This is a genomic window from Paracoccus marcusii, assembly GCF_006151785.1.
Lineage (GTDB): Bacteria > Pseudomonadota > Alphaproteobacteria > Rhodobacterales > Rhodobacteraceae > Paracoccus > Paracoccus marcusii.
Window position 1 is genome coordinate 1 of sequence record NZ_VDDD01000010.1, and the last position, 47,727, is coordinate 47,727.

Here is a 47,727-nt window from a genome sequence, read left to right on the forward strand (position 1 = left end):
TGCTGGCGCCGATGGTGCTGGGGGCGGCCGTGCTGATGGCGCGACCGGGCGCCGCGACCGGGACGGCGGCCGTGCTTGCCTCGACGGTCGCGGTGGCGTGGTACCTGCTGGGGGGCGCGGTCGCCGTGGGCCATCTGGCGCGCGGACTATCGGCCCGCAAGGCCCTGCGCGCCATCAGGGGAGAGGTGGCGACCGCCGCCGACCCGATCTGGATGTGCGATGCCCGCGGCCAGGTGCTGTTCCAGAACGAGGCCGCCCGGACCGAGTTCGAGGACCTGACCGGTCGCCCTGTCCTGTCGCTGATCGCGCGCCTGCGGGCCGATGCCGAAGGGCAGCTGGCCGACCTGACCGCCCGTGCGCTGCGGGTGGGCAATGCCGATCTGGAACTGGCCGAGGGAGAGATCCTGTCGCTGTCCTGCCTGCCCGACGCGCCGCTGCAGATCTGGTCGCTGCACCGCGCCGGGGTCCAGCCTGACGGGTTCGAGCTGGCCCTGGCGATGGAGGAGGACCAGCCCCCCGCCGATGATTTCGACGCCATTCCCGTCGCGCTGCTGCGTCTGGCGACTGATGGCCGCATCTGCCGCGCCAATGCCGCCGCGCGTCACCTGCTGGACGGCATGCTGGCGGACGAGGGCCAGAACCTGGCCGAACTGCTGGAAGGGCCGGGGCGCCCGTTGGCAGACTGGCTTTCCGACATGTGCGCCGGGCGCGCCACCAACGGAACGGAAATGCTGCGCCTGCGCCACCCCGACAGCCGCCAAGGAGAGATGCGCGACCGCTATTTCCAGCTGTCGCTGGCGCGCGACCCGGCCGAGGCTGGCCGCATGATCGCCGTGCTGACCGATGCCAGCGCCCTCAAGACGCTGGAGGCGCAGTTCGTGCAAAGCCAGAAGATGCAGGCCATCGGCCAACTGGCAGGCGGCGTCGCGCATGATTTCAACAACCTGCTGACCGCGATCAGCGGACATTGCGACCTGCTGATGCTCAAGCGCGACAAGGGCGATCCGGATTATGCCGACCTGGACCAGATCAGCCAGAACGCCAACCGCGCGGCGGCGCTGGTCGGACAGCTGCTGGCGTTCTCGCGCAAGCAGACGCTGCGGCTGGAGACGCTGGACCTGCGAGACACGCTGGCCGACCTGACCCACCTGCTGAACCGGCTGGTGGGGGAACGGGTGGGCCTGACCATCACCTACGATCCGGCGCTGCGCGCCATCCGCGCCGACAAGCGGCAACTGGAGCAGGTCATCATGAACCTTGTCGTCAACGCCCGCGATGCCATGCCGCAAGGAGGCGACATCACCGTGCGCACCGAAAACCTTCACCTGTCCGAGGCGATGACCCGCGACCAGGTCACGCTGTCCAAGGGCGACTATGTCCGCATCATCGTGCGCGACCACGGCTGCGGCATCGCGCCGGATAATCTTGGCAAGATCTTCGAGCCGTTCTTCACCACCAAGCGCACGGGCGAGGGGACGGGGCTGGGCCTGTCGACGGCCTATGGCATCGTCAAGCAGACCGGCGGTTTCATCTTCTGTGACAGCGTGCTGAGCGAAGGGACGACCTTCTCGCTCTATTTCCCGGCCCATGCCCGCGCCCAGATCGCGGCGGTTCCAGCCGCGCGTCCCGCACCCCGGCCCACCCCGCAGCTGCAGACCGGCCCCAAGGCGACCGTGCTGCTGGTCGAGGACGAGGCGCCGGTCCGCGCGTTTGCCGCGCGTGCCCTGAAGCTGAAGGGGTATGACGTCCTCGAGGCCGGATCGGGAGAGGCCGCGCTGAGCCTTCTGGAAGGGCGCGACGGTCCGGTCGACATTTTCGTCACCGATGTCGTGATGCCCGGCATGGACGGCCCCACCTGGGTCCGCGAGGGGCGGCGGATCCTGCCTTCCGCCAAGGTCATCTTCATGTCCGGATATACCGAGGACATTTTTGTGGACGGACAGGTGCCCATTGCAGACGCATCGTTCTTGGCCAAGCCGTTCACGCTGACCGAGCTGACGCAGATGGTCGAGATGCAGCTGACGCGCCCCTCGGGCAGCGACCGGCTGCATTGACGCGCAGATCAGCCGCGGCTGTGCAAGGACGCGTAGACGTCCAGTTCGCGGGCCATGGCGTGGCGCAGCTGCGCCTCGGCCGGTTCGGGCAGATGGACGTCGACACTGGGCGGCACGTTGATGCGCGGCAGCTCGATCGCGCAATCAAGACGCGTCTCCAGGAAATCCACGAAGCTGGCGATGTCCTCGTAGCGGAAGATGCAGTCGACGCGATGATCGCCGTCCGTCAGAAACGCGCTCTGGCTGCCGATTTCGCGGTGCTGGCCTGCGGCATAACGCGCCGCGAAATCGGAAAAGCTGATGCCGTCCATGGCATGGCGCGGATCGTCGTGATCGTCGCGCAGCTTGAAGCGGTACCAGCTGCGCAGCCAGTCCACCGGCTCTCGCATCAGGGCGACCGTGGTGAAATCCGCACCGGTCTGCGCGGAAAGCCAGGGGCCGACGAAACGGCGATAGGTGGCGATATCGGTATGCTTGAGCGCGTCCGGTCGCAGCAGCGACGCCGAGGCCAGCGACTCGAGCGCAACCTCGATCGCCGTCGAGCCGGCCTTGGGCGTGGCGAGAAACACCAGCCTCTGGTCCCAGAATATCAGCATGCCTGTCGTCCGATCATGGTGTTGCAGATGCACGGAGGGGTTGGATAGCGGGCCCGCCAAAGGCTGTAAACGCTTTGTTAACCCTGTCCGCGCGATGCTGGCGCAGACGAATCGACAATCGTCCACAACATCCTTGAAAACCGGTTAAGGATGGCGCATCTAATGGTGAACAAGGCAAGAACATCCGGTCGGTCGAATTGATTGCCCCGCCCGGAGGGCTGTGAAATAACGTAGGGATCACATGGCACAGGCGAGCATCTTCGACATGACGGACAAACGCGCGGCGGACAAGCAGAAGGCGCTGGACAGCGCCCTGGCCCAGATCGAACGGCAGTTCGGCAAGGGCTCGATCATGAAGCTGGGCAAGGACAGTCCGGTGGCCGAGATCGAGGCGACCTCGACGGGGTCGCTGGGTCTGGACATCGCGCTTGGCATCGGCGGCCTGCCCAAGGGCCGGATCATCGAGATCTTCGGGCCGGAAAGCTCGGGCAAGACGACGCTGACGCTGCATGTCGTGGCCGAGGAGCAGAAGAAGGGCGGCGTCTGCGCCTTCGTCGACGCGGAACACGCGCTGGACCCGCAATACGCCAAGAAGCTGGGCGTGAACCTGGACGAACTGCTGATCAGCCAGCCCGACACGGGCGAGCAGGCGCTTGAGATCGTGGACACGCTGGTGCGGTCGGGCGCGGTCAGCCTGGTTGTGGTCGACTCTGTCGCGGCGCTGACGCCCAAGTCCGAGATCGAGGGCGACATGGGCGACATGCAGATGGGCAGCCAGGCCCGCCTGATGAGCCAGGCCATGCGCAAGCTGACCGCCAGCATCGGGCGTTCGAACTGCATGGTGATCTTCATCAACCAGATCCGCATGAAGATCGGCGTCATGTTCGGCAACCCCGAGACCACAACCGGCGGCAACGCGCTGAAGTTCTATGCCTCGGTTCGCTTGGACATCCGTCGCACTGGCGCGGTCAAGGACCGCGACGAGGTCGTGGGCAACGCCACCCGCGTCAAGGTGGTCAAGAACAAGGTCGCGCCCCCCTTCCGGCAGGTCGAGTTCGACATCATGTACGGAGAGGGCATCAGCAAGGTCGGCGAACTGATCGACCTTGGCGTCAAGGCCGGCGTGGTCGAGAAGTCGGGCGCGTGGTATTCCTATGGTGACGAGCGCATCGGCCAAGGCCGCGAGAACGCCAAGCAGTTCCTGCGCGACCGCCCCGAGGTGGCCTTTGCCATCGAGGACAAGATCCGCGCCAGCCATGGCCTGGAATTTGGCGTCGGCGAAGGGTCGGACAGCGGCGACGACGACTCGCTGACAGAATAAGGTCGCTGCCATCACAACGGACGGGCGCGGGGGAGACCCTGCGCCTTTTCGCATGCCGGTTGCTGGACAGGGCAGCGGCCGGGCGATAGACCATCGGCAGCCCGGCTTGGCCGGAGACACTTTTGCGATGAAGGCCCGCCATGCCCAGTCTGAATGACATCCGCTCGACTTTCCTTGGCTATTTCGAAAGGAACGGCCACCGGGTCGTGGACAGCAGCCCGCTGGTCCCGCGCAACGACCCCACGCTGATGTTCGCCAATTCCGGCATGGTGCAGTTCAAGAACCTGTTCACCGGGGTAGAGACGCGCGACTACAACCGCGCGACCACCGCGCAGAAATGCGTTCGTGCCGGTGGCAAGCACAACGACCTGGACAATGTTGGCTATACGGCGCGGCACCACACGTTCTTCGAGATGCTGGGCAATTTCAGCTTTGGCGACTATTTCAAGGACCAGGCGATCGCGCATGCCTGGGAGTTGCTGACCCGCGATTTCGCGATCCCCAAGGATCGCCTGCTGGTCACGGTCTATCACACCGACGATGAGGCCGTGCAGATATGGAAGAAGGTCGCGGGCCTGTCCGACGACCGCATCATCCGTATCCCGACATCGGACAATTTCTGGCAGATGGGCCCGACCGGTCCCTGCGGCCCCTGCACCGAGATCTTCTTCGATCATGGCGACAAGATCCCCGGCGGCCCTCCGGGCAGCCCGGACGAGGATGGCGACCGCTTCATCGAGATCTGGAACCTGGTCTTCATGCAGAACGAGCAGTTCGAGGACGGCTCCATGCGGGCGTTGGACATGCAGTCCATCGACACCGGCATGGGGCTGGAGCGGATCGGCGCGCTGCTGCAGGGAAAGCACGACAACTATGACACCGACCTGATGCGCTCGCTGATCGAGGCCTCGGCCCATGCGACCAGCGCGGATCCCGACGGGCCGGGCAAGGTGCATCACCGGGTGATCGCGGATCACCTGCGGTCGACCAGCTTCCTGATCGCGGACGGGGTGATGCCCTCGAACGAGGGCCGTGGTTACGTGCTGCGCCGGATCATGCGCCGCGCGATGCGCCATGCGCATATGCTGGGCGCGCAGGACCCGGTCATGCACAAGCTGGTGCCCGCATTGGTGCGCCAGATGGGCGCGGCCTATCCGGAGCTGACACGCGCGCAGGCGATGATCGAGGAGACCCTGCGGTCCGAGGAAACGCGGTTCCGCCAGACACTGGACCGGGGTCTGCGCCTGCTGGACGACGAACTGGCGCGCCTGCCCGAAGGGGCCGACCTGCCGGGCGAGGCCGCGTTCAAGCTGTACGACACGTTCGGATTTCCGTTGGACCTGACACAGGACGCGCTGCGCGAAAAGGGCTGCGCGGTGCAGACCGAGGGGTTCGACGCGGCGATGGCCAAGCAGAAGCGCATGGCCCGTGCCGCATGGTCGGGTTCCGGAGAGGCCGCGGATGCGACCATCTGGTTCGAGCTGGCCGAAAAGCACGGCGTCACCGAGTTCCTGGGCTATGACACCGAGGAGGCCGAGGGCCAGATCACCGCGCTGGTGATCGACGGCGCCGACGCGGCCGAGGCGGGCGAGGGGGCCAAGGTCGCCATCGTGGTGAACCAGTCGCCCTTCTATGCCGAAAGCGGCGGGCAGGTCGGCGATCATGGCCTGATCCGCACCGAAACGGGCGCGGCGCGCGTCACCGACACCAAGAAGGTTGCCGGCGTCTTTATCCATCAGGCCGAGGTCACGATGGGCACCATCAGTCGTGGCCAGGGGGCGCAGCTGTCGGTCGATCACGACCGCCGGTCGGCGATCCGCGCGAACCACTCGGCGACGCACCTGCTGCACGAGGCGCTGCGCGGGGCCCTTGGCGATCACGTCGCGCAGCGGGGCAGCCTGAACGCGCCGGACCGGCTGCGGTTCGACTTCAGCCACAACCATGCGGTCACCGCCGAGCAGCTTGCGGCGATCGAGGCCGAGGTGAACGGCTATGTGCGCCAGAACAGCCCGGTCGAAACCCGGATCATGACGCCTGACGATGCACGCGCCTTGGGGGCGCAGGCCCTGTTCGGCGAGAAATACGGCGACGAGGTTCGCGTCGTGTCGATGGGCGCGCAGCCCGGCAGCGGCAAGGGCGCCGATGGGGCGACCTATTCGCTGGAGCTGTGCGGCGGCACGCATGTCGCGCGGACCGGCGATATCGGGGCGTTCGTGCTGTTGGGCGACGCAGCCTCCAGCGCGGGTGTCCGGCGGATCGAGGCGCTGACCGGACAGGCGGCGCTGGCGCATCTGCGCGATGCGGACAGCCGCCTGGCCGAGATCGCGGGCATCCTCAAGGCGCAGTCCGCCGAGGTTGTGACCCGTGTCCGCGCGCTGGCCGACGAACGCAAGGCGCTGGCCAACGAGGTCGCGCAGCTGAAGCGGCAGCTGGCGATGGGCGGCGGTGACGAGGCCGAGGAGATCGCGGGCGTCAAGTTCATCGCCCGCAAGGTCGAGGGCGTGGGCGGCAAGGAACTGGGTGCGCTGGTCGACGAGATGAAGGCATCCCTGGGCAGCGGCGCCGTTCTGGTGCTGGCCGAGGATGGCGGCAAGGCCACCGTGGCCGCGGGCGTCACGCCCGATCTGACCGGTCGCATCAGTGCCGTGGCGCTGGTGCAGGCTGCGACGGCTGCACTGGGCGGCAAGGGCGGTGGCGGCCGCCCCGACCGGGCACAGGGTGGCGCGCCCTCTCTGGCGGCCGCGGAAACGGCGTTCCAGGACGCCCGCAAGATCATCGAGGACAGCAAATGACAGCGCTTTGGATTGCCCATGTGACCGTGACGGACCCGGACGCCTATGGCCTTTATGCCAAGGCGGCGGGCCCTGCGATCGCCGCCCATGGCGGTGTGTTCCTGGCCCGCGCCGGCCGCTATCACGTGCTGGAGGGGGCGGACCGCGCCCGCCACGTGGTCGCGCGGTTCCCGTCACTTGATGCGGCCGTTGCCTGTTATCACAGCAACGAGTACCAGGCGGCGCTTGCGCATGCCAAAGGGGCCAGCGAACGCGATCTTGTCATCGTGGAAGAGGCCGCACCCCCTACGGAATAGGTGAAACCTTCAGACTTTCGTGCTAGTCCTGTCACAAAAGAGACGTGAAGGGGCAGGGCATGTGTCGTTGGGCCGCCTATCTGGGCGCACCGATCTTTCTGGAGGATATCGTCAGCCGGCCGGCGCATTCGCTGATCCGGCAGAGCCAGGGCGCGATGCGATGTCATACGCCGGTGAATGCCGACGGCTTCGGCATCGCGTGGTACGGCGAACGTCCCGAACCGGGGCTGTACCGCGATGTCATGCCGGCCTGGTCCGACCCGAACCTGCGCAGCCTTGTGGCGCAGGTGCGGTCCGGCCTGTTCATGGCGCATGTGCGGGCGTCGACGGGGACGGCGACCAGCCGCAACAACTGCCATCCCTTTGCCGTCGGTCGATGGAGCTTCATGCATAATGGCCAGTTCGGCGGCTATGACGCCTTCCGACGTCATGCCGACGTGCTGATCCCGGACGAATACTATCCCCACCGCAAGGGCGCGACCGACAGCGAGGCGCTGTTCCTAGTCGCCCTGGGATGCGGGCTGGACCAGAACCCCAAGGTTGCGATGGAACGGGCGCTTGGGCTGTTGGGCACATTGGCGCGTCAGCGCGGATGCGCACCGCATGTCCGCGCCGCCTGCGCCCTGTCGGACGGAGAGCGGCTGTACGCTTTGCGCTACAGCAGCGACGATCAGGCGCCGTCGCTGTATCATCGATGGTCGGAAAGCCGTCAGGGCTGGGCTGTCGTGTCCGAACCGCTGGAAAGCGACGAGGCGGACTGGACCGAGGTTCCCCCCGGCAGCTTCTGCACGTTCGAGCGCGACCGGGTCGAGGTCGTGCCGTTCTGCCCCGAACCGCTCAGCGCGGCCGCCTGACCCTTACGGGCGGTCGGTCATCGCATCGGGGGCCGGGGGCCGGGGGCGCGGCCTCGGGTGCCTCGGGCTGGGGCAGGCGGCGCAGTTCAGGATCGACGCTGTGCGGGCGGCGGAACACCAGCACGTTATGATAGACCGTGGTGCGCCCGGTCAGGCCGCTGCGCTCCTCGCTTGGCAGGACATCGGCGCGCACGTATTCCCAGCCCTCGGCCGACATGCGGTTCAACTCTGCCGTCAGCGACAGGGCATACCGATCAGTCGGCGTCTTTGCCTCGCGGGCCTTCTCCGTCTTGGTCGGCGCGGGGATGACGGAATATTCAAAGCGCATGTCGGCGTCCTGTCGCGAGGGGGTAAGGGTCACAGAGCCAGTTTCCGGGCGACCATGTCGTTGACGGCGGCGGGGTTCGCCTTGCCGCCGGTGGCCTTCAGCACCTGGCCCACGAACCAGCCCGCCAGCTTGGGGTTGGCGCGTGCCTTTTCGACCTGGGCGGGGTTGTCGGCGATGATCTGGTCCACAGCGGCCTCAATCGCGCCAAGGTCGGTGACCTGCTTCATGCCGCGTTCCTCGACGATCCGGGCGGGGTCGCCGCCTTCGGTCCACAGGATCTCGAACAGGTCCTTGGCGATCTTTCCGGAAATCGCGTCCGATGCGATCAGGTCGATCACGCCGCCCAACTGCGCGGCGGACACCGGAGAGGTCGCGATGGTCAGACCTTCCTTGTTCAAGCGGCCGAACAGTTCGTTGATGACCCAGTTCGCGGCCATCTTCCCGTCGCGGCCCGATGCCACGGCCTCGAAGTAATCGGCGTTCTCGACTTCTGCGGTCAGCACGCCCGCATCGTATTCCGACAGGCCCATGCCCTGCACGAAGCGGGCCTTCTTCTCATCGGGCAGTTCGGGCATGGATGCCGCGATGTCGTCCACCCAGGCCTGCTCGATCTCCAGCGGCAGCAGGTCGGGGTCGGGGAAGTAGCGGTAATCATGCGCCTCCTCCTTCGACCGCATCGACCGCGTCTCTCCCTTGTCGGGATCATAAAGGCGCGTCTCTTGGACGATCTTTCCGCCATCCTCCAGGATCGCGATCTGGCGCCGGGCCTCATAGTCGATGGCCGCCTGGATGAAGCGCATCGAGTTCATGTTCTTGATCTCGCAGCGCGTGCCCAGATGGCCGAAATCGCCGGTCTCCTGGAACCGTTCGTAATCGCCGGGCTTGCAGACGCTGACGTTGACGTCGGCGCGCAGGTTGCCGTTCTGCATGTTGCCGTCGCAGGTGCCCAGATAGCGCAGGATCTGGCGCAGCTTGACGACATAGGCGGCGGCCTCCTCGGGGCCGCGGATGTCGGGGCGGCTGACGATCTCCATCAGGGCGACGCCGGTGCGGTTCAAATCAACAAAGGACATGGTCGGGTCCATGTCGTGGATCGACTTGCCCGCGTCCTGTTCCAGGTGGATGCGCTCGACGCGGACGCGGCGGGCGACGCCGGGGGCCATGTCGACGATGATCTCTCCCTCGCCCACGATGGGGTGGTACAGCTGACTGATCTGATAGCCCTGCGGCAGGTCGGGATAGAAATAATTCTTGCGGTCGAACGCGCTGCGCAGGTTGATCTGGGCCTTCAGGCCCAGGCCGGTGCGGACCGCCTGCGCCACGCAGAATTCGTTGATGACCGGCAGCATGCCCGGCATGGCCGCATCGACGAAGGCCACGTTGCTGTTGGGCTCGGACCCGAAACGGGTCGACGCGCCGGAAAACAGCTTGGCGTTCGATGCGACCTGGGCGTGAACCTCCAGCCCGATCACCAGCTCCCAATCGCCTTGCGCGCCTTGGATCACTTTCGGCTGCGGGGCGGTGAAGGTCAGGTCAAGCATGGCGGGCCTCTTTGGCGGCAAACGGTCTGGCGGCGGTTTTAGGGCAAGGCCGTCGCATTGTCACGGCCCCGCCCGCCACTGCCGCGCGAATCATCACGGGGGCCGTGCAATGCGTAAAATTCGAATGAACGGTGGCGTTCGGCCATGGCCGTCGGCGGATTTCCGACCATGTGCCTTTCGTGTCGCGGCAGGTTCCCGCCGAGGCAAATCCTTCTTCTTGCAGGATATTCGACACACGCTATGGCAGAGGACGACGAAACCACCCTTAGAGGTAACCATGCGCGCCGCGCTTTCCCTTGCCGCCCTAGCCCTGGTGGCCGCCTGTTCCACGACCCCGTCGGGTCCGACCGACGCCCAGGTCGAGGCGCAGGAGATGGCCCTGGCCCAGGTGCCCCCGATGCGGTGGGGAGAGCGCAACGGCTCTGACGAATGGACCCGCGCCACGATGGAGGCGCTTGACCGTGAAGGCGTGACGATGCTGTCCAGCGTCCCTCATGACATCGCGGAGTTCTGCCCCAACTATCGCCAGCTTGCTCCCACCGGCCGCAAGGCGTTCTGGGCGGGGCTGCTGTCGGCCGTCGCGCGGCATGAAAGCACCTTCAATCCGCAGGCCGCCGGCGGCGGTGGCAAATGGATCGGCCTGATGCAGATCGCGCCGGCGACATGGCGCAACTATGACTGCACCGGCAACATCCGCAACGGCGCCGACAACATGGCCTGCGCGGTCAAGATCGCTGCGCAGCAGGTGGGACGCGACAACGCCGTCGCCCGTGACGACAACGGCTGGCGCGGCGTCGCGCGGGACTGGGCGCCGATGCGCAGCAGCAAGAAGCGCGCGGACATCGCCGCCTGGACCTCCAGCCAAAGCTATTGCAGCGCGCAGGGCTGAGACCGGATCAAGTTGGGGAAAGGGGGCCGGATCGGGCCCCCTTTTTCATGTCAGCGCAGGGCCGACAGGATGCGCGCCCAGGACCGCGCGCCCTTGGCAAAGCTTTCCACGTCGTACTTTTCGTTCGGTGAATGGATGCGGTCGTCGTCGCGGGCAAATCCCACCAGCATCGAATCCATGCCCAGCAGCTCCTTGAAATCGCCCGCGATGGGGATCGACCCGCCGCCGCCGATATAGGCGGCCTCCTGGCCCCATTCCTGCGTCAGCGCATCCTTGGCCTGGCCGAACGCCGGATCGCTGATGTCCATGACGCTGGCGGGCCCGGCGCCGTGGTCGTGGAATTCCACCCGGCAATCGGCGGGAACGAAGCGGCGGACATGATCCTGGAACGCCTGGCGCACCGCCTGCGGGTCCTGGGTGCCCGTCAGGCGGAAGCTGACCTTGGCCCGCGCCGTCGCCGGCAGAACGGTCTTGAACCCCGCGCCGGCATAGCCGCCGGCGATGCCGTTGATCTCGGCCGTGGGCTGGTTCCAGACCATCTCCAACGCGGTGCGGCCCCGTTCGCCGATGGGCTGGGACAGTCCCACGCGCGACAGATAGTCGGCGGCGTCGAAATTCAGCGCCTGCCAGTCGCGCGCCAGCTCCGGCGACAGATCCGCCACGCCGTCATAGAAGCCGGGCAGGGTGACGCGACCCGTGTCGTCCTTCAACGCCGCCAGCGCCTGCGCCAGGATCATGATCGGGTTCGCCGCCAGCCCACCGAAGCTGCCTGAATGCAGGTCGCGATCGGCGGCATGGATCACGACCTCCTGTCCCACCAGCCCGCGCAGTTGCGTGGTGATGGCGGGCCGCCCGTCGGCATAGCGCGCCGTGTCGCAGATCATCGCCAGATCGGCGCGCAGGCTGTCGGCATGTTCGATCAGGAACGGCCGTAGCGACGGAGAGCCGGACTCCTCCTCGCCCTCGAACAGCAGGATCAGGTCGGTGGGCAGGGCGCCATGCACGGCCTTCCAGGCCCGGAACGCCTCGACGAAGGTCATCAGCTGGCCCTTGTCGTCGGACGCGCCGCGGGCGCGGATCACGCGCCCCTGGGGCGTATCCTCGATCGCCGGTTCGAATGGCGGGCGGTCCCACAGGGACAGCGGATCCACCGGCTGCACGTCGTAATGGCCATAGAACAGCAGCGGGCGCGCATCGCCACGGGGGCTGCGGGCGGTGATCATCGGATGGCCGGGCGTGTCGTGGACCTGGGTGTCGAAGCCCAAGTCGCGCAGTTCCTGTGCCAGCCATTCGGCGGCGGTCCGCACATCGCCCGCATGCGCCGGATCGGTCGAGATGGACGGGATCTCCAGAAAGCGCATCAGCCGTGCCAGCGCATCCTCCAACCCCTGGTCCAGATGCGTCAGGATGTCCTGCAGCCTTGCGTGTTCGCCCATGATTCCTACCTCTTGCGGTGTCGATTTCAGGTTTCTGCCTGCGCCTTTCGTCGAATTGCGACGTTTTCGGCCTGTTTTTTTCGCGCCTTGACCTCTATCAAGGCAGAAAGCGCGCGGTCGGAGAATGATCGCACCCAGCCAGCTATGCAAGGGATCGCCCGCCATGAAATATGATGTCGCCTTGGACAAGGCCCTTGCACGTCTGCACGAGGAAGGGCGCTATCGCACCTTCATCGACATCGAACGTGCGCAGGGCCGGTTCCCGCAGGCGGTCTGGAATCGCCCCGACGGCGAACGCCAGGAAATCACCGTGTGGTGCGGAAACGACTATCTGGGCATGGGTCAGCACCCGACCGTCCTGGCCGCGATGCACGAGGCGCTGGACGCCACCGGTGCGGGGTCCGGCGGCACGCGCAATATCAGCGGTACCACGGTCTATCACAAGCGCCTGGAATCCGAACTGGCGGACCTGCACGACAAGCAGGCGGCGCTGGTCTTCTCCAGCGCCTACATCGCGAATGACGCGACGCTGTCGACGCTGCCCAAGCTGTTTCCCGGCCTGATCATCTATTCGGACGAGCTGAACCACGCGTCCATGATCGAGGGGATCAAGCGCAATGGCGGCGCCAAGCGCATCTTCCGGCACAACGATCTGGCGCATCTGCGCGAGCTTCTGGCCGCGGACGACCCGGACGCGCCCAAGCTGATCGCCTTCGAATCCATCTATTCGATGGACGGCGATTTCGGCCCGATCGAGGGGTTCTGCGATCTGGCCGACGAATTCGGCGCGCTGACCTATCTGGACGAAGTCCATGCCGTCGGCATGTACGGCAAACGGGGCGGCGGCGTCGCGGAACGCGACGGGCTGTCGGATCGCATCGACATCATCAACGGCACCCTGGGCAAGGCGTTCGGCGTGTTCGGCGGCTATATCGCGGCCAGCGACAAGATGTGCGACGCGATCCGGTCCTATGCGCCGGGGTTCATCTTCACCACGTCTTTGCCACCGGCGGTTGCAGCGGGGGCCGCGGCGTCCATCGCGCTGCTGAAGACGGCCGAGGGGCAGAAGCTGCGCGATGCGCAGCAGCTGCATGCCCGCATCCTGAAGATGCGCCTGAAATCGCTCGGTATGCCGATCATCGACCACGGCAGCCATATCGTGCCCGTCCATGTCGGTCATCCCGTGCATTGCAAGGCGCTGTCCGACATGCTGCTGCGCGATTACGGCATCTACGTGCAGCCGATCAACTTCCCCACGGTCCCGCGCGGGACCGAGCGGCTGCGTTTTACCCCGTCGCCGGTGCACGATCCGAAGCAGATCGATCACCTGGTCCGGGCGATGGATGCACTGTGGTCGCACTGTGCCCTGAATCGCGCGGAATTGAGCGCGTAATGCAATCCACGGGTGAACTGCTCTCGCCTGCGTGATAACCTTTGGCTAAAGAAGCTTTGGTAGCCTTCGATTCGGAGGCAGCCTATAACAAGCGGATGAGGCATAGGCGATGAGCAGGCTGCGGGCACCTGACCCGGCAGAAGATTTCGTGCAAGTCGGGGATACGGCAGTGTTCCTGGACGATGACACGCGGTTGGGCGATCTGATGCGCGGAGAGCGGGCGACGTTGGGCAAGTCCCTTCTGGACGTCCAGCGCGAATTGCGCATCCGTGCGTCCTATGTCGCCGCGATCGAGAACTGCGACGTCTCAGCCTTTGACGCGCCCAGCTTCATCTCGGGCTATGTGCGCTCCTATGCGCGTTATCTGGGCATGGACCCCGACTGGGTCTTCCGGCGGTTCTGTCAGGAATCTGGCTTTCAGCCGACGCACGGCATGGCTCCTGCCGCTGCCGGGCCCAAGCCGGGCCGCCGTCCGTCCGACCCTGCCGAAGCGCTGGCCAATCCCCGCGCCTTGTTCATCCCTCAGGAACGCGGATTCCTGTCCGAGGTCGAGCCGCGCGCCATCGGCGCGATCTTCGTGCTGATGGCACTGATCGGTGGGCTGGGCTATGGCGGATGGGCCGTCCTGCAGGAGGTCCAGCGCGTCACGCTGACCCCGGGTGACGATCTGCCCACGGTGGTCGCCGAACTGGACCCGACACAGGGCGCGGGGCTGTCGGACCCTGCCATCGACGGCGGACAGGGCAGCGACATCGCGCTGAGCCTGCCCCAGCCCGAGGCGCTGGATCGCCTTTACCGTCCGCAGATCCTCGAGGCACCGGTCCTGACCGCGCGCGACGGGCCGATCGCGGCGATCGATCCCGGTCTGCTGGACAGTTCCGCCACGGTCGAGGATGTGATCGCCTCGGCGGGACAGGTCGCGCAGGTGCCGCTTCCCCAGAACGCACTTGCCCAGCAGGCCGGCGTGGCGCAGGTGCCGACCGGAACGCCCGGCGCCATCGGCGCCTTGCAGACCGCCCAGCCCGCCGCCGTGGAAAGCGTCGTGCGCACGCTGGCCCCGGATGCGCCCCCGTTGGAACTGATGGCGGCGCGTCCGGCTTGGGTGCGCGTGACATCGGCGGACGGCACGGTGCTGCTGGAAAAGATCATGGATGCGGGCGAACGCTTTGCGCTGCCGCCGCTGGAACAGCCGCCCGTTCTGCGGACCGGAAATTCGGGCGCGGTCTATTTCGCGGTCAGCGGCCAGACCTATGGCCCGGCGGCGCCCGGCGCGCAGGTCATCAGCGGGGTGGAACTGTCCCCCGCCAGCCTGACCGAGCGTTACGCACTGGCCGATCCTGCGGCCGACCCCGAACTGGCGCAGATGATCGCGGTGGCGCAGGTCGCGACGCCCGGCCAGACCGAAACCGAGTGAGACACGCAGGGCCGGAACCCTGGCCCGCCTAGCGCCAGGTGCGTTCCAACAGGCCGATCCAGTTGTCGCAGGCGATCTTGCGGATCAGGGCGGGGCCGTAACCGGCATCGTCCATCGCCTTCATCAGCACGGGCAGCGCCGATGCGTCGGGCAGATCCCGCGGCATCAGCGCGCCGTCGAAATCGGACCCCAAGGCCACGCCATCCTCTCCCAGGATATCCAGCAGGTGATCCAGATGCCGGATCATCATGCCTAGATCCTCCAACGGCTGGCGCCGCCCGTCAGGCCGCAGGAAGCTGGAGGCGAAGTTCAGTCCGACCAAGCCCTTGCTGTCCGCGATCTGGCGCAGCTGCCGGTCGGTCAGGTTGCGGCTGCTTTCGCTGAAGGCATGCACGGCGCTGTGGCTGGCGACGAGGGGCGCCTCCGACAGCCGTGCGACATCGTCGAAACCGGCCTGGTTCAGGTGCGACAGGTCCAGCATGATGCCAAGCGCGTTGCAATCCGCGACCAGTGCATGACCTTCTGGAGTCAGCGGGCCGCCCATGTCGGGGCTGGCGGGAAAGGCAAAGGGCACGCCCTCGCCGAACTGGGTGGGTCGCGACCAGACCGGCCCAAGCGAGCGCAGCCCCGCCGCGTGCCACAAATGCAACGCGTCGCGGTCGCGGATCGCCTCGGCTCCCTCCATGTGCATGATCGCGGCGATCCTCCCGGCCGCAATGGTCGCGCGCAACCCTGCGGCGTCGCGCACGATATCCAGGGTGCCGGTCCGCTCCAGCGCCAGCAACGCCGCCGCCTGTGCGAAAGCCTGGGGCAGGGCCACGTCGGACGCGATCTGGGCGGGCAGGGGCAGCTCGAAGGGCGGGTTCTCCATCGCGTCCATCGCATGGTCGTCGCCCAGCCCTGCCGGTGTCGGTATCCAGATCGCGAAGAAACCGCCGACCATGCCGCCGGCCTGCATCCGGGGCAGGTCCAGATGGCCGGTGCCGTCGCCATGCAGCCAAAGCTGGTCGGCATCCGCACCCGCCGCCACGACGCGCTGCAGGAAATCGTTGTGGCCGTCGAATACCGGGGTCATGGCTGGTCCTTGCTGTTTCGTCCCGGCAGGATGCACATCGTGCAGCGCCCTGCAATGGCACTTTGCGCCAAGGGGCTTGGGGGTTACGCTGGTGGCAGGACCATGCCCATGAAAGGCCAGCCCATGCCCCGCATCACGCCCGATTTCGACGGCCAGACCGTCATCACCACCTTCGAGGTGACCCCTGGTACCGCGCATGACGTGTTGGACCTGCTGACCGAGGCTTGGGCGCAGGTCATCAGCAGACAGCCCGGCTGCCTGGGCGGGGCGATCCATCTGAACGACGCGCAGACCCGCATCGCCACCTATTCGCAGTGGCGCGACCGCCGCGATTACCAAGCGATGCTGCGCGACCCCGAGATGCGTCGCCGGAACCGCGAGATCCACGGAATGTGCAAGTCGTTCGAGCCCGTGATGTACGAGGTTCAGTCCGTGCATCCCTGATGCTGCACATGCAGAAACTTGGTGCAATCGGCCGCGTTGGACCCTAGGCTGGGCCAAACGCGGGGGATTGTCGCAATGTCAGGTCGGATCATCACGGTGGCTCAGCAAAAGGGCGGATCGGGCAAGACGACGCTGGCCGTCAATCTGGCGGTCAGCCTGCATGCGCGGGGTCATTCCGTCGCCCTGATCGACACCGATCCGCAGGGCAGCCTGGGCCGCTGGTTCATGGAACGCATGTCCGCCGTGGGAGAGGACGAGGCAATGGATTTCTCGACCTCGTCGGCCTGGGGGGCCAGCTACGAATCGGAGAAGCTGAAGCGTCGGTTCGATTACGTCATCATCGACACGCCGCCCAAGATCGACAGCGACCTGCGCCCGGCGCTGCGTGTGGCGGATCTGGTGGTGGTGCCGGTGGCCACCAGCCATGTCGACCTGTGGGCGACCGAAGGGGTCCTGGACTTGGCGCGGCGCGACAAGGCGGATGTGCTGGTGGTCCTGAACCGCACACGCCCCAACACGCGCCTGTCGGTCGAGGTGGCGCAGAAGGCGGCCGAGCTGGGCGCGCAGGTGGCCGACACGCAGGTCGCGAACCGCGTCGTCTATGCCGAGACCCTGGGACTGGGTTTGGGGGCGATCGAACGCCCCAAAGGTCCCGCAATGGCCGAGATGGCCGCGCTGACGGATGAGATCCTGGCCCGCATCGGCTGACCCAAGCGGGCCAGCCTGTTAGTTCAGATCAGCGGCACAGCCGTTCGGATTGCGCCGCGAAATTGCGGTAGCGGGCCCAGAAGGCGTTGTCCGCGTCACGCTTTGACGTACGGACCTCTTGGGCGCGATGCGGCTCGCGGAAGAACTGCGCCGCTTGGCGCTGGTCCGACCGGGACAGGGTCTGGTTCGCGACCTGCTGGATGCAGCCGCACAGCGGTGCGTTGCCGCGCGCGCGGTCCGACCGCACGCAGGCACTGTCGATGGGTCCGGCCATGGCCAGGGGGGTCGTCATGACGATCGCGGCGGCCGCGATCACGAAACGGTTCAGCATTGGACTGTCTCCTCGAAATGCCTCGGACGGCCGCGCGCCGGTTGGTCCGGTTCTTGCCCGCATAGGCCGATCGGGCGATCCTAGCATCAAGCGGCCCGCCGCTCAATCGCGGCGAACCCGGTGATCGGGGTCATGTGGCAGGCAGCGGGCGGGGGGTGAAGCCCGCGGCGGTCAGGGCGGATTGCGCGGTGGCGGGATCCAGCCCCTCGACGGTGACGCGCTTTTCGGGCAGATCGACGGTTGCGCGGCCGCCAGCCCCGGCGACGGCGGCCTCGATCGCGGCCTTGCAGTGGTCGCAGCTCATGTCGGGGACGGAATAGATCATCGGGCGCTCCTGTGCTGGGTCGTTCGATCCTGAAACAGCGCGGCGCCGCCCGCAAGAGGACGACATGACCCTGTTTGACGCCATCGGGCTGGATGCTGACGACACGCTGTGGGAGAACGAGACGTTCTTTCGCGTCACCGAGGCTGAGTTCTGCGCGCTGCTGTCGGACCACGGCGACGCCGAGACCATCGCGGCGCGGCTGTACGACACGGAAAGCGCGAACCTTGCGCGCTACGGTTACGGCATCAAGGGCTTCATGCTGTCGATGGTCCAGACCGCGATCGAGCTGACCGACGGACGCATCGAGGGCCGCCAGATCGCCCGTATCCTGGACCTGGGCGCCGAGATGCTGGCCCATCCCGTGACCCTGCTGCCGGGGGTGGAACAAGCCCTGGACGCGCTGGAGGGGCGGCGGCTGATCCTGATCACCAAGGGCGACCTGATGGATCAGGAGCGCAAGATCGCAGCCTCTGGACTGGCCGAGCGATTCGCGGCGGTGCAGATCCTGGCCGACAAGACGCCCGAGGCCTATGCCCGTGTCCTGATGGGGCAGGGGGTGGAGCCGTCGCGGTTCCTGATGGCGGGCAATTCGATGCGCAGCGACGTGATCCCGGTGCTGGATCTGGGCGGGACGGGGGTCTTCATCCCGCATGACCTGACCTGGAGCCATGAACATGCCGAGGCGCCCGATCATCCGCGCCTGCATCAGCTGTCCGACATGGGCGGACTGCCCGCGCTGATCGCCAACCTGGAAGGTGCGGCGTGACCGACAACGGGCGTGCCGCGCTGTTTATGTCGGCATCGATGGCGATGTTCGCGGTCGAGGATGCGTTTCTCAAGGTACTGACCCGGTCGATGCCGGTGTGGCAGCTGCTGGCGATGGTGGGCGTGGTCGCGGGTGCGATATTCTGGACGCGTCTGGCGCGGCGGGGCGGGCGTCTTTGGACAGGTGACCTGATCCATCCCATGGCGCTGTTGCGCAATGCCGGAGAGATCGTGGGGGCCGTCTGCCTGGTGACGGCGCTGGCGGTGGGTGATCTGGCGGTGACCTCTGCGATCCTGCAGGTGCTGCCGCTGACGCTGGTGCTGGGCGCTGCGCTGTTTCTGGGTGAAAAGGTCGGGTGGCGCCGCTGGCTGTCGGTGGCGGTCGGATTCGCGGGGGTGCTGCTGATCCTGCGGCCCGGGACGGCGGCGTTCCATCCCGCAATGCTGTGGGCGGTGGCGGGCGTCGCGGGGCTGACGCTGCGCGATCTGGCTACGCGGCGCATTCCGCCGGGGGTGGCGTCGGATCAACTGTCGGCCTCGGCCTATGGCGCGATGATTCCGGCGGGGGTGGTGCTGGGCTTGCTGGCCGGGCCCGCGCCGGTGATGCCTGGCCCGATCGAGGTCGTCTTGCTGGCGGGGACGGTGGTGTTCGGCGTCGTGGGCTATGCGACGCTGGTGGCGGCCTCGCGTCTGGGCGAGGCGTCGGTCGTCGCGCCGTTCCGATACACGCGGCTGGCCTTTGCGCTGGTCGTGGCGGCGGTGATCTTTGGCGAGCGGCCCGATGCGGCCACCTTGGCAGGGGCGGCGTTGATCGCGCTGGCGGGGGGCTATGCGATGTGGCGCGAGGCGGGGCTGCGGCGCAGGCGCCCCGTCGACAGCCTGGTGCGACCCGGTCCCGTTTGAGGTAGTGCCCGCGCGTGAATTGGGCGCACGAGGCCGCCTGCGGGCCCATCGAGGGGCCTTGGCGGCCGCGCGACCCAGATGGTCGCACCGGTGCGACATCGCGATCGGGAACTCGGACGCGTCGGGGAACATTGACATGCCGAACGCCATGGCGCCATCCCGGCATCGTGGCGATTTTTCCATCCCTCAAGGAGGTTTACCATGCCCAAGGCCCTGTTCATCCTGACCTCGCACGACACGCTTGGCGACACCGGCAAACCGACGGGTTTCTATTGGGAGGAGCTGGCCGCCCCCTATTGGATCTTATCGGACGCGGGCTGGCAGATCGAGCTGGCCAGCATCAAGGGCGGCAAGCCCCCGGCGGACCCTTCCTCGGCCGAGGGCGACGCGATGACCGACGAGGCCCGCCGCCTGCTGGCCGACGAGGCGGTCATGAACAAGCTGGAAAACACCACCAAGGTCGAGGACGTCGAGGTGTCCGGTTGCGACATCGTGTTCCTGCCGGGCGGTCACGGCACGATGTGGGACCTGCCCAATTCGAAGGCCTTGGGCGATCTGCTGGGCCGGGCGTTCGACAAGGGTGCGGTCGTCGGCGCGGTCTGCCACGGGCCGGCCGGCCTGCTGTCGGCGCGTCTCGCCTCGGGTGATCCGCTGGTCCACGGCCGTCGCGTGGCGGGGTTCACCAACAGCGAGGAGGACGCGGTCGGCCTGTCCGATATTGTCCCGTTCATGCTGGAGGACCAGCTGAAGGCCCAGGGCGGCCATCATCAGAAGGGCCCGGACTGGCAGCCCTTTGCCGTCGCCGATGGTAACTTGGTCACCGGCCAGAACCCTGCCTCGTCGGCCGAGGTCGCGCGCCTGATGCTGAAGGCCGCGGACCTTCCGACCGCGCCCTGACACCAAATAACGCAGGGCCGCGAAACCCTCTTTTCGCGGCCTTTGCGGGGCTGTATAGCCCGCCCATGACCGACCTTGACCTCATCCGCAATTTTTCGATCGTGGCGCATATCGACCACGGGAAATCCACCTTGGCCGACCGGCTGATCCAGTCCACGGGCACTGTCGCGGATCGCGACATGAAGGCCCAGATGCTGGACAGCATGGATATCGAGCGCGAGCGCGGGATCACCATCAAGGCCAACACGGTGCGGATCAGCTATCCGGCCAAGGACGGCCGGACCTATGTCCTGAACCTGATCGACACGCCGGGCCACGTGGACTTTGCCTATGAGGTCAGCCGGTCGATGCGCGCGGTCGAGGGGTCGCTGCTGGTCGTCGACGCCAGCCAGGGCGTCGAGGCGCAGACGCTGGCCAACGTCTATCAGGCGATCGACGCAGGCCACGAGATCGTGCCGGTCCTGAACAAGATCGACCTGCCCGCGGCCGAGCCCGACCGCGTCAAGGAGAACATCGAGGAAGTCATCGGCATCGACGCGCAGGACGCGATCCCGATCAGCGCCAAGACCGGTCTGGGCATCCCGGACGTCCTGGAGGCCATCGTCACGCGCCTGCCCGCGCCCAAGGGCGACCGCGACGCGCCGCTGAAGGCGATGCTGGTGGACAGCTGGTACGACGCCTATCTGGGCGTTGTCGTGATGATCCGCGTCATGGATGGGGTGATCCGCAAGGGCGACCAGATCAAGATGATGCAGACCGGCGCCAGCCACCGCATCGACAAGCTGGCCGTCCTGACGCCGCAGATGGTCGACATCGCCGAACTGGGCCCGGGAGAGATCGGTGTCTTCACCGGCTCGATCAAGCAGGTGCGCGATACGCGCGTGGGCGACACGATCACCCAGGAACGCAAGCCCTGTGCCACGGCGCTGCCGGGCTTCAAGCCGGCGCAGCCGGTGGTGTTCTGCGGGTTGTTCCCGGTGGACGCCAACGATTTCGAACCCCTGCGCGACGCCATCGAAAAGCTGGCCCTGAACGACGCCAGCTTCAGCTATGAGATGGAGACGTCGGCGGCCCTGGGGTTCGGCTTCCGCTGCGGGTTCCTGGGGCTTCTGCACCTTGAGGTCATCCGTGACCGGCTTGAGCGCGAATACGACCTGGACCTGATCACCACGGCGCCGTCGGTGGTCTTCAAGCTGCACATGCGCGACGGCGAGGTGCGCGACCTGCACAACCCCGCCGACATGCCGGACCTGACCCATGTCGACCATATCGAGGAGCCGCGCATCAAGGCCACGATCATGGTGCCGGACGAGTATCTGGGCGACGTGCTGAAACTGTGCCAGGACCGTCGCGGCATCCAGCTGGACCTGACCTATGCCGGCGCGCGGGCGATGGTGGTCTATGACCTGCCGTTGGCCGAGGTCGTGTTCGACTTCTACGACCGGCTGAAGTCGGTGACCAAGGGCTATGCCAGCTTCGACTATCAGATCAGTGAGTACCGCGAGGATTTCCTGGTCAAGATGTCGATCTTGGTGAATGACGAACCGGTGGACGCGCTGTCGATCATGGTTCATCGCGACCGTGCCGAAAGCCGTGGCCGCGCAATGGTCGAAAAGCTCAAGGACCTGATCCCGCGGCACATGTTCAAGATCCCGATCCAGGCCGCGATCGGTGCCCGCGTGATCGCGCGCGAGACGCTGTCGGCCATGCGCAAGGACGTGACCGCCAAGTGCTATGGCGGCGACGCCACGCGGAAAAAGAAGCTGCTAGAAAAGCAGAAGGCCGGCAAGAAGAAGATGCGTCAGTTCGGCAAGGTCGAGATTCCGCAGACCGCCTTCATCCAGGCGCTGAAGATGGACAACTGATCATCATTCCCGAATGAAGGGAATGATGATGCGGCAATGGCTGGCCACGGCCTGACCGATCGACAGTGCGCCATCGCGCGGCCCTGATCCGAACTGGGACAGGCCTGCGCCCTGCGCCTGGCGTGCCGGGTCCAGCGTGAACAGGATGCCCTGACCTGCCTCGCGCGGCTTGGGACTGGCGCGCCAGATGCGCGTCGCGACCGGCTGGTTCATCACCTGCTGCGCAAGATCACCGGCGGCGCACCAGTAATCCGTGTCGGTCCGGCCCGCCTCGAACGGGACCGCGATATCGGTCGCGTCGACCTGACGGGCCTCCATGCCATTGCGGGCGGTGAAGGCATGGGCGGGCAAAGGCAGCGCGAGCAGCGCCATCAGGATGATCCGCATGATGGCCTCATCGTTTCTTTGAGGGATACGTTCAAACGGACCAGACCGGCATCGGGTTCCTTATCCAATGCCCCATGCGCATGAGAAAGCCCCCCGGCAGCACGCTGCGGGGGGCCGTCATGTCTTGCCGATCGATCAGGATCACATCCCGGCTTGAGCCTCGGCGCTTTCCTGCTGGACGACCGCGCCGGCGGTCGAGATGTCGCGGCCCGCACCTTGCACGGTTTCGCAGGCGGCCAGCGTCATCATGGCCAGAACGGCGGTCAGGCCCAGGATCTTCTTCTGCATCGCTCAGTCTCCTTGTGGATAAGCATCTGGGCTTGCAACGCAATATCGGCGCATCGGTTCCGTCTAAAACGGCACGCCAGCGTAAAGGGCCACATTGGCATAGGGGGTGCATTCCCCGGTCCGCACGATCGCGCGGGCGTGTCGCGACGCCGCCTTGAAGTCGTCATGCGACAGCATGGTGACCGGTCCGATGTCGCGTCGCGCGAATTCGGCCTGCAGGTCGGGGGCGGCTTCGGTCGCCATCGCCGAACGTTCGACGACCAGTTCGGCCAGCACCACGTCCAGCACATCGAAGACGCCCGGAATGCCGCGGGTCAGGGCCAGGTCGATGACCCGGACGCCGGCGGGCACGGGCAGCCCGGCATCGCCGATCACCAGCATGTCGCCATGGCCGAAGGCGGCGATCAGCCCGGACAGTTCGGCATGCAGCAAGGTCGTGCGTTTCATCGGTTCCTCTCAGTTCTCGGGCAGGGTTTCGGCCAGATAGGCCATCATGTTGCCCCCCATGACCTTGGCGATCTGCACCTCTGACAGGCCTTGGTCAAGCAGGGCCTGGGTCAGTGCAGAAAGATGGGCGGCGTCGAACGGCGTGTCGACCGACCCGTCCCAGTCCGAGCCGAGCGAGACGTGGTCGTCTCCGGCGACCTCGATCGCGGCTGCGATGGCCTGGGCCACGTCGGTGGGCGTCGATCCGCAGACCACGTCCGACCAGAACCCGACGCCGATGATCCCGCCCGCCTGCGCGATGTCCGCGACCAGATCGTCGGGCAGGTTGCGGGGGCTGGGGCAATGGCGGGTGATGCCGGTATGGGACAGGACCGGCCGCGCGCCCGGAATGGCCAGCACGTCGCGCACCATCTGCGGGCTGGCATGGGTCACGTCGATGATCATGCCGCGCGCGAGCATCGCGTCCGCCACCTGACGCCCGAAATCGGACAGGCCCGCGCCGGTGCCGCCCTCTCCGTGCAGACTGCCGCCCAGCTCGTTGTCGAAGAAATGCGTCAGCCCCATCAACCGAAAGCCCGCGTCATAGAGCACGTTCAGATTGGCCGGATCGCCCTCCAGAGGGTGACCGCCTTCCGATCCCAGCACCGCGCCCAGCACCTGCGCGCCTGCCTGCCGCCGCGCCAGATGGTCGGCCAGATCGGCGCGGCTGCGGATCACCCGCAGCCGGTCAGGTGCGCGATCCGCGGCGTCCTGCAACGCCTGCGCCTGCACCAGCGCCCGTTCGCGCAACGAGAACCAGCTGCGCGGCGGGCGCAGCTGTCCGATGAACAGGGGCGTGATGTTGTCGCCGGTATCGGTGGCGTTGTAATCATAGTTCTGGCCGCGGGGGCTTCTCGTAACGGTGGTGAAGACCTGCACCGCCATGTTCCCGTCCAGCAGGCGCGGAACGTCGGTATGACCCCGCTCCGCGCGGTCCAGCAGGTCGCGGTCCCACAACAACGCATCGGAATGCCAGTCGCCGATCACCAGCCGGTCATGCAGGGCCTGCGCCTCTGCCGTGACCGGCCAGCCTTCTGCCGGCATGGTGACGGGGTTCATCCCGCGTTCGACATAGGCCGGGGCGAAGGTTAGAAACCCCGCCACGCCCATTGCCAGGACCGCACCCGTCCCCAGCAGCACCCGTTTCCACATGGCTCCTCCGATCCGTCGCGCACAGTCTAGCGCGACGGACCGGGGACGCCAGACGGGATCACGCCTCCAGCGCCTCCAGCTGGTCGATCAGGCTCTCGATCATGGACAGGCCCTTGTCCCAGAAGGCCGGGTCGGACGCATCCAGGCCGAACGGTGCCAGCAATTCGCGGTGATGCTTGGAGCCGCCGGCCTTCAGCAGGTCGAAATACTTGTCCTGAAAGTCCGGCAGGCCGTCCTCGTAGGCGGCATAGAGCGCGTTCACCAGCCCGTCGCCGAAGGCATAGGCATAGACATAGAAGGGCGAATGCACGAAATGCGGGACATAGGTCCAGAACGTCTCGTATCCCGGCATGTATTCGAAGACCGGGCCCAGGCTTTCATGCTGGACGGCCATCCACAGCGCGTTGATGTCGTCGGGGGTCAGCTCTCCCTCGGCGCGGGCGGCGTGCAGGCGGCATTCGAAATCATAGAACGCGATCTGACGGACGACCGTGTTGATCATGTCCTCGACCTTGCCCGCCAGCAGGGCCTTCTTCTGCGCGGGGTCGATGGTCTTGGCCAGCAGCGCGCGGAAGGTAAGCATCTCTCCGAAGACGGACGCGGTTTCCGCCAGGGTCAGCGGCGTCGAGGACAGCAGCTCCCCCTGACGGGCGGCCAGACGTTGGTGGACGCCGTGGCCCAGTTCGTGCGCCAAGGTCATCACGTCGCGCGGTTTGCCCAGATAGTTCAGCAGGATATAGGGATGCGCGGTCGAGACGGTCGGGTGCGCGAACGCGCCCGGCGCCTTGCCCGGCTTGACGCCCGCGTCGATCCAGCCCCTGTCGAAGAACGGCTCGGCCAGTTCGGCCAGTTCCGGCGAAAAGCCGGCATAGGCGTCCAGGACCGTCGACCGCGCCTCGGGCCAGTCGATCACGCGGGGCGCGTCGGTCGGCAGCGGCGCGTTCCGGTCCCAGACCTGCAGCTTGTCCAGCCCCAGCCATTTCGCCTTCAGCGCGTAATAGCGGTGCGACAGGCGGGGATAGGCGGCGGTGACGGCATTGCGCAGCGCCTCGACCACCTCGGGTTCGACATGGTTCGACAGGTGACGGCCGTATTGCGGCGTGGGCATCTTGCGCCACTTGTCCTCGATCGCCATTTCCTTGGCCAGCGTGTTGTGGATGCGCGTGAACAGCCCGACATTCGCGGTGAAGACCTTGGCCAGCGCATGGGCGGCGGCCTCGCGGCGTGCCCGGTCGTGGTCGGTCAGCAGGTTCAGCGTGGCCTCCAGGCCCAGGGTCTCTCCGTCTACGTCGAAGGTCAGGGCGGCGGTCGTCTCGTCGAACAGGCGGTTCCATGCGGCGGCGCCGACGACCGAAGTGTCGTGCAGGAACTGCTCCAGCTCGTCCGACAGTTGGTGGGGCCGCATCGCGCGCATCCGGTCGAAGACCGGCTTGTAGCGGGCAGGGCCGTCGGCGGCGGTGAACATGGATTCGTAGGTCGCATCGGGGATGCGGTTGAACTCCAGCGAGAAGAAGATGATCGGCGTCGTCAGATCGGTGATGCGCGCCTGCAGGTCGCCCATCTGCTTGGCACGGACCGGGTCGGTGGTGTTCTGGTAATAGCGCAGCCCGATATAGGACATGACGCGCCCGGCCAGGATATTGATTTGCTCGAACGCCTCGACCGCCTGCAGCATCTGCGCGGGCGCCAGGTCGGCCAGCTTGCCCTGGTATTCGGCGGCAAAGGCCTGCGCGTGCGTCTCGATGCGCGCGATGTCCGCGGTCAGTTCGGGGCTGTCGGGGGCGGTATAGAGGTCGCTGAGATCCCATTCGGGCAGGGTGCCGAAATCGCCCTTGGCGCGCGCCGGATCGGTTGCATCGAAGACGGTGTTGCCTGCCATGGTGGGTCCTTTCAAAATGCTTCGGCGTCAGATGTGGACCCTGCCGGGCAGCGCCGCAAGGGGCGCGCCGTCACAGGGCCGTAAAGGCCCCGGCATGGACGACGGCGCTGCCCCGGGGCAGACTGCCGTGGATCTGCAGGCCAGGCCCCGCATAGGGGGATGCCAGATCCGCGGGGACGAAACCCGATCCGGCATAGATGACGGGATCGCCCAGGACAACGACCGGCCCCGTCGCGGCGCGCAGTGCGGCATCGATCAGCGCCCGACCGATGCCGCGCCGCTGCATGGCCGGATGGACGGCCAGCGGTGCCAAGGCGAATGCCGGTTCCGCCGCCTGCAGGGATGACAGGGCGACAAGGCCGACCGGCACGCCTTCGACATGGGCCACCAGCGCGTGGGACAGATCGCCATCGGCCCGCAGCGCGCGCAGCAGGCGGGCCTCGGCCGGGCCATCGAATGCGCGTACCAGCAGGGTGTCCAGGGCTGCGTGATCCGACGGGACCTCGGGCCGGATCATGACCTGCGCGGCGTGGCGATGGAAATCGCGGCCCATGTCGCGGCTGCGCAGGCCCCAGGGGCTGGATGCCGTGCGGGCCTGATGCGCCGCGAACGCGTCCTCATCAGCAAAGACCTCTGACAGAGTCCAGACCATCGGGTCGTCGGATTGCGCGATGTCAAAGCGCAGGCATCCCGGCTCGGCGCGGCTGGCATCGGCATGATCCTGCAGCAGGTCCAGCGCGGTCAGCATTTGTGCCGTGTCGTGACAGATCAGGCGTCCGTGCAGGGCGACGGGGGCAGGCGACAGGGGCACCGGCGTGCCCGAAGGGTCCAGGGCGGGGGTATGGGCATGGCCGCAGGCGCAATCCATCGGCAGGTCCTTTCGCTGATCGGCGGGCAGCGTGGCGGCACGGCAGCTCCGCGTCAAGCGGCTCAGACCGGATCGCCCGCATCCAGGCGGTCCAGGAAGGCGGCCGCGTCGCTGCGGATCTGGCGGCGCTTGTCGGCGTCCATCCGGTCCCAGGTCGCATAAGCGCGCCCGATGCGGGGGTTCGACTGGAACCGGTCGCGATGACGCACCATGAAATCCCAATAGAGCACGTTGAACGGGCATGCGCCGTGCCCGGTCTTCTGCGTCACCTTGTAGGCGCATCCGCCGCAATAATCCGACATTTTGGCGATGTAGTTGCCAGAACTGACATAGGGCTTCGACCCGACCACGCCGCCATCCGCGAACTGGCTCATCCCGATAACGTTGGGTGCCTCGACCCATTCATAGGCATCGACATAGACGGCCAGATACCATTCATGGACCTGCGCCGGATCGATCCCCGCCAGCAGGGCGAAGTTGCCCGTCACCATCAGCCGCTGGATATGATGCGCATAGGCGTGATCGCGCGTCTGTCCCACCGCCTGCGCCATGCAGTTCATCCGCGTGGGCGCACCCCAATAGACCGGTGGCAGGTCGCGGTCATGCCCCAGCACGTTGCGCGCGGTATAGTCCGGCCCTTCCAGAAAATAGATGCCGCGCATGTATTCGCGCCAGCCGATGATCTGGCGGATGAAGCCTTCGGCCGAATTCAGGCGGACCTTGCCCGCGGCATGGGCGTCGGCGGCGGCCCGGCTTACCTCCATCGGGGACAGTAGGCCCGCGTTGATATAGGGCGACAGGATCGAATGATGCAGGAACGGATCGTCCTGCAACATCGCGTCCTGATAGGGGCCGAACTCGTCCAGCGAATGCTCGATGAAATGCGCCAGTACCTGCAGCGCGCCGGCCCGGTCGGTGGCATAGCCAAAGGGCCGCAGACGGCCGAAATTGTCGGGAAACCGCGCCTCGACCAGATCTAGAACCTGGACGGTCACCGTGTCCGGTGCGAACCGGGGCGGGAGGATGCGCAGCAGGTCGGCCTGGGCGGGCTTGCGGTTGTCGTGGTCGAAGTTCCACTTGCCGCCCATCGGCTGGTCACCCTCCATCAGCAACCCGGTCTTGCGACGCATCTCGCGATAGAACCACTCCATCCGCAATTCCTTGCGGCCGTCGGCCCAGGCTTCGAATTCGGGCTGGCTGCAGATGAAGCGGTCGTCGGGCAGTTGCGTGACGGGCACGGGCAGGTCGTCCAGCGCGGCGATCAGGCGCCATTCCCCGGACCGCGTGGCGATCACGCGCTCGGCGCCATGTGCCGCGGCATGGCGCAGCAGCTCTCCGGGAATGGACTGGGTGTTGTGGGGATCGTCCAGCGTCGCGTAGGCGACACGGTGGCCTGCCTCGCGCAGACGGTCCGCGAACTTGCGCATCGCGGCGAACAGGAAGGCGATCTTCTGCGGGTGGTGGGGGACATAGCTGGCCTCGGACATCACCTCGGCCATGACGATCAGATCGTCGGGGCGTGCCTCGCGCAGCGCTGACAGGTCAGGCGACAGCTGGTCGCCCAGCACCAGGATCAGACGCATTCCACACCCCCAGAATGACAAGGACGCGCAGGTTGCCCTGCGCGTTCCCGACATGTCATGCGACGCGGTGCCGCGTCATTCCCACTCGATCGTGCCCGGCGGCTTGGACGTGATGTCATAGGTGCAACGGTTGATGCCCTTGACCTCGTTGATGATCCGCGTCGCGGTCTCGCCCAGGAAATCGTGGGTGAAGGGATAATAGTCCGCCGTCATCCCGTCGACCGACGTCACGGCCCGCAGCGCGCAGGCGAAATCATAGGTCCGCCCGTCGCCCATGACGCCCACCGTGCGCACGGGCAGGATCGCCACGAAGGCCTGCCAGATCTCGTCGTACAGACCGTGCTTGCGGATCTGGTCGATGAAGACCGCGTCGGCCTTGCGCAGGATCTCCAGCTTTTCGCGGGTGATCTCTCCGGGGCACCGAATTGCAAGGCCAGGGCCGGGGAAGGGGTGGCGGCCGATGAAGCTCTCGGGCAGGCCCAGTTCGCGGCCCAGCTCGCGGACTTCGTCCTTGAACAGTTCGCGCAGGGGTTCCACCAGCTTCAGGCCCATCTTCTCGGGCAGGCCGCCGACGTTGTGGTGCGACTTGATCGTGACCGACGGGCCGCCGCTGAAGCTGACGCTCTCGATCACGTCCGGGTACAGCGTCCCCTGCGCCAGGAAATCGGCGCCCTCGATCTGGCTGGCGTATTTCTGGAACACGTTGATGAACAGCCGACCGATGGTCTTGCGCTTGACCTCTGGGTCGCTGACGCCTTCCAGCGATCCCAGGAACAGGTCGGCCTCGTTCGCATGGATCAGCGGGATGTTGTAGTTGTCGCGGAACATCTTGACGACGTCCTCGCCCTCGTTCAGCCGCAGCAACCCGTGATCGACGAAGACGCAGGTCAGCTGGTCGCCGATCGCCTCGTGGATCAGGACCGCCGCCACCGACGAATCCACGCCGCCCGACAGGCCGCAGATGACCTTGCGGTCGCCCACGGTCTCGCGGATCTTGCGGATCGCCTCGTCCTTGTAGCTGGCCATGGTCCAGTCGCCGGTAAAGCCCGCCAGCCGGACGAAGTTCTCCAGCATGGTGCGGCCGTTCGGCGTGTGATGCACCTCGGGGTGGAACTGGACGGCATAGAAATGGCGCCCCTCGTCCGCGATCATCGCCATGGGCGCGTTGGGCGAGGTGCCGATGACCTCGAAGCCCGGCGCAAGGCTGGTGACGCGGTCGCCATGGCTCATCCAGACCTCTTCGCGGCCCGTGTCGAACAGGCCGGCAAAGATGCCGTCGGACTTGTGGCCCGGCGCGGGCGCGATGAAGGCGCGGCCGTATTCGGCGTGGTGCCCGGCCTCGACCCGGCCGCCCAGCTGCTCCATCATGACCTGCTGGCCATAGCAGATGCCAAAGACGGGCACGCCCATGTCGAACACGGCCTGGGGCGCGCGCGGGCTGCCGTCGGTCGTGACGCTGGCGGGGCCGCCCGACAGGATGATCGCCTGCGGCGCCATCTGGCGCAGCGTGTCGTCGGTCACCGTGTTGAACGGGTGGATTTCGCAATAGACGTTCAGTTCACGCAGGCGACGCGCGATCAGCTGCGTCACCTGGCTGCCGAAGTCGATGATCAGAAGGCGCTGGTGCTGGGTCATGGGTGCGCTTTAAGCGCGGTTTCAGCACCTTGCAAGCATTTCGGCGCCGGGGCGGGCGGGAACCGACGAAACCCGCGCGCGTTCGGGGTCAATCACCCCGATCCGTGCAAAAGGTATGTCCCGATGAAGCGCTTGTCCCTTGCCGCCACCTGCGTTCTGGCCCTGTCTGCCTGCCAGATGCCGATTCCCGGCCTGACGGCCCCGCAGGCCCCCGCCGATCAGGCGCTGGCCACAGAATGCCGCGGAGAGGTCGACGCGGGGCTGCGCCTGTCCGCCGCCGTCAACGCCGCCCGCGCGGCCGAGGGCAAGAACGCACTGGCCAGCAGTGCGGAACTGGACCGCATCGCGCTGGCCCATGCCTGCGACATGGCGCGAATGGGCCGCGCTGACGTGGCCGGGTCGAACGGGTCGAACGTCGTCGACCGCGCGCGGTCCGTGGGCTATCCGACCTGCGGCGTGGTCCAGCTGGTCGGCGCCGGCGGCACGCCCGAAGGAACGGTCAACGCGTGGCTTGTCCCCGGCCCGCAGCGGGAACAGGTCCTGGGACAGCTCAGCTATCAAATCGGCAGCGGAGTCGTGCGCGGCGCGGACGGGCGGCTGTGGCACAGCACGGTCCTGGGCAACAACTGCCGCTGAACGAACAAGGGGCGCGGTGTGATCCGCGCCCCTTTTCCATGTCGCCCTTATTTTTCGGGCAGCAGGCCCCGTGGCGCAAAACGCAGCACCAGCAGCAGCACCGCCCCCATCGCGATGAAGCGCATGTGCGGCGCGCTGTCCAGCAGGTGCGCCTTGACCGGCCCGTCGGCCATCGGCCCGGTCAGCATGGCGATCAGGGCAGGGCCCCAGACCTCGGCCTTGATCCACAGGAACCAGATGGTGACGGCCCCCAGCACCGCACCCCAGTTGTTGCCAGACCCGCCGACGATCACCATGACCCAGATCAGGAAGGTATAGCGCAGCGGGTTGTAGCTGGTCGGCGCCAGGAGTCCGTCCAGAGTGACCATCATCGCGCCCGCGACCCCGATGACCGCCGACCCCAGGATGAACACCTGCAGGTGGCGGCGGGTCACGTCCTTGCCCATCGCCTCGGCTGCGGTCTCGTTGTCGCGGATCGCGCGCATCATGCGGCCCCAAGGTGATTTCAGCGCCAGTTCCGCCAACAGGATGATGACCAGCAGCACGACCAGGAATAGCGACATGTAGGACAGCTTGACCCAGATGCCCGACGCCTCGGCCACGGGGAAGCTCCAGCTGGCGGCAAAGTCGATGAAATCAGGGTTGCGCTGCAGGGCCACCTCCTGCGCGACGGGGCGCGGGATCGAGGTGATGTTCTTGACCCCGCGGGCCAGCCAGTCCTCGTTCTTCATCACGGCCACGATGATCTCGCCGATGCCAAGCGTGGCGATGGCTAGGTAATCGGACCGCAGGCCCAGGGCGACCTTGCCGATGGCCCAGGCCGCGGCGGCCGCGAACAGGCCGCCCACCACCCAGGACAGCAGCACCGGCAGGCCAAGGCCGCCGATATTGCCGTTGCGGGCCGGGTTGTTCGCCTCGATCGCGATGACCGCGGGATCGAACAGCCAGCGATAGGCGACAAAGCCGCCGATCAGCACGACCGCGGTCAGGATGCCGCTGCGGGTGCGCGTCCAGGCCAGCTTGGCCATGGCCAGCGTCCCTACGCCCACGGCCAGCGCCAGCATCAGCCGCGTGCCACCCGCGGCCCATGCTCCTTCGACCGGGGGCAGCGACACCAGGACGGGGGCCAGCGCGCCCATCGCCAGAAAGCCCACCACGCCCACGTTGAACAGGCCCGCATAGCCCCACTGCATGTTGACGCCCAGGGCGGTGATCGCGGACAGCAGCCCCATGTTCAGAATCGCCAGCGACGTGTTCCAGCTGCCCGAGAACATGCTGTTCCGGACCGTGCCCTCCAGCACGAACAGGATGGCCAGCACCCCGAACAGGATCGGCGCGCGCCAGGGGCTGGCGGATGTCGCGGCTTGACGGTTGGTTGCCATGATCTCTCCCCCTCAGACCGATTTGCCGCGGAACAGGCCGGTGGGCCTGAACAGCAGGACGACGATCAGGATCACGAAGCTGACCGCGAATTTGTATTCCGTGCCCAGAAGCTGCATCAGCCCGCCGGGTTCGTACCAAGGCGCCAGATAGCCCACGACCTTGACCCACGGATAGGTCACCGCCACCTCGGAGAACGCGACCAGGAACCCGCCCGCGATGGCGCCAAGCGGATTGCCCAGGCCCCCGACAATCGCCGCGGCAAAGATCGGCAGCAGGATCTGAAAATAGTTGAAGGCCTTGAATGACTTGTCCAACCCGTAAAGCGTGCCCGCGATGGTCGCCAGCGCGGCCGCGATGATCCAGGTCAGGCGCACGACGCGTTCCGGGTCAATGCCCGACAGCAGGGCCAGATCCTCGTTGTCGGAATAGGCGCGCATGGCCTTGCCCGACTTCGTGCGGTTCAGGAACCAGAACAGCGCGATCATCACGATCAGCGCCACCCCCACGGTCAGTGCCTGGGTCGAGCGCAGCGCCAGGCCTTCCTCCAGCCCGGTCATCTCGCGGAAATCGCGGACCGCGATCAGGAAGCGCGCGCCGTCGTCAAAGCGGATCTCGTCCACGCCGATCAGGATGCGGGTCAGGCCGTTCATCACGAACATCACGCCGACCGATGCCATCACCAGGATGATCGGCGCGGCCTTCTGCCGGCGATAGAATTTATAGACTGCGCGGTCGGTGCCCAGCACCAGCAGCGCCGTCAGCGCGATGCCAAGAGGAAGGGCGATCAGCGCCGTGGGAAGCGGGCCCGCGCTGATGCCCAGGGATTGCAGCCCCCAGGTCAGCAGGATCACGATGCCAGTGCCAAAGGCCATGGTGTCGCCATGCGCGAAGTTCGAAAACCGCAGGATGCCATAGATCAGCGTGACGCCCAAGGCGCCGAGCGCCAGCTGCGCGCCATATGCGGCGGCCGGGATGAAGACGAAGTTCAGAAAGACCACGAGGGCGTTCAGGATATCCACGGCTCAGCCCCCCAGGAAGGTGCGACGCACCTCGTCGTTCTGCATCAGGTCGGCCCCGGTGCCGGTATGGGCGTTCGCGCCCTGCACCAGCACATAGGCCTTGTCGGCGATCATCATCGCCTGGCGTGCGTTCTGTTCGACCATCAGCACGGGCAGCCCGCCCCGCGCGATGGCGATGATGCGGTCGAACAGCTCGTCCATGACAATGGGGCTGACGCCCGCGGTGGGTTCGTCCAGCATCAGCACCTTGGGTCGGGTCATCAGCGCGCGACCGACGGCGACCTGCTGGCGTTGCCCGCCCGACAGCTCTCCCGCGGCTTGGCGGCGCTTGGCGGCGACGGCGGGGAACAGGTCATAGACCTGCTCCATCGTCGCGCGGATATCGTCGCGGCGGATATAGGCGCCCATCTCCAGGTTCTCCTCGACCGTCATGGACGGGAAGATGTTGTTGACCTGCGGGACGAACCCCATGCCCGCCTTGACCCGGTCCTGGGGGTTCAGCGCGGTGATGTCCTGACCGTTCAACCGCACCGATCCCTGGCGCAGGTTCAACATGCCGAATATGGCCTTCATGGCCGTGGATTTGCCCGCGCCGTTGGGGCCGACGATCACCGCGATCTGGCCCTGTTCGACGGCGATGGTGCAGTCGTGCAGGATGTCGGCGCCTTTGCCGTACCCGCCGGTCATCGCCTCGCCGATCAGGAAGGGATCGCCCGCGCGACCGGCGCCCACCGGTCCGGACCGCCGTGTGCCGTCGATCTGGCCCATCCCCTTGATGTTCACCACCGAGGCGTCGCGGTTGCCGCGATTGCCAAAGCCTGCGTCGCTCATGCGCCCACCATGTCCTTGTTCTTCAGGCCGGTGCCCAGATAGGCCTCGATCACCGCCTCGTTCTTCATGATGTCTTGGGCGCTGCCCTTGGCAAGAACCTTGCCCTCGGCCATCACGATCACCGGGTCGCACAGCTTGCCGATGAAATCCATGTCATGCTCGATCACGCAGAAGGTATAGCCGCGTTCCTTGTTCAGACGGATGATCGCGTCGGCGATGGTCATCAGCAGGGTGCGGTTCACGCCCGCGCCGACCTCGTCCAGGAAGACGATCTTGGCGTCGACCATCATTGTGCGGCCCAGCTCCAGCAGCTTCTTCTGGCCGCCGGACAGGTTGCCGGCCTTCTCATGGGTCAGGTGGCGGATGGTCAGGAAGTCCAGAACCTCATCCGCCTTGCGCTTCAGTTCGGCCTCCTCGCGCTCGATCCGGCCGCGCTGGAACCAGGTCTTCCAGATCGTCTCTCCGGATTGCGCGCCGGGGACCATCATCAGGTTCTCGCGCACGGTCATCGAGCTGAACTCATGCGCCAGCTGGAAGGTGCGCAGCAGGCCCTTGTGAAACAGCTCGTGCGGCGGCAGGCCGCTGATGTCCTCGCCGTCCATGAAGACGCGACCCGAGGTCGGGGGCAGCACACCCGCGATCACGTTGAACAGCGTCGACTTGCCCGCGCCGTTCGGCCCGATCAGCCCGGTGATCGAGCCGGTCTCGATCGTCAGGCTGGCGCCGTCCACGGCGCGAAAGCCGCCGAAATGTCTGTGAAGATCCTCGACACGGATCATGCGTCACCTTCCCTGTCTTCACATTCCTGGTGAAGATGTGCCGTCAAGCGGCTGTTATCTTTGCAAAACGGCCCGGCACCAAGATGGTGCCGGGCCGCCTGTTCCGGTCTGCGATCAGCGATAGCCGACCACTTCCAGCTTGCCGTCGGTGAACTGGATCTCGCGGAAGGTGCCGGCGGATTCGCCCGGACCCACCAGCTCGACCGAGGTGCCGCCGACATAATCGACGTCGCCGCCGCCGTTGATGATCTCCAGCGCCTTGGCCAATTCGCCGGGCAGAATCTCCTCGCCGGGGCCGTTGGCCACGTCCATGATGTGCTCCTTGTAGACCGCCGGGTCCGACGACTTGGCCTTGGCCATCGCCAGCAGCATCAGCGCCGCCGCGTCATAGGCCTCGGCCGAAAAGGCGCCCGAGCCGTCAAAGCCCGCGGTCTCGGCCATCGCCAGATAGGCCTCGCGGCCTTCGCCCTCGGCTGCGGGGTTCTGACCGAAGCTGCCCTCGATCTCCGACCCGAAGTTGTCCTCCAGCGCCTGGCCGACCATGCCGTCCGGGAACACGAATGTCTCGAAGGCGCCGCTGTCCAGCGCACCGCGTACGATGCCCGAGCCGCCCTGGTCGACATAGCCCACCACGACCAGCGCATCGCCGCCCGCGGCCGACAGGGCCGCGATCTCGGCCGAATAGTCGGCCTTGCCGTCGTCATGCGCGCTGTTGACGGTCACGGTGCCGCCATTGGCGGTGAAGGCCGCGGCAAAGCTGTCCGCCAGGCCCTTGCCATAGTCGTTGTTCGTGTAGGTCACGGCGACGGTTTCGATGCCGCGGTCGGCGATGATCTGGGCCATCACCTCGCCCTGGCGGGCATCCGACGGGGCGGTGCGGAAGAACAGGCCGTCATCCTCGATGTCAGTCAGCGCGGGCGAGGTGGCCGACGGAGAGATCATCACGATGCCGTTCGCCTTGGCGACGTTCTCCAGCGAGGCGATGGTCTCGCCCGAGCACATGCCGCCGATCAGACCCTTGATGCCTTCGGATGCGATCAGACGCTCCACCGTCGCGGTCGCCGCGGCGGCGTCGATGCAGGTGCTGTCGCCCGTGACCGCCACAACGGTCGACCCGTCCAGCAGGAGGCCGGAATCGCTGACCTCCTTCATGGCCATCTCGGCGCCCTGCTGCATTGCGGGTGCCATCGATTCCAGCGGACCGGTGAAGCCGAGCGAGATGCCCAGCTTGATTTCTTCGGCGCCCGCGGCACCGGCCATCAGCGCCCCGGCGGCGGTCGCGAGAAGAAGCTTTTTCATGTGGAAGTCTCCCAGTTGGAACATTGTCCTGCGCGTCAGGTTAGAAGCGCAACATTCAAAAAGAAAGTGCGTTGTCGCGCGTATTTGCATGGTTTTTGGACAGGTTGACGTGTGACGCAGGGGCAACTTTGGACCGCCTGATCGCCCCTCGCTTCAACACGGCTTTGGGGCGGTCGGCCGTCGTCGTGGTCATCCCGTTCCGAATGGTGCCAACGGCGTTTCACAGGGTGTAGGGACGTCGGACGTCATCGCCGCTGTCGCAGAGCATCCGCCTAACTTGTGCAGCGGTTACGTCCCTGAAAATGCCATGTTCGAACCTGACATCCGCACTGGTCATCCTTTCAACAATGCCCCCGATGGCGGACCAACGCGGAGCGGCAATGCACGGGTGGTCGGTCGCCACGGCGCTTGCGATGAAGCGCGGCGGCGACCGTCCGTCGCGGCCTACTTGTCCGCGACCGTCACGCCCAACACGGGCTGATAGATCTGCGCAATCCGGGCGATGGCCTCCTGCGGAGAGACTTCCTCGGTCTGGCCGGTGCGGCGGCTGGTCAGCTCGACCTTGTTGCTGGTCAGGCCGCGCGGACCGACCGTGATGCGCCAGGGAAGGCCGATCAGGTCCATCGAGGCGAACTTTGCCCCGGCGCGTTCGTCCCGGTCGTCGTACAGCGGGTCCAGGCCGCGGGCCTGCAGTTCGGCATAGATCGCGTCGCAGGCGGCGTCGGTGGAATTGTCGCCCTGCTTGAGGTTCACGATGCCGACGTGGAAGGGGGTCACGCCCTCGGGCCAGATGATGCCCTTGTCGTCGTGGTTCGCCTCGATGATCGCGCCCAGAAGGCGCGACACGCCGATGCCGTGGCTGCCCATGTGCACGGGAACCTGCGCACCGTCCGAGTTACGGACCATCGCGCCCATCGGTTCGGAATACTTCGTCCCAAAATAGAAGATCTGCCCGACCTCGATGCCGCGCGCGGTGCGGCGGCGTTCCTCGGGGACCTGGGCATAGACGGCCTCGTCATGCGTCTCGTCGGTGCGGGCATAGCGGCTGGTGAACTCCTCCAGCACGGCCTGGCATTCCTCGACGCTGTCATAATCGATGTCCCGGTCGCCAAAGGTCAGGTCGGTGATCTGGCTGTCATAGAACACCTCGGATTCCCCGGTCTCGGCCAGGACCAGGAATTCGTGGGTGTAGTCGCCGCCGATCGGGCCGCCATCGGCGCGCATCGGGATGGCCTGCAGGCCCATCCGCTCATAGCTGCGCAGATAGCTGACCAGGTGGCGGTTGTAGGCGTGCAGCGCGTCTTCCTTGGTCAGGTCGAAATTGTAGCCGTCCTTCATCAGGAACTCGCGGCCACGCATCACGCCGAAGCGCGGACGGATCTCGTCGCGGAACTTCCACTGGATGTGGTACAGCGTCAGCGGCAGATCCTTGTAGCTGCCGACATGGCTGCGGAAGATGTCGGTGATCATCTCCTCGTTCGTGGGGCCGTACAGCAGGTCGCGCTTGTTGCGGTCCTTGATGCGCAGCATCTCCTCGCCATAGTCGTCATAGCGGCCGCTTTCGCGCCACAGGTCGGCGGGCTGCAGCGTGGGCATCAGCATCGGGATGTGACCGGCGCGAGCCTGCTCCTCGTGCACGATCTGCTCGATGCGCCGCAGTACCTTGAAGCCCAACGGCAGCCAGGAATAGATGCCCGCCGTCTGCTGCTTGATCATGCCCGCGCGCAGCATCAGCCGATGGCTGACGATCTGCGCCTCTTTGGGGTCTTCCTTCAGCACGGGCAGGAAATAGCGCGACAGACGCATGGCACGGGTCCTTCAAAGCGGTTCGGTCCGCAGCGTTACCGGATCGGTCCGGCCTTGCCAAGCATCGCGCTTGCAACCAGACGCACGGGGCGGCACATTCGCCGCAGGTTTCTGGACAAGGGTCGAACCATGCGCATCCCCGTACGCAAGCAGGTCATGTGGTGGGGCATCGCGGCGCTGACGTTGCTGGTGACGCTGTGGCTGCTGGGGCAGGCCGTCCTGCCGTTCATCCTGGGGGCGGGCATCGCCTATCTTCTGGACCCGCTTGCCGACCGTCTGGAGCGCGCGGGCCTGTCGCGCACCATGTCCGTGGTGGTGATCACCTTTGCGGTCGTGCTGGCCTTCGTCGCCATCGTTCTGCTGGTCATGCCGATCCTGGTGCGCCAGGCCACCGCCCTGATCGAGACCGCGCCGGAAATGATCAGCCAGGCGCGGGGTTTCCTGGACACGCGCTTTCCCAACCTGATCCCGCAGGGCGACGGGCTGCAGCAGACGCTGACCGACCTGCAGGCGACGATGGGCGATCAGGCCGCACGGCTGGCATCGACCGTCCTGGGATCGGTCACCGGCGTCCTGGGGACCGTGGCGCTGCTGGTCATCGTGCCGGTGGTCGCGTTCTATCTGCTGCTGGACTGGGATCACCTGGTCGCGGCCATCGACGACCTGCTGCCGCGCGAACATGCGGCGACCATCCGCCAGCTTGCCGCCGAGATCGACGACGCGCTGTCCGGGTTCCTGCGCGGGCAGGGGGTCGTGATCGCCATCCTGGGGACGTGGTACGCGCTGGCGCTGATGCTGGTGGGCCTGCCCTTCGGCTTCTTCATCGGGATCATGGCGGCGGTCCTGTCCTTCATCCCGTATGTCGGGGTGCTGATCGGGGGCGCGACGGCCATCGGCGTGGCGTTGTTCAGCTTCTGGGGCGATCCGCTGTGGATCGGTGCGGTCGTCGCGATCTTTGCCCTGGGCCAGATCGTCGAGGGCAACTATCTGCAACCCAAGATCGTCGGCGGCCATGTCGGCCTGCATCCGGTCTGGCTGCTTCTGGCGCTGTCGGTCTTCGGCGCGCTGTTCGGCTTTGTCGGTCTGGTCATGGCGGTGCCGATGGCGGCGGCGCTGGGGGTGCTGGCGCGGTTCCTGATCGCGCGCTATCGCGAAAGCTCGCTGTTCACCGGGCAGGCATTGCCGGCGGAACCATCGCAGCCGATCCTGGTCGAGATGGTGCCCGCAGGCACCGTGGCCGCACGGATGCGCACCGCGCGGATGGATGCCGACCGCGCTCGCAGCCAGCAGCAGATCGAGGCCATGCAGGAAAACCTGGCGCGCCGCGACCTGCAAGGCTGACGGGTTGAGCCTGTTTCCGCCCTCGCGCCAGCTGACGCTGGACCTGACCACGCCACCCGCCCATGCGCGGGCGGATTTCCTGCCCGCGCCTGCCAACCATGCCGCGCTCAAGGCGCTGGACCGCCCCCAGGACTGGCCGGCGGGCCGGATGCTGCTGATCGGGCCCGAGGGGTCGGGCAAGACCCATCTGGCGGCCTTCTGGGCGGCCGAGAACGGCGCGCGCCGCATCAGCGCCTCGGCCCTGCGCCCCGATGCCGCCGATCTGCTGGCCGCCGACGGCGGCGCCGTGGTGGTCGAGGATGCCGACCACGCGGGCTTTGCCGCGGGGGCTGAACAGGCGCTGTTCCATCTGTGGAACCTGTGCGGACCCCGCGACTGCCTGCTGCTGCTGACCGCACGGACGCCGCCGCGGGACTGGGGACTGGTGCTGCCCGATCTGCGGTCGCGCATGGACGCGATGCCGCAGGTGCGGCTTGGGTCGCCGGACGAGGCGCTGATGGCCGCGGTACTGGTCAAGCTGTTCGCGGATCGCCAGCTGGCCGTGCCTGCGGGGCTGATCGACTGGCTGGTGCTGCACATGGATCGCGACCTGGGCCTGGCGCGTCGGCTGGTCGCGGCGATGGACCATGCCGCCATGGCGCAGAAGGGCCCGGTGACCCGCCGGATCGCGGCCGACCTGCTGGACAAGCTGTCCGAGGGTGACGCATGATCGCGTCCACGCCAGCCGCCGGACGATCATGACCCAAGCCGATTTTCTTCGCACGCCGTTCCCCGAACCCAAGACCCTGCAAGAGGGCGTTCCCGAAGGCGCCGCGCGGTTCTTCAATCGCGAGCTGTCCTGGCTGTCGTTCAACTGGCGCGTGCTGGACGAGGCGCGCAATCCGCGCGTGCCGCTGCTGGAGCGCCTGCGCTTCGTGTCGATCAGCGCCACGAACCTGGACGAGTTCTACACCGTCCGCGTGGCCGGCCTGCGCGAACTGGTACGCGAGGGCAGCACCACGCCCTCGGATGACGGCCTGACACCGGCGGAACAGCTGGCCCTGATCAACGCCGACGCGCGCCGCCTGATGGGTGCGCAGCAGGGCGTCTGGAACACGCTGCGCAAGGAGATGGAGCAGGCGGGCATCGTCATCCTGTCCCGCCAGCGCCTGACCCGCGCCGAGGAAGAGTTCCTGAACGGCCATTTCCAGAACCTGGTCTTTCCGGTCCTGTCGCCCTTGGCCATCGACCCCGCCCACCCGTTCCCGTTCATCCCGAACGCGGGCTTTTCGCTGGCGCTGGAGCTGGCGCGAGAGACCGATGGCCGCAAGATGCAGGCCCTGCTGCCGATCCCCGCGCAGCTGCCGCGGTTCGTGCCCCTGCCGGGCGGGCAGCGTTTCCTGCGGCTGGAGGATCTGCTGCTGATGCATCTGTCCAGCCTGTTTCCCGGCTATCGCGATACGGGCCATTGCAGCTTCCGCGTGCTACGCGACAGCGACCTGGAGGTCGAGGAGGAGGCCGAGGACCTGGTCCGCGAGTTCGAAACCGCGCTGAAGCGGCGCCGTCGCGGCAGCGTCATCCGTCTGAAGATCACCGCCGGCGCCCCCGACCGCCTGCGCCGCCTGATCATGGAGGAGCTGGAGGTCAGCCCCGACGAGGTGATCGAGGTCGAGGGCCTGCTGGGCATGGCCGATCTGCGCGAACTGGTGCTGGACAGCCGCCGCGACCTGATGTGGCCCGCCTTCACCCCCCGTGTCCCCGAGCGGATCCAGGACCATGACGGCGACATGTTCGCGGCGATCCGCCAGAAGGACATGCTGCTGCATCATCCCTACGAGACCTTCGACATGGTCGTGCGCTATCTGGCACAGGCGGCGCGCGACCCGGACGTGCTGGCGATCAAGCAGACGCTGTACCGCACCAGCCGCGACAGCCCCATCGTCGATGCGCTGTGCGAGGCGGCCGAGGCCGGCAAGTCGGTGACCGCGCTGGTCGAACTCAAGGCCCGCTTCGATGAGGCCGCCAACATCCGCCAGTCGCGCCGGCTGGAACGGTCGGGCGCGCATGTCGTCTATGGCTTCGTGAACTACAAGACCCACGCCAAGATCAGCACCATCGTACGGCGTGAGGGCGAGGGCCTGGTGACCTATACCCACTACGGGACCGGCAACTATCACCCGATCACGGCGCGCATCTATACCGACCTGTCGCTGTTCACCTGCAACCCGGCCCTGGGCCGGGACGCGACCAAGGTCTTCAACTATCTGTCCGGCTATGTGCAGCCCGCAGGGCTGGAGAACCTGTCGATCTCTCCGATCGACCTGAAATCGCGGCTGATCGACCTGATCGGCCGCGAGGCCGAATATGCACGCCAGGGCCGCCCCGGCGCGATCTGGGCCAAGATGAACTCGCTGATCGAGAAGGACGTGATCGAGGCGCTGTATGCCGCCAGCGCCGCAGGCGTCCGCATCAGCCTGATCGTTCGCGGCATCTGCGGAATCAGGCCCGGGATCAAGGGGTTGTCAGAGAATATTCGTGTGAAGTCGATCGTCGGGCGTTATCTGGAACACAGCCGGATCGTGTGTTTCGGGTCCGGCCATGGCATGCCGTCGCCCAAGGCGCGGGTCTTCATCAGTTCGGCCGACTGGATGGACCGCAACCTGAACCGTCGGGTCGAGACGCTGGTCGAATGCGTGAACGACACGGTAAAGGCTCAGATCGTCAACCAGGTCATGGCAGCCAACATGGCCGACGAGGCGCAAAGCTGGTTGTTGCAGCCGGATGGCCGTTTCCTGCGTTACCTGCCCGAGGGGCGTGACGATCTGTTCAACTGTCATCGCTTCTTCATGGAAAACCCGTCCCTGTCGGGACGGGGAACGGCGGGCGCGCGTGACGTGCCGGCCCTGACCCATTCGGCGGATTGACGGTTTGGCCCCGCCGGGCCACTTAACGGGCGACCAAGGACAAGGGGCTGCAAGATGAACGGCGTACGCACGACAAGCGGCCAGACGATCGAGCCATTCGGCGGCAAGTTCCGCAAGCTGCCCAAGCGGGCCCTCAAGCGGATCGGCGTGGTGGATGTCGGATCGAACTCGATCCGGCTGGTGGTGTTCGACGGGGCGGCTCGTTCGCCCGCCTATTTCTACAACGAAAAGGTCATGGCGGGTCTGGGCCAGGACATGGCCCGCACCGGTCGCCTGAACCCCGAGGGGATCAAGCGCGGCTTTTCCGCATTGGCCCGCTTTGCGGCGCTGGCCCGCAGCATGGACATCGCGCCGCTGACCTGCGTCGCGACCGCCGCCGTGCGCGAGGCCGAGGACGGCCCCGCCTTCCAGCGCCGCGTCGAGAAGGAGACCGGCCTGAAGCTGCACGTGATCGACGGAGAGGAGGAGGCCCGGCTGTCTGCGCAGGGCGTCCTGCTGGGCTGGCCTGACGCCAAGGGGCTGGTTTGCGACATCGGCGGCAACTCTATGGAGCTGGCGGAGGTCGCAGACGGCAAGGTCGGGCGGCGCGTGACGTCGCAGCTTGGCCCGTTCCGCCTGCAGCAGGTCGCCCCCGATCAGCTGCGCGCGCATATCACCACGATCCTGCAGGGGCTGGCCGAGAAGCTGGGCACCGATCACGACCGGATCTATCTTGTCGGCGGGTCGTGGCGCGCCATCGCGCGGCTGGACATGGAGCGCGTGGGCTATCCCATGACCGTCCTGCACGAATACCGCATGACCCCCGACGCGGTCGCCGACACCGTCGCCTGGATCGGCAAGCACGACCTGGGCACGTTGCGCGCCAAGGTCGGCATCTCCGCCTCGCGGATCGAACTGGTGCCGCTGGCCTCGCAGGTCCTGTCGCAGATGATCGAGGTGTTCGGTCCCAAGGAGCTGGCGGTGTCCAGCTATGGCATCCGCGAAGGGCTGCTCTATGAGCACATGTCGACGACGCTTCGCAAGCGCGATCCCCTGATCGAGGCGGCGCGCTTCACCGAAAAGCAGATGGCCCGCCTGCCGGGTTTCGGCAAGAAGCTTTACCAGTTCCTGCTGCCGCTGTTCCCGAACCTGACGCCCGAACGTGACCGCCTGATGCGGGCGGCCTGCCTGCTGCACGACACCGCATGGCGCGCCCACCCCGATTACCGGGCCGAGGCCTGCTTCGACAACGTCACGCGCGCGAACATGGCGGCGCTGAGCCACCCCGAGCGGATCTTCCTGGGGCTGGCGCTGCTGCACCGCTACAAGAACAACCGTGCGGAATCGCAGATGGCACCGCTGTTCGCGCTGCTGGATGACGACGAGATCCGCGCGGCCGAGATCCTGGGCAAGGCGATGCGCTTTGGCGCGATGTTCGCGATCGACGATCCGTCCGATGCGGCCAGCCTGCGCCTGACCCCGGCCGGCACGCTGGAGCTGCGCCTGACATCCACTGGCCGTCACCTGATGGGCGAGGTCGCGCAGTCGCGCTTTCTGTCGCTGTGTAAGTCGATCGGCGTCGTCGGCATCGTCAAGTAGATGGGCCATCGGCCCTGTCGGATGCGAAAAGGGCGCCCCGCGGGGCGCCCTTTCCTGTTCTGCCAAGGGGCAGGGGGATGATTACATCATCCCGCCCATGCCGCCCATGTCAGGCATGCCGCCGCCGGCACCACCCTGGCCCTTGGGCTCGGGCTTCTCGGCGATCATGGCTTCGGTCGTGATCAGCAGGCCGGCCACCGACGAGGCGTCTTCCAGCGCGGTGCGGACGACCTTTGCGGGGTCGATCACGCCGAACTTGAACATGTCGCCATATTCCTCGGTCTGGGCGTTGAAGCCAAACGACTTGTCGGACGACTCGCGGACCTTGCCGGCCACGACGGCGCCGTCGACGCCTGCGTTTTCGGCGATCTGGCGCATCGGGGCCTCCAGCGCGCGGCGGACGATGGCGATGCCTGCGTCCTGGTCGCTGTTTGCGCCGGTCAGGCCTTCCAGAACCTTGCCGCCCTGCACCAGAGCCACGCCGCCGCCGACGACAACGCCTTCCTGGACAGCTGCACGGGTCGCGTTCAGCGCGTCATCGACGCGGTCCTTGCGCTCTTTGACCTCGATTTCGGACATGCCGCCGACGCGGATCACGGCAACACCGCCGGCCAGCTTGGCCACGCGCTCCTGCAGCTTCTCCTTGTCGTAGTCCGAGGTGGTTTCCTCGATCTGCTGACGGATCTGGCTGACGCGTGCCTCGATCTCGGCCTTGTCACCGGCGCCATCGACGATGGTGGTGGTGTCCTTGTTGATCGTGATCTTTTTGGCGCGGCCCAGCATGTCGATGCCGACATTCTCCAGCTTCATGCCCAGGTCTTCGCTGATGACCTGACCGCCGGTCAGGATCGCCAGATCCTGCAGCATCGCCTTGCGACGATCACCAAAGCCCGGTGCCTTGACGGCAGCGATCTTCAGGCCGCCGCGCAGCTTGTTGACGACCAGCGTGGCCAGAGCCTCGCCCTCGACGTCTTCCGAGATGATGACCAGCGGCTTGCCCGACTGGATGACGGCTTCCAGCAGCGGCACCATCGGCTGCAGCGACGACAGCTTCTTCTCGTGCAGCAGGATGTAAGCGTCTTCCAGATCGGCGACCATCTTGTCGGGGTTGGTCACGAAGTAGGGCGACAGGTAGCCGCGGTCGAACTGCATGCCTTCGACGACTTCGACCTCGGTCTCCATCCCCTTGTTCTCTTCGACGGTGATGACACCCTCGTTGCCGACCTTCTGCATCGCGTCGGCGATCTGACGACCGATCGAGGCTTCGCCGTTGGCCGAGATGGTGCCGACCTGGGCGACTTCGTCGCTGTCGTTCACCGGGCGCGAGGCGGCCTTGATGGCCTCGACGACCTTCGAGGTGGCCAGGTCGATGCCGCGCTTCAGGTCCATCGGGTTCATGCCGGCGGCGACCGCCTTCATGCCTTCCTTGACGATGGCCTGAGCCAGGACCGTCGCGGTGGTGGTGCCGTCACCGGCCTCGTCGTTGGTGCGCGAAGCGACTTCGCGGACCATCTGGGCGCCCATGTTCTCGAACTTGTCGGACAGTTCGATCTCCTTGGCGACCGACACGCCGTCCTTGGTGATGCGGGGCGCACCGAAGGACTTGTCGATGACCACGTTGCGGCCTTTCGGGCCCAGGGTCACCTTGACGGCATCGGCCAGGATGTTGACGCCGCGCAGCATGCGGTCGCGCGCGTCGGTACCGAACTTGACTTCTTTAGCAGCCATGGAAAATCTCCTGAATGTTGGGGGAGGGAAGCGTCTTGGGGCCGATCAGCTCAGCACGCCCAGGATGTCGCTTTCCTTCATGATCAGCAGCTCTTCGCCGTCGACCGTGACTTCGGTGCCTGACCATTTGCCGAACAGGACGCGGTCGCCAGCCGAAACCGACGGTGCGATCAGTTCGCCCGAATCCTTGCGCGCGCCTTCGCCCACGGAAATGATCTCGCCCTCGGCGGGCTTTTCCTTGGCGTTGTCGGGGATGATCAGGCCGCCCTTGGTCTTCTCTTCCGATTGGACGCGACGGACCAGCACGCGGTCATGCAGCGGTTTAAATGCCATTGTCGAACACTCCTTGATTCAGGTTGCAGTGTTGCTTTGTTGGCACTCACCGGGTGCGAGTGCCAATGACGGCTAGATAGGCAAATCGCCCAAGCCTGTCAACGGGTCATCGCGGTCTGGTGTCTGGCGGCAGGGGGGCAAACATGACAGTCTGGCGGCCATTGACGGACCAGCAAGGATACCCATGCGACTGACGATTGCCGCCGCCCTGTTCGCCCTGTCGGGACATGGCGCGATGGCCGCCTGCACCGGCCAGAACCTGTTCGACACCATGCCCGCCGAACGCGCCGCGGCGATCGAGGCCGCCAGCCGCGACGTCCCCTTTCGCCAGGGCCTGCTGTACCAGGCCGTGCGCGACGATCAGCGCATCACGCTGGTGGGCACCTATCACTTCGGCGACGCGCGCCATCAACCGATGATCGAGCGTGTCCGCCCGCTGATAGATCAGGCCCATGCGCTCTATGTCGAGGCCGCCCCCGCCGAGGAGGCCCGCCTGACCAAGGCGCTGACCGAGGATCCGACCCTGATGGTCGATCCCGACGGGCCCACCCTGCCGGAACGCCTGTCGCCCGACGAATGGGATGCGCTGTCGCAGGCCATGTCGGATCGCGGCACGCCGGGTGTCATCACCGCCCGGATGCGGCCCTGGTATGTCGCGCTGATGCTGGGCGTCTCTCCCTGCATGGTCCGCACCATGGCCGAGCAGGGAGGAGAGTCCGGCGGCCTGGACCACCTGCTGGTGGCCGAGGCGCAGGACGCGGGCACGCCCGTCCGCTCGCTGGAGCCGTGGGACACCATCTTCGGCCTGTTCGAGGGCCTGACGCCCGAACAGGAGCTGGACATGATCCGCGCAAGCCTGCCGGCGGCCAGCTATGCCGACGATTACGCGGTGACGCTGACGGATGCCTATTTCGACGGGGATGTCTGGAAGATCTGGGAATTCGGGCGTTTCGACGCCTATGCCAATTCCGGATTGTCCAGGGAAGAGGTCGATCGCCAGATGGACCTGGCCCAGACCCGGCTGATGGACGATCGCAACCGCGCGTGGATCGCACCGCTGCTGGAGGGTGCCGCCGAGGCCGGGGATGAGGGAATTGTCGCAGCCTTCGGTGCGCTGCACCTGCCCGGAGAGGCGGGGGTCCTGTCGCTGCTGCAGGACGAGGGCTTCACGATCACCCGTCTGGACGGGTGACCGGATCTATTGGCCGTTCAGGACCCCAAGCGCGTGGGCACGGCCCTGTTTTTGATAGGTGATGCGGCTGTCGCCGATCTCGCTGATGGTGCCGCCGTTGATGCGGTCGCCGATGCGCAGCGTCAGCACGCGACCGTTGGACAGGCGGACCAATGCCCGGCTTGCCCGGCCCGCGCCGATCGTGCCGATGATCTGGGTGTTGCTCAGCTGGATGCCGTCCTTGACCGTCGCGCTGGCGGCGGCATTGCCGATGGCGTTCTGCGGGACGGCGGCCATGACCTCGGGCTCGCTGTCGACCTCGGGCGGGCGGTACTGCTGGTTGCGCGACGCTGCGGCCTGCGCCTCGGCCTGGGCCTGGGCGCGGGCGCGGGCTTCGGCCTGGGCGCGGGCCTGA

The 47,727-nt window shown here is 66.6% G+C and carries 43 protein-coding genes and 1 pseudogene; 20 read left to right on the top strand and 24 right to left on the bottom strand.

Translation table 11 applies throughout. The features are described from left to right. The first annotated feature begins 2 nt into the window (after positions 1-2). Positions 3-2,054 (top strand): ATP-binding protein, encoded by a 2,052-nt coding sequence (locus FHD68_RS02980; protein WP_244297744.1) that lies wholly within the window; start codon positions 3-5, stop codon positions 2,052-2,054. Positions 2,055-2,062: 8 nt separating this feature from the next. On the opposite strand, the gene FHD68_RS02985 is transcribed toward FHD68_RS02980, so the two are convergent. Further along, positions 2,063-2,650, bottom strand: coding sequence for a sulfotransferase family 2 domain-containing protein (locus tag FHD68_RS02985; protein ID WP_127898640.1), 588 nt, complete (start codon positions 2,648-2,650; stop codon positions 2,063-2,065). 241 nt (positions 2,651-2,891) lie between these two features. Between FHD68_RS02985 and recA the strand changes: the two genes are divergently transcribed. The 4 genes from recA (at position 2,892) to FHD68_RS03005 (ending at position 7,913) form a co-directional block, all read left to right on the top strand. After that, the gene (recA, locus tag FHD68_RS02990; RefSeq protein WP_045999067.1) at positions 2,892-3,971 is read left to right on the top strand and encodes a recombinase RecA; all 1,080 of its coding nucleotides are present in this window, start codon (positions 2,892-2,894) and stop codon (positions 3,969-3,971) included. A 140-nt stretch (positions 3,972-4,111) separates the two neighbouring features. Next, on the top strand, positions 4,112-6,763 hold the full coding sequence (alaS, locus tag FHD68_RS02995) for an alanine--tRNA ligase (RefSeq protein WP_127898639.1): 2,652 nt from the start codon (positions 4,112-4,114) through the stop codon (positions 6,761-6,763). Beyond that, positions 6,760-7,059 (top strand): DUF1330 domain-containing protein, encoded by a 300-nt coding sequence (locus tag FHD68_RS03000; protein ID WP_127898638.1) that lies wholly within the window; start codon positions 6,760-6,762, stop codon positions 7,057-7,059. Before alaS ends, FHD68_RS03000 begins: the two co-directional genes overlap by 4 nt. Before the next feature lie 59 nt (positions 7,060-7,118). After that, positions 7,119-7,913: a class II glutamine amidotransferase gene (locus tag FHD68_RS03005; protein WP_045999070.1), complete on the top strand. Its 795-nt coding sequence runs from the start codon at positions 7,119-7,121 to the stop codon at positions 7,911-7,913. Here the strand turns inward: FHD68_RS03005 and FHD68_RS03010 are convergent. Further along, the gene (locus tag FHD68_RS03010; protein ID WP_244297746.1) at positions 7,897-8,274 is read right to left on the bottom strand and encodes a DUF4177 domain-containing protein; all 378 of its coding nucleotides are present in this window, start codon (positions 8,272-8,274) and stop codon (positions 7,897-7,899) included. The genes FHD68_RS03005 and FHD68_RS03010 overlap by 17 nt on opposite strands. Then, positions 8,271-9,782, bottom strand: coding sequence for an Asp-tRNA(Asn)/Glu-tRNA(Gln) amidotransferase subunit GatB (gatB, locus tag FHD68_RS03015; RefSeq protein WP_045999072.1), 1,512 nt, complete (start codon positions 9,780-9,782; stop codon positions 8,271-8,273). The genes FHD68_RS03010 and gatB overlap by 4 nt, the downstream gene beginning before the upstream one ends. Before the next feature lie 277 nt (positions 9,783-10,059). Between gatB and FHD68_RS03020 the strand changes: the two genes are divergently transcribed. Beyond that, entirely contained in the window at positions 10,060-10,671 is a 612-nt protein-coding gene (locus tag FHD68_RS03020) for a transglycosylase SLT domain-containing protein (RefSeq protein WP_045981225.1), read from the top strand. Between the two features lie 50 nt (positions 10,672-10,721). On the opposite strand, the gene FHD68_RS03025 is transcribed toward FHD68_RS03020, so the two are convergent. Next, positions 10,722-12,107 carry a M20/M25/M40 family metallo-hydrolase gene (locus FHD68_RS03025; protein WP_127898636.1) on the bottom strand — a complete coding sequence of 462 codons (1,386 nt, stop codon included), beginning with the start codon at positions 12,105-12,107 and terminating at the stop codon, positions 10,722-10,724. Positions 12,108-12,270: 163 nt separating this feature from the next. Between FHD68_RS03025 and hemA the strand changes: the two genes are divergently transcribed. Together hemA and FHD68_RS03035 are read left to right on the top strand one after the other, a co-directional pair. After that, entirely contained in the window at positions 12,271-13,500 is a 1,230-nt protein-coding gene (gene hemA, locus FHD68_RS03030) for a 5-aminolevulinate synthase (RefSeq protein ID WP_045999074.1), read from the top strand. A 205-nt stretch (positions 13,501-13,705) separates the two neighbouring features. Further along, complete coding sequence (locus FHD68_RS03035) at positions 13,706-14,914, top strand: helix-turn-helix domain-containing protein (RefSeq protein ID WP_127899373.1); 1,209 nt, start codon at positions 13,706-13,708, stop codon at positions 14,912-14,914. Between the two features lie 28 nt (positions 14,915-14,942). Here the strand turns inward: FHD68_RS03035 and FHD68_RS03040 are convergent, their stop codons facing one another. Then, complete coding sequence (locus FHD68_RS03040) at positions 14,943-15,989, bottom strand: dipeptidase (protein ID WP_127898635.1); 1,047 nt, start codon at positions 15,987-15,989, stop codon at positions 14,943-14,945. Between the two features lie 123 nt (positions 15,990-16,112). On the opposite strand from FHD68_RS03040, the gene FHD68_RS03045 reads away from it, so the two are divergent. Beyond that, positions 16,113-16,433, top strand: coding sequence for an antibiotic biosynthesis monooxygenase family protein (locus FHD68_RS03045; RefSeq protein WP_045981336.1), 321 nt, complete (start codon positions 16,113-16,115; stop codon positions 16,431-16,433). A 75-nt stretch (positions 16,434-16,508) separates the two neighbouring features. Next, positions 16,509-17,141, top strand: a complete 633-nt coding sequence (gene parA / locus FHD68_RS03050) for a ParA family partition ATPase (protein ID WP_127898634.1) — start codon at positions 16,509-16,511, stop codon at positions 17,139-17,141. A 28-nt stretch (positions 17,142-17,169) separates the two neighbouring features. Here parA and FHD68_RS03055 read toward each other — a convergent pair whose 3' ends face one another. Then, positions 17,170-17,472 (bottom strand): hypothetical protein, encoded by a 303-nt coding sequence (locus FHD68_RS03055; RefSeq protein WP_052714596.1) that lies wholly within the window; start codon positions 17,470-17,472, stop codon positions 17,170-17,172. Positions 17,473-17,602: 130 nt separating this feature from the next. Next, positions 17,603-17,797: a cation transporter gene (locus FHD68_RS03060; protein WP_127898633.1), complete on the bottom strand. Its 195-nt coding sequence runs from the start codon at positions 17,795-17,797 to the stop codon at positions 17,603-17,605. A gap of 64 nt (positions 17,798-17,861) precedes the next feature. On the opposite strand from FHD68_RS03060, the gene FHD68_RS03065 reads away from it, so the two are divergent. The 4 genes from FHD68_RS03065 (at position 17,862) to lepA (ending at position 22,227) form a co-directional block, all read left to right on the top strand. Beyond that, positions 17,862-18,563 carry an HAD family hydrolase gene (locus tag FHD68_RS03065; RefSeq protein ID WP_127898632.1) on the top strand — a complete coding sequence of 234 codons (702 nt, stop codon included), beginning with the start codon at positions 17,862-17,864 and terminating at the stop codon, positions 18,561-18,563. Beyond that, positions 18,560-19,465, top strand: coding sequence for a DMT family transporter (locus FHD68_RS03070; RefSeq protein WP_240542414.1), 906 nt, complete (start codon positions 18,560-18,562; stop codon positions 19,463-19,465). The genes FHD68_RS03065 and FHD68_RS03070 overlap by 4 nt, the downstream gene beginning before the upstream one ends. 201 nt (positions 19,466-19,666) lie before the next feature. Further along, positions 19,667-20,362: a type 1 glutamine amidotransferase domain-containing protein gene (locus FHD68_RS03075; protein WP_127898631.1), complete on the top strand. Its 696-nt coding sequence runs from the start codon at positions 19,667-19,669 to the stop codon at positions 20,360-20,362. 65 nt (positions 20,363-20,427) lie between these two features. Next, a complete protein-coding gene (gene lepA, locus FHD68_RS03080; RefSeq protein WP_127898630.1) occupies positions 20,428-22,227 on the top strand; it encodes a translation elongation factor 4 in 1,800 nt (599 codons plus the stop codon). Between the two features lie 3 nt (positions 22,228-22,230). Here the strand turns inward: lepA and FHD68_RS03085 are convergent, their stop codons facing one another. The 8 genes from FHD68_RS03085 to guaA all read right to left on the bottom strand — a co-directional run bounded on the left by FHD68_RS03085 (position 22,231) and on the right by guaA (position 30,505). Next, a complete protein-coding gene (locus FHD68_RS03085; protein WP_127898629.1) occupies positions 22,231-22,614 on the bottom strand; it encodes a hypothetical protein in 384 nt (127 codons plus the stop codon). Positions 22,615-22,755: 141 nt separating this feature from the next. Then, the gene (locus tag FHD68_RS03090; protein ID WP_064503532.1) at positions 22,756-22,902 is read right to left on the bottom strand and encodes an entericidin A/B family lipoprotein; all 147 of its coding nucleotides are present in this window, start codon (positions 22,900-22,902) and stop codon (positions 22,756-22,758) included. Positions 22,903-22,965: 63 nt separating this feature from the next. After that, on the bottom strand, positions 22,966-23,349 hold the full coding sequence (gene rbsD / locus FHD68_RS03095; protein WP_127898628.1) for a D-ribose pyranase: 384 nt from the start codon (positions 23,347-23,349) through the stop codon (positions 22,966-22,968). Between the two features lie 9 nt (positions 23,350-23,358). After that, entirely contained in the window at positions 23,359-24,540 is a 1,182-nt protein-coding gene (locus tag FHD68_RS03100) for a dipeptidase (RefSeq protein ID WP_139085148.1), read from the bottom strand. A 58-nt stretch (positions 24,541-24,598) separates the two neighbouring features. Beyond that, the gene (locus FHD68_RS03105) at positions 24,599-26,419 is read right to left on the bottom strand and encodes a M3 family oligoendopeptidase (protein ID WP_127898626.1); all 1,821 of its coding nucleotides are present in this window, start codon (positions 26,417-26,419) and stop codon (positions 24,599-24,601) included. Between the two features lie 70 nt (positions 26,420-26,489). Beyond that, positions 26,490-27,287 (bottom strand): GNAT family N-acetyltransferase, encoded by a 798-nt coding sequence (locus FHD68_RS03110; protein ID WP_127898625.1) that lies wholly within the window; start codon positions 27,285-27,287, stop codon positions 26,490-26,492. 62 nt (positions 27,288-27,349) lie between these two features. After that, positions 27,350-28,870, bottom strand: coding sequence for a cryptochrome/photolyase family protein (locus tag FHD68_RS03115; protein ID WP_127898624.1), 1,521 nt, complete (start codon positions 28,868-28,870; stop codon positions 27,350-27,352). 75 nt (positions 28,871-28,945) lie between these two features. Further along, positions 28,946-30,505: a glutamine-hydrolyzing GMP synthase gene (guaA, locus tag FHD68_RS03120; RefSeq protein ID WP_127898623.1), complete on the bottom strand. Its 1,560-nt coding sequence runs from the start codon at positions 30,503-30,505 to the stop codon at positions 28,946-28,948. Positions 30,506-30,628: 123 nt separating this feature from the next. Here guaA and FHD68_RS03125 point away from each other — a divergent pair, with 123 nt between their 5' ends. Continuing rightward, positions 30,629-31,141 (top strand): CAP domain-containing protein, encoded by a 513-nt coding sequence (locus FHD68_RS03125; RefSeq protein ID WP_052714591.1) that lies wholly within the window; start codon positions 30,629-30,631, stop codon positions 31,139-31,141. Positions 31,142-31,188: 47 nt separating this feature from the next. On the opposite strand, the gene FHD68_RS03130 is transcribed toward FHD68_RS03125, so the two are convergent. The 6 genes from FHD68_RS03130 to proS form a co-directional block, all read right to left on the bottom strand. Beyond that, a complete protein-coding gene (locus FHD68_RS03130) occupies positions 31,189-32,523 on the bottom strand; it encodes a branched-chain amino acid ABC transporter permease (RefSeq protein WP_139085151.1) in 1,335 nt (444 codons plus the stop codon). 12 nt (positions 32,524-32,535) lie between these two features. Next, a complete protein-coding gene (locus FHD68_RS03135; RefSeq protein WP_045981210.1) occupies positions 32,536-33,543 on the bottom strand; it encodes a branched-chain amino acid ABC transporter permease in 1,008 nt (335 codons plus the stop codon). Between the two features lie 3 nt (positions 33,544-33,546). Continuing rightward, positions 33,547-34,374, bottom strand: coding sequence for an ABC transporter ATP-binding protein (locus FHD68_RS03140; RefSeq protein WP_084693643.1), 828 nt, complete (start codon positions 34,372-34,374; stop codon positions 33,547-33,549). Then, complete coding sequence (locus tag FHD68_RS03145) at positions 34,371-35,153, bottom strand: ABC transporter ATP-binding protein (protein WP_045981209.1); 783 nt, start codon at positions 35,151-35,153, stop codon at positions 34,371-34,373. The genes FHD68_RS03140 and FHD68_RS03145 overlap by 4 nt, the downstream gene beginning before the upstream one ends. Before the next feature lie 114 nt (positions 35,154-35,267). After that, positions 35,268-36,452: an ABC transporter substrate-binding protein gene (locus tag FHD68_RS03150; protein ID WP_127898620.1), complete on the bottom strand. Its 1,185-nt coding sequence runs from the start codon at positions 36,450-36,452 to the stop codon at positions 35,268-35,270. Positions 36,453-36,896: 444 nt separating this feature from the next. Continuing rightward, positions 36,897-38,258, bottom strand: coding sequence for a proline--tRNA ligase (gene proS / locus FHD68_RS03155; RefSeq protein WP_127898619.1), 1,362 nt, complete (start codon positions 38,256-38,258; stop codon positions 36,897-36,899). Between the two features lie 129 nt (positions 38,259-38,387). On the opposite strand from proS, the gene FHD68_RS03160 reads away from it, so the two are divergent. Genes FHD68_RS03160 through FHD68_RS03175 form a run of 4 tightly spaced genes read left to right on the top strand, consistent with a single transcriptional unit; the run spans position 38,388 to position 44,080 of the window. Beyond that, complete coding sequence (locus FHD68_RS03160; RefSeq protein WP_064503533.1) at positions 38,388-39,599, top strand: AI-2E family transporter; 1,212 nt, start codon at positions 38,388-38,390, stop codon at positions 39,597-39,599. Between the two features lie 4 nt (positions 39,600-39,603). Beyond that, entirely contained in the window at positions 39,604-40,308 is a 705-nt protein-coding gene (locus tag FHD68_RS03165; protein WP_331497796.1) for a P-loop NTPase family protein, read from the top strand. Between the two features lie 28 nt (positions 40,309-40,336). Continuing rightward, positions 40,337-42,502 (top strand): RNA degradosome polyphosphate kinase, encoded by a 2,166-nt coding sequence (locus FHD68_RS03170; protein ID WP_127898617.1) that lies wholly within the window; start codon positions 40,337-40,339, stop codon positions 42,500-42,502. Positions 42,503-42,556: 54 nt separating this feature from the next. Further along, positions 42,557-44,080, top strand: a complete 1,524-nt coding sequence (locus FHD68_RS03175) for a Ppx/GppA family phosphatase (RefSeq protein WP_127898616.1) — start codon at positions 42,557-42,559, stop codon at positions 44,078-44,080. A gap of 81 nt (positions 44,081-44,161) precedes the next feature. Here FHD68_RS03175 and groL read toward each other — a convergent pair whose 3' ends face one another. Then, entirely contained in the window at positions 44,162-45,808 is a 1,647-nt protein-coding gene (gene groL, locus FHD68_RS03180; protein WP_045981206.1) for a chaperonin GroEL, read from the bottom strand. A gap of 45 nt (positions 45,809-45,853) precedes the next feature. Beyond that, positions 45,854-46,141 carry a co-chaperone GroES gene (locus FHD68_RS03185; protein WP_045981205.1) on the bottom strand — a complete coding sequence of 96 codons (288 nt, stop codon included), beginning with the start codon at positions 46,139-46,141 and terminating at the stop codon, positions 45,854-45,856. Positions 46,142-46,325: 184 nt separating this feature from the next. On the opposite strand from FHD68_RS03185, the gene FHD68_RS03190 reads away from it, so the two are divergent. Next, positions 46,326-47,333 (top strand): TraB/GumN family protein, encoded by a 1,008-nt coding sequence (locus tag FHD68_RS03190; RefSeq protein ID WP_045981204.1) that lies wholly within the window; start codon positions 46,326-46,328, stop codon positions 47,331-47,333. Positions 47,334-47,339: 6 nt separating this feature from the next. Here the strand turns inward: FHD68_RS03190 and FHD68_RS18875 are convergent. Continuing rightward, positions 47,340-47,727 (bottom strand): annotated as a pseudogene (locus tag FHD68_RS18875) (pilus assembly protein PilP); the annotation flags it as partial.

Bases quoted from the DNA above. Each gene is read 5' to 3' on its own strand.
- FHD68_RS02985 (WP_127898640.1), bottom strand. From the start codon at position 2,650: ATGCTGATATTCTGGGACCAGAGGCTGGTGTTTCTCGCCACGCCCAAG.
- recA (WP_045999067.1), top strand. From the start codon at position 2,892: ATGGCACAGGCGAGCATCTTCGACATGACGGACAAACGCGCGGCGGAC.
- alaS (WP_127898639.1), top strand. From the start codon at position 4,112: ATGCCCAGTCTGAATGACATCCGCTCGACTTTCCTTGGCTATTTCGAA.
- FHD68_RS03000 (WP_127898638.1), top strand. From the start codon at position 6,760: ATGACAGCGCTTTGGATTGCCCATGTGACCGTGACGGACCCGGACGCC.
- FHD68_RS03005 (WP_045999070.1), top strand. From the start codon at position 7,119: ATGTGTCGTTGGGCCGCCTATCTGGGCGCACCGATCTTTCTGGAGGAT.
- gatB (WP_045999072.1), bottom strand. From the start codon at position 9,782: ATGCTTGACCTGACCTTCACCGCCCCGCAGCCGAAAGTGATCCAAGGC.
- FHD68_RS03020 (WP_045981225.1), top strand. From the start codon at position 10,060: ATGCGCGCCGCGCTTTCCCTTGCCGCCCTAGCCCTGGTGGCCGCCTGT.
- FHD68_RS03025 (WP_127898636.1), bottom strand. From the start codon at position 12,107: ATGGGCGAACACGCAAGGCTGCAGGACATCCTGACGCATCTGGACCAG.
- hemA (WP_045999074.1), top strand. From the start codon at position 12,271: ATGAAATATGATGTCGCCTTGGACAAGGCCCTTGCACGTCTGCACGAG.
- FHD68_RS03035 (WP_127899373.1), top strand. From the start codon at position 13,706: ATGCGCGGAGAGCGGGCGACGTTGGGCAAGTCCCTTCTGGACGTCCAG.
- FHD68_RS03040 (WP_127898635.1), bottom strand. From the start codon at position 15,989: ATGACCCCGGTATTCGACGGCCACAACGATTTCCTGCAGCGCGTCGTG.
- FHD68_RS03045 (WP_045981336.1), top strand. From the start codon at position 16,113: ATGCCCCGCATCACGCCCGATTTCGACGGCCAGACCGTCATCACCACC.
- parA (WP_127898634.1), top strand. From the start codon at position 16,509: ATGTCAGGTCGGATCATCACGGTGGCTCAGCAAAAGGGCGGATCGGGC.
- FHD68_RS03055 (WP_052714596.1), bottom strand. From the start codon at position 17,472: ATGCTGAACCGTTTCGTGATCGCGGCCGCCGCGATCGTCATGACGACC.
- FHD68_RS03060 (WP_127898633.1), bottom strand. From the start codon at position 17,797: ATGATCTATTCCGTCCCCGACATGAGCTGCGACCACTGCAAGGCCGCG.
- FHD68_RS03065 (WP_127898632.1), top strand. From the start codon at position 17,862: ATGACCCTGTTTGACGCCATCGGGCTGGATGCTGACGACACGCTGTGG.
- FHD68_RS03075 (WP_127898631.1), top strand. From the start codon at position 19,667: ATGCCCAAGGCCCTGTTCATCCTGACCTCGCACGACACGCTTGGCGAC.
- lepA (WP_127898630.1), top strand. From the start codon at position 20,428: ATGACCGACCTTGACCTCATCCGCAATTTTTCGATCGTGGCGCATATC.
- FHD68_RS03085 (WP_127898629.1), bottom strand. From the start codon at position 22,614: ATGCGGATCATCCTGATGGCGCTGCTCGCGCTGCCTTTGCCCGCCCAT.
- FHD68_RS03090 (WP_064503532.1), bottom strand. From the start codon at position 22,902: ATGCAGAAGAAGATCCTGGGCCTGACCGCCGTTCTGGCCATGATGACG.
- rbsD (WP_127898628.1), bottom strand. From the start codon at position 23,349: ATGAAACGCACGACCTTGCTGCATGCCGAACTGTCCGGGCTGATCGCC.
- FHD68_RS03100 (WP_139085148.1), bottom strand. From the start codon at position 24,540: ATGTGGAAACGGGTGCTGCTGGGGACGGGTGCGGTCCTGGCAATGGGC.
- FHD68_RS03105 (WP_127898626.1), bottom strand. From the start codon at position 26,419: ATGGCAGGCAACACCGTCTTCGATGCAACCGATCCGGCGCGCGCCAAG.
- FHD68_RS03110 (WP_127898625.1), bottom strand. From the start codon at position 27,287: ATGGATTGCGCCTGCGGCCATGCCCATACCCCCGCCCTGGACCCTTCG.
- FHD68_RS03115 (WP_127898624.1), bottom strand. From the start codon at position 28,870: ATGCGTCTGATCCTGGTGCTGGGCGACCAGCTGTCGCCTGACCTGTCA.
- guaA (WP_127898623.1), bottom strand. From the start codon at position 30,505: ATGACCCAGCACCAGCGCCTTCTGATCATCGACTTCGGCAGCCAGGTG.
- FHD68_RS03125 (WP_052714591.1), top strand. From the start codon at position 30,629: ATGAAGCGCTTGTCCCTTGCCGCCACCTGCGTTCTGGCCCTGTCTGCC.
- FHD68_RS03130 (WP_139085151.1), bottom strand. From the start codon at position 32,523: ATGGCAACCAACCGTCAAGCCGCGACATCCGCCAGCCCCTGGCGCGCG.
- FHD68_RS03140 (WP_084693643.1), bottom strand. From the start codon at position 34,374: ATGAGCGACGCAGGCTTTGGCAATCGCGGCAACCGCGACGCCTCGGTG.
- FHD68_RS03145 (WP_045981209.1), bottom strand. From the start codon at position 35,153: ATGATCCGTGTCGAGGATCTTCACAGACATTTCGGCGGCTTTCGCGCC.
- FHD68_RS03150 (WP_127898620.1), bottom strand. From the start codon at position 36,452: ATGAAAAAGCTTCTTCTCGCGACCGCCGCCGGGGCGCTGATGGCCGGT.
- proS (WP_127898619.1), bottom strand. From the start codon at position 38,258: ATGCGTCTGTCGCGCTATTTCCTGCCCGTGCTGAAGGAAGACCCCAAA.
- FHD68_RS03160 (WP_064503533.1), top strand. From the start codon at position 38,388: ATGCGCATCCCCGTACGCAAGCAGGTCATGTGGTGGGGCATCGCGGCG.
- FHD68_RS03170 (WP_127898617.1), top strand. From the start codon at position 40,337: ATGACCCAAGCCGATTTTCTTCGCACGCCGTTCCCCGAACCCAAGACC.
- FHD68_RS03175 (WP_127898616.1), top strand. From the start codon at position 42,557: ATGAACGGCGTACGCACGACAAGCGGCCAGACGATCGAGCCATTCGGC.
- groL (WP_045981206.1), bottom strand. From the start codon at position 45,808: ATGGCTGCTAAAGAAGTCAAGTTCGGTACCGACGCGCGCGACCGCATG.
- FHD68_RS03185 (WP_045981205.1), bottom strand. From the start codon at position 46,141: ATGGCATTTAAACCGCTGCATGACCGCGTGCTGGTCCGTCGCGTCCAA.
- FHD68_RS03190 (WP_045981204.1), top strand. From the start codon at position 46,326: ATGCGACTGACGATTGCCGCCGCCCTGTTCGCCCTGTCGGGACATGGC.